Origin of the sequence: Parvimonas sp. D9, assembly GCF_035282565.1 — a bacterium.
Taxonomy (GTDB): domain Bacteria; phylum Bacillota; class Clostridia; order Tissierellales; family Peptoniphilaceae; genus Parvimonas; species Parvimonas micra.
Window position 1 is genome coordinate 1 of the sequence record NZ_JAYKBM010000006.1, and the last position, 57,671, is coordinate 57,671.

Sequence of the window (57,671 nt, forward strand, 5' to 3'; positions counted from 1 at the left end):
CTTGAATTAAATAAAAGTAACAATTGGACAGGAGAATTTAAAGATTTAAAAGCATATGAATCAATTTTAAATTCAAAACCTTACGAATATACAATAAAGGAAGTTGGAGAAAGCAATAATTCAATTAAATTTGACGGCAAGTGGTTTAAGGTAATTTATTCCGGAAATATGAAAGATGGAATAAAGGTAGAAAACAAAGAAATACCGAAATGGACACCGATGATACCGCCAACAAGAAATGTAAAAATAACAAAAGAGTGGTTAAAAACAGATGGAAGCAAAATCACAGCACCTGTGGACAAAATAGAAGTTGAATTGTATAGAGACGGAAAGGCAACAGGACAAAAGCTTGAATTAAACAAAGCGAACAACTGGACAGGAGAATTTAAAGATTTAAAAGCGTATGAATCAATTTTAAATTCAAAACCTTACGAATATACAATAAGGGAAGTTGGAGAAAGTAATAATTCAATTAAATTTGACGGCAAGTGGTTTAAGGTAATTTATTCTGGAAATATGAAAGATGGAATAAAGGTAGAAAACAAAGAAATACCGAAATGGACACCGATGATACCGCCAACAAGAAATGTAAAAATAACAAAAGAGTGGTTAGGAACAGATGGAAGCAAAATCACAGCACCTGTGGACAAAATAGAAGTTGAATTGTATAGAGACGGAAAGGCAACAGGACAAAAGCTTGAATTAAACAAAGCGAACAACTGGACAGGAGAATTTAAAGATTTAAAAGCGTACGAATCAATTTTAAATTCAAAACCTTACGAATATACGATAAAGGAAGTTGGAGAAAGCAATAATTCAATTAAATTTGACGGTAAGTGGTTTAAGGTAATTTATTCCGGAAATATGAAAGACGGAATAAAGGTGACTAATACTTTAATTCCTACAACACCACCTCCAATGCCTCCTAAAAAACCAAAATTGCCTAAGACAGGAATAGGAATAAATACTTTAATTTATGCAGGAATTTCATCTATATCAGGAGGAATAATACTATTCTTGAGAAAAAGGAAAGTAAAAAATGAAATTGATGTTTAATTTTTTATAGGCTTAAGATTAAATATTCAAAATTATAAATATTTATTTGATAGCTTAAATTTAGTTTAGTAATTAAGACTGATTTTTTCAGTTTTAGTTACTAAACTTTTTTTGTTTAATTGTACTTGTAAACAAGTATAATTATGAGATTTCCACAGTCGATTGTATCCAAATCAAGATTTGGACAATCTTTGAGTCAGACTTACTTTTATTTGCAAGCATTTTGACTTAAATTATTTTGTTTATTATAATTTTTAAAAATAAATCGTAAGCTGATTTACTGGTAACGGTAAGCTATCTAACAAAGGTACTTCCTTATCCGTCATCTTGAGCGTAGCCGAAAGATCTCAACTATTGCTTGTTTACAAGCAATAGTATTTCTGAAAGAAATACTAAAAAATTTTTGATGTATTTTCGATACATTTACTTTTGCTAAAGCAAAAGTATGAGATTTCCTAAAGCTCTTTTATTAATGAATTATGCTTTTTGGTCTGATTGAGTAAATTTCTTTTTATATACAATTATATATAGTCAAAACTACTAATATTTATAATATTGACTTTTTACTTTAATTGTATTATATATAGTATAAGGATAAATAGAAGGGAGATGTAATTATGGATTTACTAATGAAAAAATTGACTAATAGTATTATTCAAATTATAATATTTTCATTAATACCATTTTTATGGTGGTTAATCACTTCAAGAAAAAAGATGAATTTTTTTGAATTGATTGGATTGAAAAAAGTAAATAACATAAAAGAAAATAAACTGTTTGCTTGGATTTTTTCGGTGTTAGTTTTATTTTTGATAATCTCTGTTTTTATCTTATATTCACTTAAAAATGTGAATATAGCGTCTTCGGAATTTACAGGATTAGGAATAAAGTCTTTGCCTTCAATATTGATTTATGCGATTTTTAATACTTCTCTTCCCGAAGAAATACTGTTTAGAGGCTTTCTTTTAAAAAGAATTGGAAATAAATTTGGATTTATAGTAAGCAATGGTATTCAATCCTTATTATTTGGTTGTATTCATGGAATTATGTTTTTCTCTGCTATTGGAATTTTAAAAAGTATGTTAATAATTTTGTTTACAGGAATTATTAGCTGGATAATGGGATATATAAATGAGAAAAAAGCCAATGGTTCAATATTACCAAGTTGGTTTATACATGCAGTTGCCAATATTTTTTCAGGAATATGTTATGCTTTTCAACTGATAGAATAATTTTATGTAGGAGTTAATTATGGAAAATATTAAAAATAAAAAATGGTATGATAATGTCTTGTGGATTTGTATAATAAGCTATGCAATTTTATTCATAAGCGAAGTAATAGGAGGATTATTTATATCTAGGTTAGTTAAGGGATTATTTACATCCGGATTAATTAGAGGTGATGTATATATTTATACATTTATTATGTATATTTTATTCATTGATATATGGATTGGAGTTCTTTTTGTATTGTTCGTTTTTAAAAGTAATCATTATATTATTGATAAAATAACAACAAAGACTAAAGGAAATAATATGGCAAATCTATTTTGGGGATTATTTATAGGATTTGTGTTAAATGGACTCTGTGCATTAATTGCCATGATAAATGGAGATTTTACTTTACGATTTAGTCAATTTGAAATATTTCGTGCTTTTGGTTTATTTTTCGCAGTTTTTGTTCAATCTTCTGCAGAAGAGTTATTATGTAGAGGATTTATGTATCAGAGATTATTAAAATCTACTAATAGTCCGGCTTTTGCAATTATATTTAATTCACTATTCTTTGCGGCTTTACATTTGTTCAATAATGGAATGTCGATTTTGCCATTTTACTGTATATTAATTTTTGGGGTTTTAGCATCAATGCTTGTATATTATTTCGACAGTTTGTGGATGGTAATGGGATTACATGCAATGTGGAATTTTACTCAAAGTATATTATTAGGATTACCAAATAGTGGAAATAATGTCCCTTATTACATTTTCAAAATTGGGAGCTCAGTAAAGGGAAGTTTCGCTTATAATCCGATTTTTGGATTAGAAGGAACGATTTTCTCTTGTGTTTTGATTACCGCTTGTTGTGTGGCATTATATCTTTGGAAATCGAAGAAAAATAAAGAATAAGTAGTTTTAAATTAACAATTAATAAAGTTTAGTGTTTAAGAGAAAAAATTTTTCTTAAAATCTAAACTTTTTTTATTGTGAAAAATAGCATAAAAATCTAGTTATCCGCATAAAAACTGGACTTATCACACTTTATCAAGGTCAAAACCACTCAATTTACTACTAATTTACTACTTATGAATGAGCTTTGATACGACGATTTATCCTTGAAAAGTGAAGATATAAAGATACTTCCAATAAAATTTGAATATTTAATAGGTAGACACTTCAAAAAATGAGGTGTCTATTTTTTTACCCGATTTTGAAAGGAAGTGAACTTATGAAAACAAAAAATCAAGAATCAAAAGGTCGTTCCCCACTCTTTAAGACCATCAAACATTCATTCAGCCAATAAAAAAGAAAGGATAGGTAAAAATATGGAACTTAAATTTGTGATTCCCAACATGGAAAAAACATTCGGCAATTTAGAATTTGCTGGCGAGGATAAAGTCGTTCAGCGAAGAATCAACGGACGGCTAACTGTCTTATCAAGAAGCTATAATCTCTATTCTGATGTTCAAAGAGCAGATGATATTGTGGTGGTGCTTCCTGCTGAAGCTGGCGAAAAACATTTCGGCTTTGAGGAACGTGTGAAGTTAGTCAATCCACGTATTACCGCAGAGGGCTACAAAATCGGCACTCGTGGTTTTACAAATTACCTTTTACATGCTGACGACATGATAAAAGAATAAAGAAAGAGAGGAAAAATGATGAGATTAGCAAATGGCATTGTATTAGATAAAGACACGACTTTTGGAGAATTGAAATTCTCTGCTCTACGTCGTGAAGTGAGAATCCAAAATGAAGACGGGTCGGTTTCAGATGAAATCAAGGAACGTACCTATGACTTAAAATCCAAAGGACAAGGACGCATGATTCAAGTAAGTATTCCTGCCAGCGTGCCTTTGAAAGAGTTTGATTATAACGCACGGGTGGAACTTATCAATCCCATTGCGGACACCGTTGCTACTGCCACCTATCAAGGAGCAGATGTTGACTGGTATATCAAGGCAGACGATATTGTGCTGACAAAGGATTCTAGTTCATTCAAAGCTCAACCACAAGCAAAGAAAGAACCGACACAAGACAAATAGTCGCTAGGTAGAAAGGAGACTTTTTCGCATGAAACAGCGTGGTAAAAGGATTCGCCCATCTGGTAAAGATTTAGTCTTTCATTTTACGATAGCGTCACTCCTGCCTGTTTTCCTGCTGGTTGTCGGACTGTTTCATGTGAAGACAATCCAGCAGATCAACTGGCAGGATTTTAACCTATCACAAGCAGATAAGATTGACATTCCCTATTTAATTATCAGTTTCAGTGTCGCAATTCTTATCTGCTTGCTGGTAGCGTTTGTATTCAAACGGGTTCGCTATGATACGGTTAAACAACTTTACCACCGTCAAAAACTGGCAAAGATGATACTTGAAAACAAGTGGTATGAATCTGAACAGGTCAAAACAGAGGGTTTCTTTAAAGATAGTGCTGGTCGTACAAAGGAAAAGATAACCTACTTCCCTAAAATGTATTATCGACTTAAAAATGGCTTGATACAGATACGGGTGGAAATCACGCTGGGAAAATATCAAGACCAACTCTTACACTTGGAAAAGAAATTAGAGAGTGGCTTGTACTGTGAGCTGACGGATAAAGAGTTAAAGGATTCCTATGTGGAATATACTTTGCTCTATGACACCATAGCCAGTCGTATTTCTATTGATGAAGTAGAAGCTAAAGATGGTAAACTTCGCTTAATGAAAAACGTATGGTGGGAATATGATAAGCTCCCTCATATGTTGATTGCTGGTGGTACAGGTGGCGGTAAAACTTACTTTATACTGACACTGATTGAAGCCTTGCTTCATACAGATTCAAAACTGTATATTCTTGACCCGAAAAATGCTGACCTTGCGGACTTAGGTTCTGTGATGGCAAATGTCTACTATAGAAAAGAAGACTTGCTTTCTTGCATTGAAACATTCTATGAAGAAATGATGAAACGTAGTGAGGAAATGAAGCAGATGAAGAACTATAAGACTGGCAAAAATTATGCTTACTTAGGTCTCCCGGCACACTTCTTAATCTTTGATGAATACGTCGCTTTCATGGAAATGCTGGGAACAAAAGAAAACACCGCAGTTATGAATAAGCTGAAACAGATTGTCATGTTAGGTCGTCAAGCTGGCTTCTTTCTAATACTGGCTTGTCAACGTCCAGACGCAAAATATTTAGGCGACGGAATCCGTGATCAGTTTAATTTCAGAGTGGCTTTAGGTCGTATGTCTGAAATGGGCTATGGCATGATGTTTGGCAGTGACGTACAAAAGGATTTCTTCTTAAAGCGAATCAAAGGTCGTGGCTATGTTGATGTAGGAACAAGTGTCATATCAGAGTTTTATACTCCCCTTGTACCAAAAGGATATGATTTCTTGGAGGAAATTAAAAAGTTATCCAACAGCAGACAGTCCACGCAGGCGACGTGCGAAGCGGAAGTCGCAGGTGTGGACTGATCTTGCTGGCTGGTGTGGCAATAGCCACGCCAGCACTTAACCCCCCGTATCTAACAGGGGGGTACAAATCGACAGGAAACAGTCAAAAAAACATTAGAAAATCCTTTGGTTACAAGGGATTTACAAAATTTCAGCGTATGTCAAATGGGCTTTAAAAGTTGACATACGCCTTTTTGATTGGAGGGATTTTTACTGAATGAACAAACTTGGTTACAGCATTTAAAAGAAAAACGCTTGGCTTATGGACTATCTCAAAACCGTTTAGCTGTTGCGACTGGTATTACAAGGCAGTATCTAAGCGATATTGAAACAGGAAAAGTCAAGCCATCAGAGGATTTACAGCAGTCCCTTTGGGAAGCTATGGAACGCTTCAATCCCGACGCTCCCCTTGAAATGCTGTTTGATTATGTAAGGATTCGCTTTCCGACAACAGACGTACAGCAGGTGGTCGAAAACATCTTACAACTGAAACTGTCCTATTTTCTTCATGAGGACTATGGTTTCTATTCTTATTCAGAGCATTATGCTTTAGGCGACATATTCGTCCTTTGCTCCCATGAACTGGACAAAGGAGTTCTGGTGGAATTGAAAGGTCGTGGGTGCAGACAATTTGAAAGCTATCTTCTGGCACAACAAAGAAGCTGGTATGAGTTCTTTATGGACGTTTTGGTGGCTGGCGGTGTGATGAAACGCCTTGACCTTGCCATTAACGATAAGACAGGGATTTTGAATATCCCTGTACTCACTGAAAAGTGCCAACAGGAAGAATGTATCTCCGTCTTCCGCAGTTTTAAAAGCTATCGCAGTGGCGAACTGGTACGCAAAGAGGAAAAGGAATGTATGGGAAACACCCTCTATATCGGTTCATTACAAAGTGAAGTTTATTTCTGTATCTATGAAAAGGACTACGAGCAGTACAAGAAAAATGATATTCCCATTGAAGACGCAGAAGTAAAAAACCGTTTTGAGATTCGATTGAAAAATGAGCGTGCCTATTATGCAGTCCGTGATTTACTCGTCTATGACAATCCAGAGCATACCGCCTTTAAAATTATCAATCGGTATATCCGTTTTGTAGATAAAGACGATTCCAAACCTCGTTCTGATTGGAAACTGAATGAAGAATGGGCTTGGTTTATTGGGAACAATCGTGAACGATTAAAACTAACCACAAAACCAGAGCCTTACTCCTTCCAAAGGACGCTGAACTGGCTATCTCATCAAGTTGCCCCGACCTTAAAGGTTGCGATTAAACTTGATGAAATCAACCAGACGCAGGTTGTAAAAGACATTCTCGACCATGCGAAACTGACAGACCGACACAAGCAGATTTTGAAGCAACAGTCAGTAAAAGAACAGGACGTGATAACAACAAAAAAATAACTCAAATACAAATTCATTGAATATAGAGAGGAGAACATTTTTATGAATTTTGGACAAAACCTTTATAACTGGTTTCTATCAAACGCTCAATCACTGGTGCTTTTAGCAATCGTTGTGATTGGCTTGTATCTTGGCTTCAAGCGTGAGTTTAGCAAACTGATTGGCTTTTTAATTATTGCGATTATTGCGGTTGGCTTAGTCTTCAACGCTGCTGGAGTAAAAGACATTTTACTAGAGCTATTCAATCGCATTATTGGTGCTTAAATAAAACCGTTCTTTTGTGGAATATAAGTGGTTTTCTTATGTTCCGCAAAGGAATGGTACACCAAACGAAGTGCGGTAGGGATTTTTGAATCTCTACAAAGAAAGGACGTGAATATATGGACGATATGCAAGTCTATATTGCGAATTTAGGCAAATACAATGAGGGCGAATTGGTCGGTGCGTGGTTTACCTTTCCCATTGACTTTGAGGAAGTCAAAGAGAAAATCGGCTTGAATGATGAATATGAGGAATACGCCATTCATGACTACGAGTTACCCTTTACGGTTGACGAATACACTTCCATTGGCGAACTCAATCGACTATGGGAAATGGTATCGGAATTACCCGAAGAATTACAATCGGAGCTATCTGCTCTGCTCACTCATTTTTCAAGCATTGAAGAACTAAGCGAACATCAAGAGGATATTATCATTCATTCCGATTGTGATGATATGTATGACGTGGCACGCTACTACATTGAAGAAACGGGTGCTTTAGGCGAAGTACCAGCTAGTCTTCAAAACTATATTGATTATCAAGCCTATGGTCGGGATTTAGACCTTTCAGGAACGTTTATCTCAACCAATCATGGGATTTTTGAAATCGTCTATTAAATCTGTCGGTACATTACTACTGGCAGATTTTCTATTTTACGGGGTGGCTCAATCAGCTACCCCTATTTTTTATGAAAGGATTGATTACATGAAGAAAATACGAAGCTATACCAGTATCTGGTCTGTGGAAAAGGTACTGTATTCTATCAATGATTTTAGACTTCCGTTTCCCATAACCTTTACGCAAATGACATGGTTTGTCGTGTCACTCTTTGCAGTGATGATACTTGGCAACTTGCCCCCTCTTTCCATGATAGAGGGAGCATTTCTCAAATACTTTGGGATTCCTGTGGCTTTCACATGGTTTATGTCTACAAAAACTTTTGATGGTAAAAAGCCTTATGGATTTTTGAAGTCTGTCATTGCTTATGCACTGCGACCAAAGCTGACCTATGCAGGAAAAAAAGTAACGCTTGGCAGAAACCAGCCACAAGAAGCCATTACAGCAGTTAGGAGTGAATTTTATGGCATATCCAATTAAATACATTGAAAACAATCTCGTCTGGAATAAAGACGGGGAATGTTATGCTTACTATGAGCTTGTTCCTTACAATTACTCATTTCTAAGTCCAGAACAGAAAATACAAGTGCATGATTCTTTCAGACAGCTTATCGCACAAAATCGTGATGGCAAAATTCATGCTTTACAAATCAGTACAGAATCCAGCATACGTTCTGCACAAGAGCGTTCCAAAAATGAAGTCACTGGCAAGCTCAAAGCGGTTGCCTATGACAAAATCGACCAACAGACAGACGCTTTAATATCCATGATTGGCGAAAATCAAGTGAACTACCGTTTCTTTATCGGCTTTAAGTTGCTTCTCAACGATCAGGAGTTTTCTATGAAAAGTCTTACCGTTGAAGCAAAAAATGCTTTGTCTGATTTTGTCTATGATGTGAACCATAAGCTGATGGGCGATTTTGTTAGTATGAGTAATGATGAAATCCTGCGTTTTCAGAAGATGGAAAAGCTCTTAGAAAATAAAATCTCTCGTCGTTTCAAAATCCGCAGGTTAGATAAGGACGACTTCGGCTATCTGATTGAACACCTTTACGGACAGACAGGCACTGCCTATGAAGAGTATGAGTACCATCTATCAAAGAAAAAGCTGGATAATGAAACGCTGATTAAATACTATGACTTGATTAAGCCTACTCGCTGTTTGGTGGAAGAAAAACAGCGATATTTGAAAATCCAGCAGGAAGATGAAACCGTCTATGTAGCTTACTTTACCATTAACAGCATTGTCGGAGAACTGGACTTCCCGTCCTCTGAAATCTTCTACTACCAGCAACAGCAATTTACATTCCCGATTGATACGTCAATGAATGTGGAAATTGTAGCGAATCGTAAAGCCCTATCTACTGTCCGCAATAAAAAGAAAGAACTGAAAGACTTGGATAACCACGCTTGGCAAAGTGATAATGAAACCAGCTCCAATGTGGCGGAAGCTCTGGAAAGTGTGAATGAGCTGGAAACCAATTTAGACCAAAGCAAGGAATCTATGTACAAGCTGTCTTATGTGGTAAGGGTATCAGCAAATGATCTTGACGAACTCAAACGTCGTTGTAATGAAGTGAAAGATTTTTATGACGATTTAAGCGTAAAACTGGTACGACCATTTGGGGATATGCTCGGCTTACATGAAGAATTTTTACCTGCCAGCAAGCGTTATATGAATGATTATATTCAATACGTGACCTCTGATTTCCTCGCTGGTTTAGGTTTTGGTGCTACTCAAATGCTGGGGGAAAATGAGGGGATTTATGTTGGCTACAGCTTAGATACTGGACGCAATGTCTATCTGAAACCTGCTCTTGCCAGTCAAGGGGTTAAGGGTTCAGTAACCAATGCGTTAGCGTCGGCTTTTGTTGGTTCGCTGGGTGGTGGTAAATCCTTTGCGAATAACCTTATCGTCTATTATGCGGTGCTTTATGGGGCACAAGCAGTGATTGTAGACCCAAAAGCAGAACGTGGCAGATGGAAAGAAACCTTGCCAGAGATTTCCCATGAAATCAATATCGTCACTCTGACTTCTGATGAGAAAAACAAAGGCTTACTTGACCCTTATGTGATTATGAAAAATCCCAAAGATTCTGAATCACTGGCTATTGATATTCTGACATTCCTTACGGGGATTTCCTCTCGTGATGGGGAACGCTTCCCAATCCTTAGAAAAGCCATTCGTGCAGTAACCAATAGTGAAGTACGAGGGTTGATGAAAGTGATTGAGGAATTACGGGTTGAGAATACGCCACTAAGTACCAGTATAGCCGACCATATCGAAAGTTTTACAGACTATGACTTTGCACATTTATTATTCAGTAATGGTTATGTGGAGCAGTCTATCAGCTTAGAAAAACAACTGAACATTATACAGGTTGCGGACTTGGTACTTCCCGACAAGGAAACTTCCTTTGAGGAATATACCACTATGGAGCTTTTATCCGTTGCTATGCTGATTGTCATTAGTACCTTTGCTTTAGACTTTATCCATACAGACCGAAGCATTTTCAAGATTGTAGATTTAGACGAAGCATGGAGCTTTTTACAGGTAGCACAAGGAAAAACACTATCTATGAAGCTGGTTCGGGCTGGTCGTGCTATGAACGCTGGGGTATATTTCGTGACCCAAAATACAGACGACCTCTTAGATGAAAAACTGAAAAATAACCTCGGCTTAAAATTTGCATTTCGTTCCACTGACCTTAACGAGATTAAAAAGACCTTAGCCTTTTTTGGTGTAGACCCAGAGGACGAAAACAATCAGAAGCGATTGCGTGATTTGGAAAACGGGCAATGCCTTATCAGTGATTTATATGGTCGTGTCGGTGTGATACAGTTCCACCCTGTATTTGAAGAACTGCTCCATGCCTTTGATACCAGACCACCTGTGCGAAAAGAGGTGTAAATGTGAAACCATCAATAGTAAACAGAATAAAATCAAACTGGACGCTGAAACGTCTAGGTAAAGTGGCAATGACAGTGGCTTTCACACTTGTGATTGCCATTTTTCTTTTAGCCATGCTGGGAACGGTGGTTCAAGCTGCGGGCTTGGTAGATGATACGGTCAATGTGGCAAATGAATACAGCCGATACCCACTTGAAAACTATCAACTGGATTTTTATGTGGATAATAGCTGGGGCTGGCTTCCGTGGAACTGGTCGGACGGGATTGGAAAACAGGTCATGTATGGACTATATGCCATTACCAATTTTATTTGGACAATCAGTTTGTATGTTTCCAATGCGACAGGTTACTTAGTACAGGAAGCCTATTCCTTAGACTTCATTTCCGCTACAGCAGATTCCATTGGTAAGAATATGCAGACCTTAGCTGGTGTGAGTGCAAACGGATTTTCAACAGAGGGTTTCTATGTTGGATTCCTCTTACTCTTGATTTTGGTTCTTGGGGTTTATGTTGCCTATACGGGACTGATAAAGAGAGAAACCACAAAGGCAATTCATGCCATTATGAATTTTGTGCTGGTGTTTATCCTATCGGCTTCCTTTATTGCCTACGCTCCCGACTACATTAAAAAAATCAATGACTTTTCATCAGACATCAGTAATGCCAGTTTATCACTTGGCACGAAGATTGTCATGCCCCATTCCGATAGTCAAGGCAAGGACAGCGTGGACTTAATCAGAGATAGCCTGTTTTCCATACAGGTTCAGCAACCGTGGCTACTGCTTCAATACAACAGTTCAGACATTGAAAGTATCGGTATTGACCGTGTGGAAAGCCTGCTCTCCACCAGCCCAGATTCCAACAATGGCGAAGACAGAGAAAAAATTGTTGCGGAAGAAATTGAAGACAGAAGCAATACCAATCTAACCATTACAAAGACCATTAACCGTTTAGGTACAGTCTTCTTCCTATTTGTCTTCAATATTGGGATTTCCATATTTGTATTCCTATTAACAGGAATCATGATTTTCTCGCAGGTACTTTTTATCATCTATGCTATGTTTCTGCCTGTGAGCTTTATTTTAAGCATGATTCCATCATTTGATGGTATGTCAAAACGAGCCATAACAAAGCTCTTTAATACCATTTTGACACGAGCTGGAATCACATTGATTATTACGACAGCATTTAGTATTTCAACCATGCTCTATACCTTATCGGCTGGTTATCCGTTCTTTTTGATTGCTTTTCTACAGATTGTGACCTTTGCAGGAATCTACTTCAAGCTGGGCGATTTAATGAGTATGTTTTCTCTACAGAGTAACGATTCTCAAAGTGTGGGAAGTCGTGTGATGAGAAAACCTCGTATGCTTATGCACGCTCACATGCACCGTCTACAGCGGAAACTTGGACGTTCCATGACTACTCTAGGGGCTGGGTCTGCCATTGTTACAGGTAAAAAAGGACAGTCGGGTTCGGGGAGTTCTGCAAGGACACAAGCAGATCACTCCCGACCAGACGGAAAGGAAAAATCAACACTTGGAAAACGTATCGGTCAAACCATCGGTACAGTAGCTGATACCAAAGACAGAATGGTAGACACTGCTAGTGGTTTGAAAGAACAGGTTAAAGATTTGCCGACCAATGCAAGATATGCAGTATATCAAGGAAAATCCAAAGTAAAAGAGAATGTCCGTGATTTAACCAGTAGTATTTCTCAAACCAAAGCGGACAGAGCCAGTGGACGCAAGGAACAGCAGGAACAAAGGCGAAAAACCATTGCGAAGCGTCGCTCTGAAATGGAACAGGTCAAACAGAAAAAACAGCCTGCTTCTTCTGTTCATGAAAGACCGACTACAAGACAAGAACAATATCATGATGAACAGACCTCAAAACAGTCTAATATTCAGACTTCATATAAGGAATCTCAACAAGCCAAACAAGAGCGTCCAGCAGTTAAGTCCGATTTTTCAAGTCCAAAAGTGGAACGCCAAGGCAATACCGTTCAAGAAAAAACCGTTCAAAAGCCAGCAACTTCAACCACTACAGCAGATAGAACTTCACAACGTCCAATCACAAAAGAACGTCCGTCTACTGTTCAAAGAGTACCACTACAAAATACAAGAAGTAGACCACCAATCAAAACCGCCACCATTAAGAAAGTCGGTAAGAAACCATGAAGTTGAAAACTTTAGTGATTGGTGGTTCTGGATTATTCTTGATGGTCTTCTCACTGCTTCTGTTTGTTGCCATTTTATTTTCAGATGAACAGGACAGCGGAATTTCCAATATTCATTATGGAGGTGTGAATGTTTCCGCAGAAGTGCTGGCTCATAAGCCTATGGTAGAAAAATATGCCAAAGAATATGGCGTTGAAGAATATGTCAACATACTTCTTGCGATTATACAGGTGGAATCGGGCGGTACTGCGGAAGATGTTATGCAGTCCTCGGAATCCCTCGGTCTTCCACCTAATTCATTGAGTACAGAAGAATCCATTAAGCAAGGTGTGAAGTATTTCAGTGAATTATTAGCCAGTAGCGAAAGGCTCAGTGTAGATTTAGAATCGGTTATCCAGTCCTACAATTATGGTGGTGGTTTCTTAGGGTATGTGGCTAATCGTGGAAATAAATATACCTTTGAACTGGCTCAAAGTTTCTCAAAAGAGTATTCAGGTGGCGAAAAAGTGTCTTACCCCAATCCCATAGCCATACCTATCAATGGGGGCTGGCGATACAACTATGGCAATATGTTTTATGTGCAACTGGTAACGCAGTATCTTGTCACAACAGAGTTTGATGATGATACGGTACAAGCCATCATGGACGAAGCACTGAAATATGAGGGCTGGCGATACGTTTACGGTGGAGCTTCCCCGACTACTTCTTTTGATTGTAGCGGACTGACACAATGGACGTATGGAAAAGCTGGAATTAACTTACCACGAACCGCACAACAGCAATATGATGTGACCCAGCATATCCCACTATCGGAAGCACAAGCTGGCGATTTGGTTTTCTTTCATTCTACCTATAACGCTGGCTCTTATATTACTCATGTTGGGATATACCTTGGCAATAACCGTATGTTTCATGCAGGCGACCCAATCGGTTATGCCGACTTAACAAGCCCCTACTGGCAACAGCATTTAGTGGGAGCAGGACGAATCAAACAATGAGAAAGGAAGATTTAATGATGAAATTTAGAAAAAATCAGAATAAAGAAAAACAGATACCAAAGGAAAAGAAACCTCGTGTCTACTATAAGGTCAATCCTCATAAAAAGGTTGTGATTGCCTTGTGGGTACTTTTAGGGCTTAGTTTCAGCTTTGCGATATTCAAGCACTTTACAGCTATAGATACTCATACTATTCACGAAACAACTATCATAGAAAAGGAATACGTTGATACTCATCATGTAGAAAATTTTGTAGAGAACTTTGCGAAAGTCTACTATTCATGGGAGCAATCCGATAAGTCCATTGATAATCGAATGGAAAGTCTAAAAGGCTATCTGACAGATGAACTTCAAGCTCTCAATGTTGATACAGTACGCAAAGATATTCCTGTATCGTCTTCTGTAAGAGGATTTCAGATATGGACGGTAGAGCCAACTGGCGACAATGAGTTTAATGTAACCTACAGTGTAGACCAGCTCATTACAGAGGGAGAAAATACAAAGACCGTCCACTCTGCTTATATAGTGAGTGTCTATGTAGATGGTTCTGGAAATATGGTACTGGTTAAGAATCCGACCATTACCAACATACCTAAGAAATCAAGTTATAAACCAAAAGCCATTGAAAGTGAGGGGACGGTTGATTCCATTACAACCAATGAAATCAATGAGTTTTTAACGACGTTCTTCAAGCTCTATCCTACAGCGACAGCCAGTGAACTTTCCTACTATGTGAATGACGGGATATTAAAACCAATCGGAAAAGAGTACATCTTTCAAGAACTGGTAAATCCTATTCACAATCGTAAGGATAATCAAGTCACGGTATCGCTGACAGTGGAGTATATCGACCAGCAGACCAAAGCAACGCAGGTATCTCAATTTGATTTGGTACTTGAAAAGAACGGGAGTAATTGGAAGATTATAGAATAACAAATATTGGTACATTATTACAGCTATTTTGTAATCACGTACTCTCTTTGATAAAAAATTGGAGATTCCTTTACAAATATGCTCTTACGTGCTATTATTTAAGTATCTATTTAAAAGGAGTTAATAAATATGCGGCAAGGTATTCTTAAATAAACTGTCAATTTGATAGTGGGAACAAATAATTGGATGTCCTTTTTTAGGAGGGCTTAGTTTTTTGTACCCAGTTTAAGAATACCTTTATCATGTGATTCTAAAGTATCCAGAGAATATCTGTATGCTTTGTATACCTATGGTTATGCATAAAAATCCCAGTGATAAAAGTATTTATCACTGGGATTTTTATGCCCTTTTGGGTTTTTGAATGGAGGAAAATCACATGAAAATTATTAATATTGGAGTTTTAGCTCATGTTGATGCAGGAAAAACTACCTTAACAGAAAGCTTATTATATAACAGTGGAGCGATTACAGAATTAGGAAGCGTGGACAAAGGTACAACGAGGACGGATAATACGCTTTTAGAACGTCAGAGAGGAATTACAATTCAGACAGGAATAACCTCTTTTCAGTGGGAAAATACGAAGGTGAACATCATAGACACGCCAGGACATATGGATTTCTTAGCAGAAGTATATCGTTCATTATCAGTTTTAGATGGGGCAATTCTACTGATTTCTGCAAAAGATGGCGTACAAGCACAAACTCGTATATTATTTCATGCACTTAGGAAAATGGGGATTCCCACAATCTTTTTTATCAATAAGATTGACCAAAATGGAATTGATTTATCAACGGTTTATCAGGATATTAAAGAGAAACTTTCTGCCGAAATTGTAATCAAACAGAAGGTAGAACTGTATCCTAATATGTGTGTGACGAACTTTACCGAATCTGAACAATGGGATACGGTAATAGAGGGAAACGATGACCTTTTAGAGAAATATATGTCCGGTAAATCATTAGAAGCATTGGAACTCGAACAAGAGGAAAGCATAAGATTTCAGAATTGTTCTCTGTTCCCTCTTTATCATGGAAGTGCAAAAAGTAATATAGGGATTGATAACCTTATAGAAGTTATTACTAATAAATTTTATTCATCAACACATCGAGGTCCGTCTGAACTTTGCGGAAATGTTTTCAAAATTGAATATACAAAAAAAAGACAACGTCTTGCATATATACGCCTTTATAGTGGAGTACTACATTTACGAGATTCGGTTAGAGTATCAGAAAAAGAAAAAATAAAAGTTACAGAAATGTATACTTCAATAAATGGTGAATTATGTAAGATTGATAGAGCTTATTCTGGAGAAATTGTTATTTTGCAAAATGAGTTTTTGAAGTTAAATAGTGTTCTTGGAGATACAAAACTATTGCCACAGAGAAAAAAGATTGAAAATCCGCACCCTCTACTACAAACAACTGTTGAACCGAGTAAACCTGAACAGAGAGAAATGTTGCTTGATGCCCTTTTGGAAATCTCAGATAGTGATCCGCTTCTACGATATTACGTGGATTCTACGACACATGAAATTATACTTTCTTTCTTAGGGAAAGTACAAATGGAAGTGATTAGTGCACTGTTGCAAGAAAAGTATCATGTGGAGATAGAACTAAAAGAGCCTACAGTCATTTATATGGAGAGACCGTTAAAAAATGCAGAATATACCATTCACATCGAAGTGCCGCCAAATCCTTTCTGGGCTTCCATTGGTTTATCTGTATCACCGCTTCCGTTGGGAAGTGGAATGCAGTATGAGAGCTCGGTTTCTCTTGGATACTTAAATCAATCATTTCAAAATGCAGTTATGGAAGGGATACGCTATGGTTGCGAACAAGGATTATATGGTTGGAATGTGACGGACTGTAAAATCTGTTTTAAGTATGGCTTATACTATAGCCCTGTTAGTACCCCAGCAGATTTTCGGATGCTTGCTCCTATTGTATTGGAACAAGTCTTAAAAAAAGCTGGAACAGAATTGTTAGAGCCATATCTTAGTTTTAAAATTTATGCGCCACAGGAATATCTTTCACGAGCATACAACGATGCTCCTAAATATTGTGCGAACATCGTAGACACTCAATTGAAAAATAATGAGGTCATTCTTAGTGGAGAAATCCCTGCTCGGTGTATTCAAGAATATCGTAGTGATTTAACTTTCTTTACAAATGGACGTAGTGTTTGTTTAACAGAGTTAAAAGGGTACCATGTTACTACCGGTGAACCTGTTTGCCAGCCCCGTCGTCCAAATAGTCGGATAGATAAAGTACGATATATGTTCAATAAAATAACTTAGTGTATTTTATGTTGTTATATAAATATGGTTTCTTGTTAAATAAGATGAAATATTTTTTAATAAAGATTTGAATTAAAGTGTAAAGGAGGAGATAGTTATTATAAACTACAAGTGGATATTGTGTCCTGTATGTGGAAATAAAACACGATTAAAGATAAGGGAAGATACTGAATTAAAAAAATTCCCCCTCTATTGTCCGAAATGCAGACAAGAAAATTTAATTGAAATAAAGCAGTTCAAAGTAACTGTGATTACAGAGCCAGACGCAAAGACGCAGAGCCGATAAAATGAGATTAATACAATCTCATTTTATCGGCTCTTTCCGTTATGTATGGATTCTTTTAATTAGTCTTCGATGTTTCTTGCTTCGTTGATACCGCTGGCTAAAGATTCCATTAAGGATAGTTCTTTGTCTGTAAAGCTATCCATGTATTTCTCTATCTGTAATCGTCGGGTGCTTTTTACCAAGTTATTAGCAGGTAAGAAAAATTCATCAACGGAAACATGAAGTAACGATACAAGGTCATAAAGAACTTGTATGCTGGGGTGTTGCCCTTTATTTTCAATATTAGTTAAGTACCGTGGGTCAATTTCAATCAATGCTCCCACTTGTTCACGAGTTAAACCTCGTTTCAATCGAGCTTCTTTAATGGCTAAACCAAAGGCTCTAAAATCATATTTATCTTCTTTTTTACGCATAGTAGACCACCTCTATACATTTTATTGTTCCTACTGAATTAAAAACAGGTATAGAAAAACGTGTTATATGGTTTATAGGTTTATATTTAATAAAAAGCACTACTAAACGCCAATAAAAAAAACCGTTATATGGTAGTGCTATTTACGCTGTTAAAATATTGTATATTACTTCCAAATGGCGGTTTGTTGGAGGTCAACGTCGCCATGAAGTACATCATATACAATAAATTTCCTTACATTGGGTTCTTGTCAAAAAAAGTCGTCTATCTGCAATAGATAAGTACGTCCACCAATGTGGTTTTATAAATCATATAGATAGAATAACAGAAGCATGTAAACAGAGAAATAAATCTGTTTATATGCTTTTTTGGCTATTCAGAACTTTTTTACAAAGTTTATTTATCAGTAATGCAACAAATCCCCCTTTCACATTGGGACTAAGAGTGAAAGGAGATAAACGAGCAAGGCTCACTTCCTTTCCTAGACAGAAAGGGGGTGAGAAACATGAAACCATCTTCTTTTCAGACCACAATAGAAAATCAGTTTGACTATATCTGTAAACGTGCTATGGAAGACGAGCGAAAGAATTATATGCTTTATCTTTCAAGGATTGCAAAGCGTGAGGTGTCCTTTTCGGATGTTGGCGATTATCTTGTTAGCCAGTTTGCGACAACAGATAACTATTCAACTGACTTTCAGATTTTTACACTCAATGGGTTATCAGTAGGCGTTGAAAATGATTTGTTGAGTGAAGCATTACGTGAGTTGCCAGACAAGAAACGTGAAATTCTACTGCTGTTTTACTTTATGGACATGAGCGATTCAGAAATTGCAGACCTGTTGAAATTGAACCGTTCTACTGTCTATCGGCATAGAACCAGTGGACTAGCCTTAATTAAAAAGTTTATGGAGGAATTTGAAGAATGAAAACACAATATCCTATGATTCCCTTTCCTCTCATTGTAAAGGCAACAGATGGCGATACCGAAGCGATTAACCAGATTCTACATCATTACAGAGGGTACATAACGAAGCGTTCCCTACGACTTATGAAAGATGAATATGGCAATCAAAGTATGGTCGTTGATGAAGTCTTACGTGGAAGAATGGAAACCAGACTGATTACAAAGATTTTGTCATTTGAAATTAAGTAATATCCTCTCTCCTTTCGTGGAAGCGTGCTAAACCATTCCACGCTTCCCGAACAGGGAGGTTTGTTATTCCACCAAAGCATATTGAGCTTTCAATGTGTTTTGATAGGCTAACGAGCCATTGTTCTTTGAAAACTGAATAAAAGTAATCGAATACGTTTCGATAAGAAAAGAGCCAACGGAACTAACCGCCATGACCTATCTTATAAAGATAGCGAGCGATTCATGTTAGTGATCCGAGAAGCAATCTTTAGCAGGATTGCCTGCAACGACATTCTTATCGTGATAATGATACTCCCATACAGTCAATAGTCCGAGCGTGATAAAACCGTCGCAGGCAATGAGTATGGCTACATGAGAACCATGCAGGGGTGGAACTCCCGTGAGCTTTGCTAAAGCTGTTCGATTGCTGGTAAAACAACTTTTATGAAATCCAAATGAGTGATTTGGAAAGGAGGATTTTATGAAGCAGACTGACATTCCTATTTGGGAACGTTATACCCTAACCATTGAAGAAGCGTCAAAATATTTTCGTATTGGCGAAAACAAGCTACGACGCTTGGCAGAGGAAAATAAAAATGCAAATTGGCTGATTATGAATGGCAATCGTATTCAGATTAAACGAAAACAATTTGAAAAAATTATAGATACATTGGACGCAATCTAGCGTCGCCAAAGGGTCTTGTATATGATAAAATAGTATTAAGTCGTATCAAGGCTCTTTCCATAAAGGAAAGGAGCAAATGCCATGTCAGAAAAAAGACGTGACAATAAAGGTCGAATCTTAAAGACTGGAGAGAGCCAACGAAAAGACGGAAGATACTTATACAAATATATAGATTCATTTGGAGAACCGCAATTTGTTTACTCGTGGAAACTTGTGGCTACAGACCGAGTACCAGCAGGAAAGCGTGATTGTATCTCACTTAGAGAGAAAATCGCAGAGTTACAGAAAGACATTCATGATGGTATTGATGTTGTAGGAAAGAAAATGACACTCTGCCAGCTTTACGCAAAACAGAACGCTCAAAGACCAAAGGTTAGAAAAAACACTGAAACTGGACGCAAATATCTTATGGATATTTTGAAGAAAGACAAGTTAGGTGTAAGAAGTATTGACAGTATTAAGCCATCAGACGCTAAAGAATGGGCTATTAGAATGAGTGAAAATGGTTATGCTTATCAAACCATCAATAACTACAAACGTTCTTTAAAGGCTTCATTCTATATTGCTATACAAGATGATTGTGTTCGGAAGAATCCATTTGACTTTCAACTGAAAGCAGTTCTTGATGATGATACTGTCCCTAAGACCGTACTAACAGAAGAACAGGAAGAAAAACTGTTAGCCTTTGCAAAAGCTGATAAAACCTACAGCAAAAATTATGATGAAATTCTGATACTCTTAAAAACAGGTCTTCGTATTTCAGAGTTTGGTGGTTTGACACTTCCAGATTTAGATTTTGAGAATCGTCTTGTCAATATAGACCATCAGCTATTGAGAGATACTGAAATTGGGTACTACATTGAAACACCAAAGACCAAAAGTGGCGAACGTCAAGTTCCTATGGTTGAAGAAGCCTATCAAGCATTTAAGCGAGTGTTAGCGAATCGAAAGAATGATAAGCGTGTTGAGATTGATGGATATAGTGATTTCCTCTTTCTTAATAGAAAGAACTATCCAAAAGTGGCAAGTGATTACAACGGCATGATGAAAGGTCTTGTTAAGAAATACAATAAGTATAACGAGGATAAATTGCCACACATCACTCCACATAGTTTGCGACATACATTCTGTACCAACTATGCAAATGCAGGAATGAATCCAAAGGCATTACAGTACATTATGGGACATGCTAATATAGCCATGACGCTGAACTATTACGCACATGCAACATTCGATTCTGCAATGGCAGAAATGAAACGCTTGAATAAAGAGAAGCAACAGGAGCGTCTTGTTGCTTAGTAGTACAAATGAATTTACTACTTATTTACCACTTCTGACAGCTAAGACATGAGGAAATATGCAAAGAAACGTGAAGTATCTTCCTACAGTAAAAATACTCGAAAGCACATAGAATAAGGCTTTACGAGCATTTAAGAAAATATAAAAAGATAATTAGAAATTTATACTTTGTTTATTTTTAAACAACAAGGTTCCCGGGAACCCAACTGATGCAAAGCATCGTGGAAGGGTGGGGTTCTTATTGACTTTTTGTATTATCTGTATTATAATATATAATACAAGGAGATGAGAGAAATGTTTTTTATTGATACTTTGTCGGAAGTTCCAATTTACACTCAGATTTGCAATGGAATTATCAAAGAAATTGCAGAGGGAAATTTAAAAAATGGAGATGAATTACCTTCTGTTAGACAACTTGCAAAAGATTTTGGAATAAATCCTATGACTGTGAATAAGGCTTATGGAATTTTAAAAAGTGAAAATGTAATAGAGATTGACAGACGTGTAGGCTCGATTGTATATGTTAGATGCACGGAAAAAAATATTGAAAACATAAAAGAGAATTTACAAAATTTAATTAATGAAGTTAAAATGAGAAATCTTGGAAAAGAGTTCTTACTAGATCTTATAGAAAGGAGTTTTTAATATGGCTTATGATTTAATTTTAATTGGATGTCTATGGATGGTTTTTGCTATAAGTTATTTTTCACAAAAGAAAGGATTTTCTTACAATAATGGAAAAATTTTGCTTACTACAATTCCTATAAATGAGGTAGATAGTGAGGAAGTTCAAGAAATTAGTAAAAAAGGGTTAAAGAGTTTTAAATTGCTTAATTTAGTATTTTTTATACTTTCATTTTCCCTATTATTTACTAATACTGATATAGAAATTATACTCCTTCTTGGAATATTATTTGTTTATTTAATTTCAATTGGGGTGTTATCAAATAAATATATAAAACAAATGAGAAAATTAAAAAAGGAAAAGAAATTTGCAAGTTTTACTAGAAAATATGTAGATTTATCAGTTTCAAAGGAAATAGATAAACAAAAACTTCCTATTTTTGTTTGGTTAATTCCTTTTGTAGTTTTTATTGGGGGATTTTCTATTTTTGGAACTTTTTCTGATATGGAGTTAATTTTGTTTATTTGCTTGTCAACAACTTTAATAGCAATGATATTTATGGGACTTTTCTGGAGAAGGTCTAAAATATCAGTTATAAGCGATAACAAAGAAAAGAATTTATATATAAATAAAATTAAAATTATAAAACTTCAAAATAAAATTTTTACTTTAGTAAATGTATATTCTGTTTTATTTTTAGTTTTAATATATTTACAAAAAATGGATAAATACTCTTTTATTCCTTTTATAGTAAGTATAATACTAATTACATTTTTTATATTTTATATTATATCTACCGTTAATAAAATTGATAAAGAGATAAGCAGTAATATAGAAGATGATAAATTTATTGAAGATCAAGATGAGTACTATGATATTTTTGGATATAAAAATCCTAACGATCCAAGGCTTTTAGTTTCTGATCCGATGAATACAGGTAATACAGTTATTAATCGTGGAAATAAAAAAGGAAAAATTTTATTTGCATTTACAAATGTAATCGTAGCGATTACAATTATATTTTCATTGACGCTAATTTTTGAAGAAGACTGGAAAGTTGAAATTTCAGATACTGTAAAAATTTCAACAATGCTTTATAAAGAAAATATAAAACAAAGCGATATTGAAAATCTTGAATTGCTTGATAAATTTCCTAATAAAAGGGCTGTTAGGATGAATGGTGGTGCTACCAAAGAAAAAGCTTATGGTAATTTCTCTATAGAAGGAGAAGGAAATGTAAGGCTTTATGTTTTCAAAAAAACGGATAAGGTCATAAAGATTAGTAGAAAAAATCAAAAGACAATTTATATTAATATGAGAACTAATGAAGAAACTGAAGATCTTTATGAAAAATTGAAGAATTTTGTGGATAAATAGGAGGAGATTATGGACTTTTTAAGAGAACATTTTTTAATTTTATTGCCTAGTATTATTATAAATATAACATTATTAGTAGTTGCATTAAGACATTGTTTAAAACATCAAAATTATAGATGTGGAAATAGATTGATATGGATTTGTGTGATAATTCTAGTTCAAACTATTGGACCTATTTCATATTTTGTATTTGGAAGTGAAGAATAATGAATATTTTAACTGTAAACAATCTTAAAAAAACTTTTAATGGAAATGACGTAATCAAAGATTTATCTTTTAGTATAAAAGAAAAGCAGATTTTTGGATTTCTAGGAAAAAATGGTGCTGGAAAGACGACTACTATGAAAATTATTTTAGGTTTTTTAAAAGCTGATTTTGGAGATATTTTAGTTTTTGACGAAAAAGTACATTTTGGAAATACGAAAACCAATAGATTTATCGGATATTTGCCTGATGTTCCTGAATTCTATGACTATATGACTTCAAAAGAGTATCTGAATTTATGTGGAGAAATTACAGGACTATCAAAGTCAGAAATTAAAGAAAGAACTGAAGAAATGTTAAATTTAGTTGGCTTAAAAGACGAGAATAAAAGGATTGGAAAATTTTCAAGAGGCATGAAACAACGTCTTGGAATTGCTCAAGCATTATTCAACAAGCCTAAATTACTAATCTGCAATGAACCAACTTCTGCTTTAGATCCAATCGGTAGAAAAGAAATTTTGGATATATTATTAAAGATTAAAGAGCATACGACTGTATTGTTCTCAACTCATATTCTACAAGATGTTGAAAGAGTTTGTGATGAGTTTTTGATATTAAATGAAGGTGTTAATTGTTTAAATGGAAATATATCTGATATTAAAAATATGGGATTAAAAGATAAAATTTCTGTAGAATTCTATAATATTGAAGATAGAGATTTATTTTTAAATAAATTTGAAACTAACAATATTAAAGTAGAATTAAATGATTGCTCTGTGATATTTTCTTCTTTTGAAAATCTTAAGTATATCGAAAATAGAATATTTAGAACAGTTTTAGATAATGATTTGCTTATTGGTAGCTACAATATAATTAAGCCTTCATTAGAAGATTTATTTATAGAGGTGATAAAATGAAAGTATTTATAGCATTGTTAAAGAAAGAATATCTCGAAAGTATTAGAAATAAAAAATTATTTATAATGTCTTTTATATTTTTATTTCTTGGTATTCTAGGTCCTGTTACGGCAAAAATATCTCCTGAAATTTTAAAATCATTTTTAGGAGAAGAGCTAGCTAAAGGACTTCAAGAGCCTACATTTATAGATTCGTGGGCACAGTTTTTTAAAAATGTAACTCAACTTGGCTTTATATTTATAGCTATAATTTTCAGTAATTATATAGTAAATGAGTTTTCTAAAAAAACATTAGTAAATTTAGTTGCAAAGGGATTACCTAGATTTCAGATAGTAATTTCTAAAATGATTTTTGCTTCTTTACTATGGACAGTATCTTTCATTATTTACTGTTTAATCTTTAATATATATACAGTTTATATATTTAAAGAAAATGTTGAGATATTACTTGCAATAAAGGCTTCAATCCCAATTTGGATATTTGGAATATTTTTAATAATCTTGGAATGTTTTGCAGGCTTTGTTTTTAGAAATACTGTTGGAGCTTTATCAACTTTAGTTATAATAGTTGCATTACAATTTTTACTTGGAATGTATGATAAAATAGCTAAGTTTTTACCAATGTTTTTAATCTCGGACAATATTAATTTAATTAAGGGAAGTATGTCATTTATGGATTATAAATACTCAATTACAATTACAATATTACTTACAATTTTGATGATTTTTATATCTATATTTGTATTAAATAGAAAAGAAATTTAAAAATGCATTGTCTATTTGACAATGCATTTTTCTAAATTATTTTAAAAGTTCTAATATATGTTGCTCAATATCTTTCGGCTCTGTTGTTGGAGCAAACCTTGAAACGACATTTCCATTTTTATCTACAAGAAATTTTGTAAAATTCCATTTTATTTTATTTCCCAAAATGCCGGACTTTTTTGACTTCAAAAATTTATATAGCGGGTGAGTGTCTTTTCCATTTACTTCTATTTTTTCAAACATAGGGAAAGTAACACCATAATTCATACTACAAAATGTTTTAATTTCTTGATTAGTTCCGGAATCTTGATTTTTAAATTGATTACAAGGGAATCCTAAAACTACAAAATCCTTATTCTTATATTCGTCATATAACTTTTGTAATCCCTCAAATTGAGGAGTAAAACCGCAACTGCTGGCTGTATTTACTATAAGTAAAACTTTGTTTTTAAATTGTTCCATTGAAACTTCATTTCCGTCAATATCATTTACTTTAAAATCATAAATATTCATTTCTACCTCCAATAATATTGTATAAGATATATTTATTTTAATACCCTTAAAAATATAATAACAAACATAAATTAGCTTGTTTTAATAAGAGAAATTTAATATAAATAAATATTTTTAATAATTTTATAATTATTAAAAGAGAAATATCGAAAAATAAACCACTTTTATAAATTGCTTAAAATAAAAAGTTATTTTGAATGTTTATTAAATGAATTGAATAAAATATTTGACTTTTTTATGCATTTATAGTATAATAATGCTCGTATTTTATAGTAAATGATGAAGAGGACGGAGCTTGTGAATTAACTCAGAGAGATAGTGTCTGGTGCAAACTATTTTATGAAGCAAACTCGTATCAACTTGGAGTTTTTGGTTAATCCCGTTAAAGATTTTTGAGTGATTTAAGATTTTTTATGTCTTAAATAATTTGGGTGGTAACACGGAAAAATTTCGTCCCTAAGATTTTATCTTAGGGATTTTTTTATAGAAAAAATGGAGGTATATATGGCAAAGTTTAGAGAACTTTCAAAAGAGTCCGTTAAGGATAGAGAAATGAAAATATCTGAATATTGGAATGAGATAGATTTGTTGCATGAATCTGTAAATTCAAGAGAGGGACATGATAATTATATATTTTATGATGGTCCTCCTACAGCAAATGCTAAACCCGGTATTCACCATGTTATAAGTCGTACTCTAAAGGATATGACTTGTAGATATAAAACTATGAAAGGGTTTAAAGTAAAGAGAAAAGCAGGTTGGGATACTCATGGACTACCTGTAGAAATTGAAGTTGAAAAGAAATTAGGACTTACAAGTAAAAAAGATATTGAAAATTATGGTGTAGAAAAATTCTGTAAGGAATGTAGAGAATCAGTTTTCTTTTATGAAAGTAAATGGAGAGAAATGTCTGAAAGAATGGCTTTCTTGGCTGATATGAACAATCCTTACATCACTCTTGATAATAATTATATTGAATCAGTTTGGAATCTTTTAGATGAAATTTTTAAAAAAGGTTTAATGTATGAGGGAGCGAAGATTTTACCTTATTGTCCACGTTGTGGAACCGGTCTTGCGTCTCATGAAGTAGCCCAAGGTTATGAAATGATTAAGACTACAACAGTTTATGTAAAGTTCAAGAAGAAAGATGAAGATGCTTATTTTATTGCGTGGACAACAACACCTTGGACTCTACCTTCTAATGTTGCTTTGACTGTTAATCCTAATGTAACCTATGTAAAGGTAAAATATAAAGATGAATTTTTCTATTTAGCTGAAAATCTAGCAACTAAAGTTTTAGGAGAAGATTATGAAGTTGTAGAAAAATTCCTAGGAAAAGATATGGAATATTGGGAATATGAACAACTTATTCCTGAAATTGAAACAAAACAAAAAGCATTTTTTGTAACTCTTGCTGACTATGTAACTGTTGAAGACGGTACAGGTATTGTTCATACTGCTCCGGCTTTTGGGGAAGACGACTATCAAACAGGAAGAAGATACAATCTTCCGTTGATTAATCCTGTTAATGAGGAGGGAAAATTCAGCACTACAATATATGAAGGCAGACCTGTTATGGAATGTGATGCTGATATTATCACATATCTTTTTGAAAATAATAAGGCATTAAAAAAACAAAAGGTTGAACATAATTATCCACATTGTTGGAGATGTCATACACCTTTAATTTATTATTCAAAACCATCTTGGTATATTGAAGTTACTAAATATAAAGATAAATTAATTGAAAATGCAAAGGCTGTAAATTTCTATCCTGATTTTGTTGGGGAAAAGAGATTTGGAAACTGGCTTGAAAACTTAAATGACTGGGCAATCAGCCGTTCAAGATATTGGGGAACTCCTTTCAATGTTTGGAAATGTGATTGTGGTCATTGCACAAGTGTAGGCTCAAGAAAAGAATTGGCTGAAAGAAGTATTGAAGAAATTGACGAAAATATAGAATTACACAGACCATATGTAGATAATGTTCATTTGAAATGTGAAAAATGTGGTGGCACAATGACAAGAGAAAAAGACGTTATTGACGTTTGGTTTGACTCTGGATCGATGCCTTTTGCACAACATCATTATCCTTTTGAAAACAAGGAAAACTTTGGAGAATTATTTCCTGCAGATTTCATTAGTGAAGGAATTGACCAAACTCGTGGATGGTTCTATTCATTACTTGCAATTTCAACATTAATAACTGGAAAATCTCCATATAAAAATGTTTTAGTAAATGATTTAATTTTGGATAAAGATGGCAAGAAGATGAGTAAATCTCGTGGAAATACAATTGATCCGATTGAATTATTTGATAAATACGGTGCGGATGCAGTAAGATTTTATTCACTTTATGTTTCACCACCTTGGGTTCCAACTAGATTTGACGTTGAAGGTTTAAGAGAAATAGAGAGCAAATTCTTCAGATCTTTCAAGAATACTTACAATTTCTTCCAACTATATTCTGGAACTGACGATATAGATCCAAGAGAGTTCTTTGTAGAATACAATAAGAGACCTGAAATAGACAGATGGATATTATCACGTTATAATAATCTTTTGAAGATGTATAACGAAAATATGGATAAATTTGAAGTTACAAAGGTTGTTCGTGCAATTTCAGATTTTGTAATTGAAGATTTATCAAATTGGTATATCAGAAGAAATAGAAGAAGATTTTGGAATACAGAAGTAGATGATGATAAAAAGGCTGTTTATAATACAACTTATGAAATTTTACTTGGAATTTCAAAGATTATTGCGCCTATTACTCCTTTTGTTGCAGAAGAAATGTATCGTAATTTAACTGATAAGAAGAGTGTTCATTTAGATTTCATTCCTGAATGTGATGCAAGTCTAATTGATGAAGCGTTGGAAGAAAAAATGGATATCGTTAGAAATCTTGTAACAATTGGTCGTGCAAGTCGTGAAAAAGTTAAGATTAAGGTTAGACAACCACTTTCTGAAATAGTTGTAGATTTTGCTTTAAAAGAAAAAATCGGTGACTTGGAAGAATTGATTAAGGAAGAACTTAATGTTAAAAAAGTTGTATTCGAAAAAGATTTATCAGCTTTTATGAACTATATGTTAAAACCGGATTTCAAAGTTTGCGGTAAAATTTTAGGAGCAAAAATTAAAGAATTTGGAAAATTCTTAAATGAAATAAATCCAAAAGAATTTTTAGAAAAACTTGAAAAAGGTTCTGTTTTTGTAAACTTAAATGGAGAAGAAACTGAAATCTTAAAAGAATATGTTGATGTAAAAGTTAGTGCAAAAGAAGGCTTTGACGTTACAATGGAAAATAATCTTTTCGTAATTTTAGATACAACTTTAACTGACGAATTACTTGACGAAGGATTTGCAAGAGAAGTAATTTCAAAAATCCAACAAATTAGGAAATCTGCTGATTTTGACGTTCTTGATGAAATTAGAATAAAATGTGCATGTTCAGAAAGATTGAAAAAAGCAGTTGAAAACTACAAAGAATTTATAATGAAAGAAACTTTAGGTGTTGAATTGACTTTTGTTGACAGCTTGGATACAGAAGAAGTTGATTTCAACGGAGAAGTTGGAAAATTATTTGTAGAAAGAGTTTAATGAAAAACATTGAAAAACAACGGGTAAAAATCCGTTGTTTTTTTGTGCAAAAATAGGAAATAGAAAAAGCACAGAAATTCTGTGCTTTAATTTAAATTTTTTATAAGTTTTCTCTAAATAGAGGCATACTCATACATCTTGGACCCCCACGTCCTCTAGATAATTCACCTGAATCAATCTTATGAAGTTTTACTCCTTTTTCTTCAAGTAATTGATTTGTTATAGTATTTCTATCATAAACGATAGCTTCTCTAGGTGCTATAGCTAAAGTATTATATCCATCAGACCATTGTTCTCTATGAGTATCTAAAAGTCCACCTTTTCCTTCGCGGATAAAGTCAATTTTATCAACATGTAGATATTTTTTCAATACAACTTCAATATCAGTTGACTCAGCTTCAACTTTTACTTTTCCATCAACTAATTTTAGTGAATAAATTTCTAATGTCTTTTCAATTTCAGGGTGTAGAGTGAATAAATCTCTATCAACTGAAGTTAAAACAGTATCAAGATGCATAAAAGCTCTGTTGTTTGGAATTACTAAAGCTAGTACAATTTTTACTCCGTTTTCATCAGTAAGAAGTCTTTTTGCAATAGTTTCAATAGCCATTGGTGTTGAACGTTGAGAAACACCGATAGCAACAACATCTTCTGATAAAACTAAAATATCTCCACCTTCAATTGAAGGAATATCTGTTCTATCATACCATTTTTTAATTCCTTTAAATTCTTTATGATGTTCAAATATTTGTTTTCCAAAAAGAGTTTCTCTTCTTCTTGTAACTGACCACATTGTATGAAGACTTACTCCATCTTTAATAAATGAAAAAGGATCTCTTGTAAAATATAGATTTGGAAGCGGTTTTGAAATGAAGAAATCATTTTTTGAAACAAGTTCGCTCAAAGTTGAAGGCTCTCTTAAATCTACTTCATTCTTTCTAACACCTTCCATCATTTTTAAAACTAATTCTTTATTATCTTTGATAGAAAATAAATATTCTTTTAATAATCTTTTTTCATTTTCTACATGTACATCCGCATTGTCCAAAAATTCTTCAATAAAAGCAGTTCTTATACCGTCATCATAAAGACTTTCAGCACACAAATCTTCAAGATAGAACACTTCACAACCATTTTGTCTAAAAATGTTTGCAAACATATCATGTTCTTTTTGTGCATTATCCAAAAAAGGAATTTCATCAAAAAGAAGTTCATCAAGTAAATAAGGTGTTAAGTTTAAAAGTTCTTTATGAGGTCTGTGAAGTAAAACTGATTTTAATTTTCCAATTTCAGAATTTACATTAATTTTCATAGCTCCCTCCTTAAACTTACTAGCTATATTATAACAAATAAAATATTTAAAGACAATACATTTTTATAGATATATTGACAAATACGAAACAAAGTTTTACATAATTCACATTATATTTTTTTGTAAGTTTAAATAATAAATAAAATATATTTTATTTGCAAAAAAATGTAAATTTATCACGTGAAAACAATTAGCAAAGTAAATCTCCTAATACGTCATCTTGACAGAGTTGAGCATAGCGAAACGAAGCGAAGCTGAGTGTAGCGAATCTAGCTCTAACTTAGATTATTTACTTGTAAAGAGAATTAACTAATTCACATCAAGATATTTAGTAAATTAATTTCCATAATACGTCATTTCGACTGAAGTAAATCGGAAGTGAATCTAAGCTTAACTTTGTTTACTTGTAGAGTGAAGTAAATAATTCACGTCAAAAACCAAGCAAAGTAAGGCTCCCAACACGTAATCTCGAGCGAAGTGAAATGAAACGAATCTAGCCCTAACTTTATTTACTTGTAAAAAGAATTAATTAGTTCACGTCAAAAACCAAGCAAAGTAAAGCTCCTAACACGTCATCTCGACCAAAGCAAGTGAAGTGAATCTAGTCCTAACTTTGACTATTTACCTGTAAAGAGAATAAACTAGTTCACGTCAAAATACTTAGCAAAGCAAAGCTCCTAACACGTCATCTCGACCGAAACGAAGCGAAGTTGAGTGTAGTGAATCTAGCCCTAACTTAGATTATTTACTTGTAAATAATCTATAGTAGGTCTGACGCAAAGATTGTCCAAATCTTGATTTGGATACAATCGACTGTGGAGATCTCATACTTTTGCATTAGCAAAAGTAAATGTATCGAAGATACATACAAAAAATCTTTTGGGATTTCTTTCAGAAACACTATTGCTTGTAAAAAAGCTTACGATGTATTTTAAAACTTATTACTCACAAAAAAACTGACTACTATTGCAGTCAGTTGTTAATTCGTGTTTATGATTTTTTTCTTAATAAATTTTTATCTGTATGTTTTTTTTGTTCTTGTAGTTAAAACTAAAAGTGCAACAAATGTAATTCCCATTTGAATTAAATTTGGCAATGTTCTTGAAGCAACATAGTACCAGAATCCTTTACCTCTTGTTACAGAAAGCCAAAAGCTGTCTAAAAAGATTGTAACAACAAAAGAAAGAATACAAATAAGTGCAACTTTTAAAGTTATAGAAAGTTTACTTTCTTTTTCAATGTTTTTTCCAAGTATAAGTCCTGGGAAAAATCCCATTATCATATTTGTAAACATATATCCCGGAAAATACATTCCAGGAGAACCCAAAGTCATGAAATAAATTAATGGGTCAGATGCTCCTCCAATGATTGTTCCAAGTGTGGGTCCTAATAATATACCAGAGAATAGCATTGGTATAAATCTAAGTGTTATTCTTCCACTTCTAGGTGGGAATAAATAAATATTTTGATAAGACAAAATAACTGTTAAAGCTATCATAAGTCCTGCGATAGCTAATTGTGTGGTTGTAAACCTATTTTTTTTCATTTTTCTCCTTTCAAAAATCAATGCCAACAGTGGATGCGAAAACTAACCACGAGAAATCTCTTCGTTTACAAGCAACATCCCATCTTGTAACACTTAATGCAAGTTTCCTACTCTGCCTAAAAAAATAGGCTACTATTGGGTATCACACGAATACAGAATTATTTTATAAGATTTTTATAACAAAGTCAAGATTTTACTTTAAAACAAAAAATATATTTTTAGTTAATTTTTTTATGAAAATTTGTAAATTTTGAGTATTTATGGTAAAATATCATTTGTGAGAAAATATATATTTTAGATAGAGGTGAGTTATGGGATTTTTTAGTGATATTTTTAATTCTTCTGCAAAAAGAGTTAAAAAGATAAACCCAATCGTAGATAAAATAATGTCCTACGAAGAAAAATATTCAAAATTAACAGATGATGAACTTAGAAATAATACAGAAATATTTAAAACTAGATTAGCAAATGGAGAAACTTTAGACGATATTTTACCTGAAGCTTTTGCAACAGTTAGAGAAGCAGCTTATAGAGTTTTAGGTATGAAACATTATAGAGTACAGTTAATTGGTGGGGTTGTTCTTCACGAAGGAAGAATTGCCGAAATGAAAACAGGTGAAGGAAAAACTTTAGTTGCAACTTTGCCTTCATATTTAAATGCTCTTACAGGTAAGGGTGTTCACATAGTAACAGTGAATGATTACCTTGCAAAGAGAGATAAAGAGTGGATGGGTAAAATTCACGAGTTTTTAGGGTTAAAAGTTGGTTGTATTTTACATGGACTTTCAAATGATGAAAGACGTGAAAACTATAATTGTGATATAACTTACGGAACTAACTCAGAATTTGGTTTCGATTACCTTAGAGATAATATGGTTGTTTATAAAGAAGAACTCGTTCAAAGAGGTCTTAATTACGCAATCGTCGACGAAGTTGACTCGATTTTAATCGACGAAGCTAGAACTCCACTTATCATTTCAGGTGAAGGAGACCAATCAACTGATTTATATGCACTTGCCGATAAATTTGTAAAGAGTTTAAAGGGAAGAATTGCAGATCCAAGTGAAGAAAATGAAGATTTTTACAACAGAGAACTTAGAGAGGAAACTGTTGATTTTGTAGTTAATGAAAAACATAAAACTGCTAACTTAACTGAAATTGGGACTGAAAAGGCAGAAGACTTTTTTGGACTTGTAAATCTTTCAGATCCGGTTAACATGGAAGTGGCGCATCATATAAATCAAGCGTTAAAAGCGAATAATACAATGCAAAGAGATGTTGACTATGTTGTAAGTGAAGACGGAGAAATTCTAATCGTAGATGAATTTACAGGACGTATTATGGAAGGCAGAAGATATAGTGAAGGACTTCACCAAGCTATTGAAGCTAAAGAAGGTGTTGAAATCAAGTCAGAATCTAGAACTCTTGCTACAATCACTTACCAAAATTACTTCAGAATGTATGAAAAACTAGCTGGTATGACAGGAACTGCAAAGACTGAAGAAGATGAATTTAATGAAATTTATCATATGGATGTTATTGAAATTCCAACAAATAAACCGGTTATAAGAATAGATCATCATGATAGAGTTTATTTAACTGAAGAAGCTAAATTTAAAGCAATTGTTGAAGAAATAGAAAGAATTCACTCTACAGGACAACCTGTACTCGTTGGTACAATTTCAATTGAAATTTCTGAATTACTAAGTGCAATGCTTAAGAAAAAAAGAATAGAACATGATGTATTGAATGCTAAATTCCATGCAAGAGAAGCTGAAATTGTTGCCCAAGCTGGGGTTTATGGTAAAGTTACAATTGCAACAAATATGGCAGGCCGTGGTACCGATATTCTTTTAGGTGGTAACCCTGACTTTATGGCTAAACATGAAATGAAGAAAAATGGAACACCACAATATGTTATAGATAATTTAGATGCTTTTTGGGAAACTGATGATGAAGAAATCTTAAAAGCTAGAGAAGAATTCAAAAAATTATATGAAAAATATAAAGCTCAAACTGATGAAAATGCTAAAAAAGTAATTGAAGCAGGCGGACTTTTCATAGTTGGTACTGAAAGACATGAGTCAAGACGTATCGACAATCAGTTAAGAGGACGTGCCGGTCGTCAAGGAGACCCTGGTGAATCAAGATTTTTCGTTTCACTTTCAGATAATTTGATGCGTTTATTCGGTGGAGAAGCTATACAAAAATTTGCTATGAATAGAAATTATGATCCGGATGAAGTGTTGGAATTCAAATCAGTTACAAGAGGAATTGAAAGATCTCAAGAAAGAGTTGAAGCAAACAACTTTGGTATCAGAAAAAATGTATTGAAATACGATGACGTTATGAATGTTCAAAGAAATGTAATTTATAAAGAAAGACGTGCAGTTCTTGACGGAGAAGATATGAAAGATACTATTCAAGAAATGTTGATTGAATTTATAGATTCAACTGTTGAACAATATTCTAACGGAAAAAATATTGAATTAAATGATTTGAAAATGGCAATTGAAAATGCATACTTGCCACATAATCTTTTAAATTTTGAAGAAATGAAAGGATTAAGTAAAGAGGCATTAAAAGGCTATATAATAGATGTTTCTCAAAAATTCTATGCTGAAAAAGAAGAACAAATCGGTGAAGAACAAATGAGAGAAATCGAAAGAGTAATTATGCTTATGGTTGTCGATAGAAAATGGATGGATCATATAGATGCTATGGATCAATTAAGACAAGGTATTGGCATAAGATCCTACGGACAACAAGACCCTGTAAGAGCATATGGAGCAGAAGGCTTTGAAATGTTTAACGAAATGAACGAATCAATCAAAGCAGATGTTCTAAAGGGATTATTCAACATTCAACCTGCTGGAGCTGAAATCGAAAGAGAAAGAGCTGCAGTAGAAGTTTCTACAAATGTCCAAGACGAACAAACAACAGTTGTCAAAGGAAAACAAGTTGGAAGAAATGACCCATGCCCTTGTGGAAGTGGTAAAAAATATAAAAAATGTTGTGGAAGAAATAAATAGATAAGTTAGAGCAAATATTTAATATTTGCTCTCAGAGCTCAGACAAAGCATAAATTTTGTCTGTGCTTTTTTTATGTATTTTTGTTTTTAATTAAAAATTATTTAAAAATTTGTTAAAATCTTAAATTTTTTATAAATTTCCTTAAAAATTAAAAAATTAGGTCTCTTTCTACCTAATCTACTCATCATATTTGCTAATTTCTTCATATTTAGACACGCAAAAGTTAGGAGAGCTTTTATTTGCATTTTTGCTTTCCCTTTCTCATTTGTATATCTAAATCCATGATATTCTTTTACCGTTCCGAATGTTCTTTCTATCGTCTCTTTTCTTCTCTTATATTCTTCTTTTCCTCTTTTTGTATATCTGTATTCTTCACATTCTTCTAAGTAATTCTTCCATATATGTCTTGTTATTACTTTTTGTTTGTTTTTGCTTTCTGTACACTTCTCTAAATTCTTACACTTACTACATTTATTCCTATCACTTCTATATTCTCTATATCCTTCTCTTGTCGTCGTACTATATTTTATTATCTCATTTTCTGGGCAGATTTAACAATCATAATATTCATCATATACATATTCTCTTGGATAAAATCCTTCTTTTCTCTTTCCTTTTGGGCTTGTGTATGGTAATACAGGTTGTATCTTATCATCTATCAACATCTTTGCTATTGCCGGTGTTTTATATCCTGCATCCATTACTATTTTTCTTACCTCGAATTTCTTTAAGTCCTTTTCGTAAAAATCCATAAATGTTTCACTATCATGTAAATTTCCTGCATAACTCCTACAGGCTAATACCCAGCCATTTTTATCACAACTTGTTTGTACACTATATGCAAAAACCTCTTTATGTTCTCCCTTATGGAATAATCCACTTTCTTTATCTGTTGTGCTTTCTATCTTCTTTACTACTTCTTTTCTATTGGTGGCACTTAATTCCTTTTTCCCTTTTATTTCTCTATCTTTTTTTATCTCTTCATTTAATTGACTATGATACTTCTTTGCTTTCTTTTCTATCTTTACTTCTATATTCTTATGTCTATTTGCATGGGCTTTTACATGGGTTGAATCTACAAATTGTATCTTTTCATCTACAAAGCCTTGTTCCTCTGCTTGTCTTAATATATTTACAAATATCTTTTCAAATATATCTGTATCCTTAAATCTTCTCTTGTAATTTTGTCCATATGTTGTATAATGTGGTATCTTATCATAAAAATCATATCCTAAAAACCATCTGTATGCTACATTTACCTCTATTTCTCTTATTGTTTGACGCATACTTTTTATTCCAAAAATGTATTTTAAAAATATTATTTTAAAAAGTACTATTGGATCTATACTTGGTCTGCCATTATCTAAATAATATTTATCTTCTATTAAATCATAAATAAAGGAAAAATCTATTGTTTCATCTATTTTCCTTAATAGATGACTCTCTGGAACTAAAGAATCTATACTTACCATTTGTACTTGATTTACTCTATTTTCATCATTCTTATGTAGCATTTTTTACATCTCCTTTTATATTATTATACTACTTTTTCTCTCTTTTCTCCACTAAAAAAGTGCCAATGTTTTATCATTGACCCCTTTGTCATCAGTCTGAGAGCAAATATTTAATATTTGCTCTTTTTTATTGAAATAAATAAAGGGTTTTATTATGATTAAATCTAGTGTATAGATACTTTTTATGGTATAATAAAAAAGTAATTATTTTATTGTTATAATTCGTAAGAAAAACACATTCCATATATGAAATAAATATAATTTTTGAGGAGTGAAAAAAATGACAAAACAAAACTATAGTCTTAATTATGGAGAAAAAATAGTATTTAAAACATCATGTGTAAAAAGAAAAGGTTTTAGTGCGTATAGGCAAGAACTAACCCTAACCAATAAAAGTATAATTTTAGAAAAATATGGAGTTTTTAATGGGTTTGTAGATTTAGAGAGGTATTATTATAAAGATATAAATCAAGCTATACAAGTTGAAACATCCAATGGATTAAAACAGTTAGAATTATATTATGACGATAAAATTGAAACATTTATTCTACTAAACAACGAGGAATGTGAATTTAAAGTTTTATTGAAAGTAATAAATGATCAAATGAATGATATGTACCCTCCTTACTGGTTTGTCCAGTAAAGAGGGTACATATCATAGTTCCAAGTCTTTGTTTATATACTTATTATAGTTATTTTTTAATAATTGTAATTTGTAATTTAGATTGTTAATCGAAGAATACTCCATATAAAGGGTGTTCTTTTTTTCTTGTAGTTTTTCAAGTTCTCTACATAAAACTTCTGTATTAGGCATCTTAGAGTAGTTATTTTTTAATAATGACAATGCCTTTTTATAATCAACAATTTCTTTAGAATAATCGTTTTTAAAGATAGGATTTTTCTTATCTTTGACATAAGCATCGTACACTTTTTTGTACTTATTTACAGTATGTGCAGCTTCAATTATTTTATCAAGTTTTAATAATTGTTTATCCATTTCTTTTATTTCATCTAGTAAATTTGGTCTTTTTACAAAATTATTTTTAATGTAATCTTCTAATTCTTTTTTACTATTTATGCCAAGTTTTCTAAGTTCTAAAATTGAATCAGCCATTGTAGTTAGATTGTGTTTTGTAGCCCAAAATTCATAACCTTTACTGTTTTTTATTTTATCATTATTTTTAATATCAATAATTTTCCCAATAGCTTTTTTAGTTGTTTTAACAGTTTTTTAGAAGATATTTTCTTCTTGTTTGTTATTCTTTCTTTAATTTTTTCTTCTGTATAATCCTCTCCAATTGTCTTAGAACGGGTAAATCTTTTTTTATCTTTGTGTTTAAAAGAGATGTGCTTACCTAGTTTTATTTCATATTCTTTTTCTTTCATTACCTTTAAAAAAGTATTCCAATCATTAACTTTATTGATTACATTATCTATGTCAAATTGATAATAAAAAAGCAGAACCTGAAAAGTTCTGCTTCATCAATTTTTCTTATAAGGTGCTATCACCTTACTGTGCTTGCTACTAAAAATAAAGTATGAAATAAGCTTTAAACTATAAATAAAAATAAAATTTACTAATATTATTATATCAAATTTTGATTCAAATATCTGTATAAAATATTAAGTATTTATTCTTGTAAAATTAAACAATTGTATATTAAATAAAAATATAATTATATTATTCATTTTTAAATTTACTTTTGTTTTATAATATGATATAATAAAAAAAGTTTATTATATAATATTATTTTTATTTTATAATAGTATAAATTAAATTTAGATTATTTATTTTATACATTACTTAATAAATATAGATCTGGAAGATAAATTGCATCTTACATTAAATTCTAAATATAATTGAGGTAATGATATTCGAAATACTTATAGGTATATTAAAACATTTAGTGATTTATTAGAAAGATTAATTTTTGAAATAAGATATTTTAAATGTGAATCTATTGCGTTTTATAAATATAGATAGAATGAAAAGTTCAGTTAAAAATAAGGTAATGAATTTTGTATGGAAACGTATACAAGCATTTCTTCTTGTATATCTTTTACTATTCGAATTTTATGTATACAAATAATTAAGGAGGTTTATATTTTGAGATTAGAAAAAAATGAGAAGTTGTTAATTTTTGGAAGATGGACATCAAAAATAGGTGATTCTATATTTGACTATGTTAATAGTATTATTATAGTTACTAAATTTTCTAAAAGTTCTTTAATATTGGCATTATATCAAAGTTCACAGACAATAGTTAATATTATGTTTAATTTAATTGGTGGAGCTATTGCTGATTCAGGAAATAAAAAGAAAATTATAATAATAGCAGATTTATTAAGTTCGATTGTATGTTTTACTATTAGTTTTTTTATAAATTCTAGTTTTGTTGCAACAATACTTATAATTGCAAATGCAATATTAGCATTAATTTTTTCTTTTTCATCACCTACATTTAAATCTATTGTTAGAGAAATGGTAAAAAAGGATAGAATTAGTTTATATAATTCCGTTTCAAATATAGGAAAAGAAATTATATATCTAATAGGACCTGTTATAGGGTTGTTTTTAATTGACACAGTAGGAGCTAGAGGGGCTTTATTAATAAATGCTTTAACATTTTTATTTTCGGCTATTTCAGAATGTTGTCTTGTAAAAATAAATACAGAAAAAAAACAAAAATCTAAAACAAAAAATATACTTAGAGATATAAAAGAAGGGATAAGATATTTAATTGAAAATAAAAATATATTTTACCTTTTAATACTTTCTGCTTTGGTGAATCTATTTCTTTCAGGTTATAATTTGTTGTTGCCTTATACTAATGTTATTTATGGAGATATATTTAGTGGTTTTTATGCGAAATCAATGGTTTTCCAAGCGATTGGTGCGTTAATTGGATCTTTTTTAAATACAAAAATCTCAACAAAATTTACAGGTAGTATAAAAGTGCTAATAATATTTTTAGGGTTAGTAGGATGCAGTATTGGAATCGTACCATTAATTACATTTACTAAAAACATTGTAATATGCCTTACTCCTTTTTTATTTTTTGGTTTAACATTAACAATTTATAATATTAACTTTATGTCATATGTGCAAATAAATGTAGATGAAGAATATTTAGGTCGTGTATTTAGTGTTATATTTACTATTTCGGTTTTATTTATGCCAATTGGTTCTATATTATTTTCACTGTTAAATATTACTTCTAGTATAGGAGGTTTTGGACTTATAGGATTAGGTGTTTTAGTACTTTCTTTAGTTGCTATGATATTTATAAAAGTTGAGAATAAATGTTGATAATAATTAATATATAATTGAAAAAAGTTTTTTAAAAAATAAGTTTATGTAATAATATAGTTTAGGGAGGTAAAATGGCGTATAATTTTAGTTTTATTATGTTAGTTATAAAAAAAAAGATATAGCATCAAAAAAAGATATATATTTAAAGTTGGAAAATGTATTTAATGAAAAAATACTCAGAGATAAGAATGGTAAGCCTTATTTAAAGTCAAATAATTATTTTTTTAATATTTCATATTGTGATAATATATGTGTAATTGCAATATCAAAAAAACACAAATTGGGAATTGATATTGTCAATAAAAATGATTTTGTAAATGAAAATATTTATAGTGAAGCTAATAAAAAAAATGAAGAATATATATCTAAAAATGAGTTGTTTGCAATCAAAGAATCAATTATTAAATACGAAGGAAAGACATTAAAAGAAATTAATAATATTGATATACAAAAATATAAAAATTTGATAAAAATTTATTTTAAACAATATATAGTAGTTATATGCTTTGGATAGACTACTGTATTAGTATTAAAAACTTAAAAGGAGAATTTAAAATGGGAAATATAAATATACTAGAAAAATTTGGAAATTTGGTTAAAGAAAAGCCAAATGATGTTATGATTTATGACGATAGGGAGTATAGTTATTGTGAAATTGATACATTATCAAGTGAGTTAGCTTCAAAAATAAAGTTTAAATATGATGAAAAGATAAGAATTGGAATTAGTTTAGATCATACATACAAAATTATTGTAACTATTCTTGCTGTTTTAAAATCTGGGAATAGTTATGTTCCCATTAATAAAAAAATTTTAAAGAATGGAATAAATGATATTATTAATACAAGTAATATAAAATTAATTATTGAAGATTCTGACAACAGCTATGAAAATATAGATGTAATTTATTATTCAAGTCTTGTTGGTGAGAGCTTATCTGAATTTAAACCAGTAAATAAAATAGATGATAGTTCTGAAGTCTATGTTCTTTACACATCGGGAAGTACTGGTATTCCTAAAGGTTGTTCTGTGAGTTATGGTAATTTATGCTATATAATTGAAAATATGCAAAACTTGTGTCCTGTAGATCATAACTCTGTTTATCTTTTTTGTACATCCTTTTCGTTTGATGTATCAGTAACAGAAATTTATTCATTTATATATGGAAGTAAAATAGTTGTTTATGATATTTCAAGTTATTCAAAATATAAAAATTTACCTAATTTAGCTAAACAATATAAAATTACTCATTTTGCTACATCGCCATCATATTTTTTAAGTATTTTGATGGCTTATGATGAAAATCAAAAGAATTTCTTGTTTAGTTATATGAAGTATGTTATGATTGCGGGTGAAGAATTTAAACTAAAAATATTTGATTTATGGAAAAATTCGAATTGGAAATTTAGATTATTTAATATGTATGGACCAACGGAAGCTACAGTGTATGCGCTTTATTATGAGTTAAGTAAAGATGGCATATATGGTAATTCAATACCAATAGGAGAAGCTTTACATGGGTGTAAATATTATGTTGAAAAATTAAAAGAAGAATCAATAGGGGAATTAATATTAATTGGTAAAGGTATATGTGGCGGTTATATCAATAATGAAATAGATAATAAAATTAAATTTAGTATGCATAATAATGAAAGATCATATAGAACAGGGGATTATGTATCTGTTAAAAATGGACTTGTTATGTTCCATGGAAGAAAAGATGAGCAACTACAACTAAATGGAATTAGAGTTGAAATAGGTGAGATAGAACATAAAATTAGAGATATAGAAAATGTTAATGATGTAGCAGTTGTGTATTATAATAATATGCTTATTTCTAATATTGTTTTAAAGGAGAAGTGTTCAAAAAAATCTTTTTATAGTTTATTAGATGCTAATTTACCCAAATATATGATACCTAATTATTTTGTTTTTGTTGATGAGTTGAGAAAAAATCAAAGTAATAAGGTAGATAGGAAGTATATAATTAATAAATATTTAATAGATACTAAGTCAGAAGAGAGTACTAATTCAATTGAATTAGATGATGATATTATAAGTTTTGATAAATTTATTAAGTTTTTCAAAAATCAATTAAATATCCAAAGCACACAATATAATATTGATATTTTTGAATTAGGAGCGAATTCACTTGATATTTTTAATATAGCTTCAGCAATAGAAAAAGAGTATAACATTAATGTTGATGTTGATATATTTTATGTTGAGAGAACTATTAATAATATATATAATAGTCTGAATAAAAATTTTAAAGTAGACGAATGCAAAATAAAATGTAATGAAAGTACCTTAGAAAAGTCAAATATAATTAGTTTAGTAGATAAATTTTCTGAATTAAACTCTCAAATTATTAATTATATGTATAATGAAGAATCTTTAATTGAAATATATGAAGGCATACACTTACAGTCTGGGTATATAAAAGAGAAATTTAATAGCTATGTAAGCTTTACCTTTAACATAGGAAACAGTTATACATTAGAAAAAGTTCAGACAGCTCTAAAAGATTTAATCAAGAAAAATTCTATTTTGAGATCTAAAATTTTGATTAAAGATGAAAGTATCTTTATTGAGGAATATGATTTATTAAGTGATATACCTTTTGTTGATGTTACAGATTATAGTTTTATGGATTTTGATGAAATAGAAGATTATATAGTAAAGTCATATTCTGATTTTATTTTTAAGTGCAGATACAATAGAGGATATTTAGCATTATTTGTAATTGTTAAAAATAAAGATAATATCAATGTTATATTTATAATTGATCATTGTATATCTGATGCATCAAATATTAAAATAATAAAAGATAAATTAGTAAGTTCATTAGAAGGCAGACTAGAATGGACACCAGAAAATTATAGAGAATTTTGTAGACAAGTTAAATTAAATAACTCTATTGAAAAACTTTTGAATTCTGATTATGTTAATGATATATCTAAATGTAGAGTTAAAGACTATAAAAATGTAGTTAATTCATTACAAGATAAAACATCTATTATGAAAATTAGTAATTTTACAAGTAATGATAGTGTATATATAAGTATAATTCAGGCATATATAGCAGGTAAAGAAACTTTAAATGAAATATGTAAAGAATCTATAGCTATAAGAACAATTTTAAATATTAGAGATTTTAATGATTATTCATTTAAAGATACTATTGGAGATATTCATGTTGGAATGTCATTTGTTTTGAATAAAGAAGATGACTATATTAGGTTTGAAAATAATTCAAAGAAAATAATAGAATTGTTTACAAATAATCATTTTAGACCTTCATATGTTACTTATTTTAATAAAGACAAGAGACTTGATGAAGTAAAAAAGATTTTCAAAGAAGCTGTATTTTTAGCTACAAATTATTTAGGTATAGTAATGCCTAATGAAGTAGATGAAATGATTGACAAAATAATAAAAGATCAACAAAAAATGTATGAGATTACAAAATATATTTTTATAACATCGTTTTCTTCAAATGATGTGTTGTATATTATTTGTAATAAGAATATTTTTAAAGAATCTCAACAGATTTCTTTAAACAGTGTTTTATGTTAGAGGGTGTTTATGATTATAGACATTAATTATGAAAAAATCAAATTAGAGGATATTGAAAACTTTATTTTTGAAGAAAGAAATAAAAGGTTAGAATTCCTAAAACAGTATAAAGATTTACGGGTTAGTTATATTAATAAATTTGATTTAGATAAGTCATTAATATTGAGAGAAAAGCAAGTAGAATTTTATAATTTAATAATTAATGAATGTATTTGTTTTTTAAAAGGTTATTTTGAAGTTGATTTTTTAGTATTTTTATATGGGAGTCTAGTAAAAAATACTTCCAGATTTAATAGCGATATAGATATTTCTGTGGTTGGAAAGAATGATGATCATAGATTGTTATTTGAATTCGAAGAGTTACTATCATATATTTTATTTTGTATTTTTGATTTACAAAGAAATAATGTACATTCGTATATGAATTATTCTTCAACATTGTATTTGAATAATATGCCGCCTTTTGATGATGATCTTGAAATTAGGTTAAATTTTGCTAAAAGTTTTGTTAGTTACGGAATATATAAAAATACTGCAACTGATATGTATTCTCAGTTTTATAAAACTAAAGATATAGATTGTTTTAATGAGTATTTAAAGATACACAATTCTAAAGAAGGAATTTTTGAATATACAAATTTTTTTAGATTAGTCTATTCTAATAATAAAGATTATGAGGAATACTATAATAAAGTGTTGTTAGAAAATAAAGCTTTTATTAATGCTACTCTTAGAAAAAATGATGTAAAGAATAAAATATTGGACGATCTTATAATTCTTTCCAGCAAGTTATTAAGACCTTTTGATGATGAAATACTATATAGTGATATAAAGAAATTAAATAAACTTGTTTTAAATATTTTTAATTGTTTGTCGATTGTCAAGTATAATAATTCTGAAAGATATTCGAGTGATGATACTTATCTACCCGTTACCAAAATGTTGTCACTCGACAAAGATCTTGATATATTGGAATCATTATATAAATTTATACATTTTACTGAAAGAATTGATATTTTATGTAGTTATAATTGTGAGAGGTACAGCATACATAATTTTAATTCTTTTAAATTTGGAGCTTTAATTAATTCTGAATATTCAACCATAGAATATTATAAAGAAACTATTGAAAGCATTTATATAAATACAGCCATTAAACTTATAAATTATTTAAAAAATGAAAAGAAGGTGCTATAAAGGTGAGTGAGAGAAAACATATTATTACAACAATGCCAATAAAACCCTATGAAAACAATAAATATGGGATTTTTATAACTCCACTGGTTAATGAAATTATAAGTGAATTTTTAAATATTAAAAGTATATTAGCTGTAAATTTATTACATTCATTTGATAATAATAAAAAAAATTATTTAAATCTTTTTTTGAATGATGCCAAATTATATGGTTGTAGTATTAATAATGTATTAATAGACATAGATAATAAATTATCAATAGAAAACTTATTGCAAAGCTTATATATTGATAAAAAAATTATTAGCGGTTTGAAAGAAGTTGTTAGATGTAGTTGTGGAGCTGTGTATGAGCTGTCATCAAATTATGATGAGATTATTAATTATAAGTTAATCTATGAAGAAAGTGGTTTAAAAAAATGTAAATTATGTAATACGGTTATTAATAAAAAAGTTGATGAAGTTTTATATATTAAATATTTAGATTTAAGTAATAAGTATAATTATAAATTATATCCAGAATACTTAAGGAAAGATATTGAAATAATAAATGAAAAATTTAAAGGAAGATACCAACTTGTTTCAAAAGATAGATATACTGGAGTATGCTTAAAAATTAATAAAAAAGTATATAATATAGATGTTGATTTTTGTTTAGATATGACATATTTTTCGTATTATAAAGAAGAAACTATAATAATTACTGCAACATATAAACAGCTTGTTCATTACTATAAAATATTACAAATTGCTGACTTGGTAAAAAATAAAAATATTTTTATATGTTCTTATCCATATTTAAACACAAACTACAATATAGAACAAATGGTTATAACTCTTAATAATAGCTTTAAAAAGAAGTTATTTTTATTATTTAATTTAAAATTTAATCAAAAAGATTGTGAGTTAAATAAGGGAATTTATAAGTATTTATTGAAAATTAATGATTTAAAAGCTGAGGATATGTATAATCACATTATTACTAAATTTGTAGTAAAAGAAAAAAATAATATAGACAATAGTATTTCAAACTTTTATAATTCAAGAATAGATTTACAGAAGGTAGTAAATGAATTAAATAACAAATTTTGAAGAAATGAAAGGTCTTAACAAAGAAGAGCTTAAAGAATATATTAGAGAAGTTTCTCAAAAATTCTATGCTGAAAAAGAAGAACAAATTGGCGAAGAACAAATGAGAGAAATCGAAAGAGTAATTATGCTTATGGTTGTCGATAGAAAATGGATGGATCATATAGATGCTATGGATCAATTAAGACAAGGTATCGGCATAAGATCTTATGGACAACAAGACCCTGTAAGAGCATACGGAGCGGAAGGCTTTGAAATGTTTAACGAAATGAACGAATCAATCAAAGTAGACGTTCTAAAGGGATTATTCAATATCCAACCTGCCGGAGCTGAAATCGAAAGAGAAAGAGCTGCAGTAGAAGTTTCTACAAATGTTCAAGATGAACAAACAACAGTTGTTAAAGGAAAACAAGTTGGAAGAAATGATCCATGCCCTTGTGGAAGTGGTAAAAAATATAAAAAATGTTGTGGAAGAAATAAATAGATAAGTTAGGGGAAAGAGTGAAGTTATTTCGCTCTTTTCTGCTAATAGAAAGGAAATATATGTCAAGAAGAAAGAAAAAATATATAGAGGGAATAATTGAAAAAGTCAATTTTCCAAATATGTCCGAATTTACTTTTGAAGATAAAAAAGTAAATTTTAAAAGTGGAATTGAAGGGCAAAAAGTTTCTGTAGTTATTGGAAGAAAAAGAGAAAAACATATGGAAGCTAAACTTTTAGAACTTTTAGAAAAAAGCCCACTTGAAACAAATCCAACTTGTCCAAACTATATGGAATGTGGTGGCTGTAGTTATCAAAGTGTTTCTTACGATTATGAGCTTAAACTAAAACAAAGACAAATTAAGGAACTTTTTGAAGATGTATATTCAGAAGAACCTGAAATATTTGAAAGCCCTTTAAAAACAGCATATAGAAACAAAATGGAATACACTTTTGCAGATATGTATAAAGACAGTCCAATAATGCTTGGAATGCATAAGAAGAATAGATTTTACGAAGTGGTTGATACGAAAGAATGTAATTTAGTACATAGAGATTTTGAAATAATAAGAAATGCAGTTATCGACTTTGTAAGAGAAAAAAATCTTCCGTTTGTTAAAAAGAGAACTCACGAAGGGCTGTTAAGACATTTAATCATTCGTTATGCACTGACAACCGGAGAAATAATGGTTAATATCGTAACTACAACACAAAGCGAATTTGATAAAAAGAGTTTTGTAGATATACTTTTAGGATTGAAACTTGAAGGGAAAATAAAATCAATTGTGCATACTGAAAACGACTCACTTGCAGATGCAGTTGTTCCTGAAAAAATAAATATAATTTTTGGACAAGAATACATAACAGAAAAAATATTTGACTTGGAATTTAAAGTAACACCATTTTCATTCTTCCAACCAAATGTATTTGGAGCAATAAATCTATACTCAAAAGCAATTGAACTTTGTGGAGACATAGAAAACAAAGTAGTCTTTGACCTATACTCAGGAACTGGAACAATAGGACAAATTGTAGCAAGAAAAGCAAAAGCTGTTTATGGAATTGAAATTGTAAAAGAAGCAGTTGAAAGTGCAAACAAATCTGCAAAAGAAAACGGACTAACAAATTGCACCTTCATAGCTGGAGATGTCTTAGAAGAAATTGAAAACAGAAAAGAAATGGTAGATGTAATAATCGTAGATCCACCAAGAGATGGAATAAATCAAAAAGCATTAGAAAAAATAATCTCTTGCGGTGCAAAAACAATGGTCTACATTTCTTGCAATCCAAAAACTCAAAAAAGAGACGTACAAGTTCTAATCGAAAACGGCTACGAACTAAAAATATTAAAAGTCTTTAACCAATTCCCAAGAACAGTTCATTGTGAGTCTGTGGCATTGTTGGAGATGGTCTAAAAGATTATATATTTGAATAAATTATGAGTATAGAATATATTTTTGATGATTTATATAGGGTTTTTATTGGTTAAGTAATTAGTATTTTATAAAATTTATGATTTTAAAGGAGGACTTTGATGAAACAATCAGCAATTGATTATTTAATAGAATTTTTGAGTAAAGAAAAAGAAAATTTATGGCTTAAAGAAGTAGTTATTTGTTATTTAAATTCTAGAGAGAGTTTTAGTGAAGAAAACATAAAAAATCTTACTAATAAACTATTAACCGGATTTAGCCATAATAGCAATTTGAATTATTCAAAATTATCGTCAAATAGTTTGAATACAATAAGAATTAACAAGTTACATCATGAATCTGGAATTAATGCTCTATCAAAAAATCAGGAGATTGTTTTTGGTAAAGATGTCACGATATTATATGGGTTAAATGGATCTGGAAAAAGTAGTTATTTTCGTATATTACAAGGAATGATTGGTAATATTTATGGTGCAGATATTATATCTAACATTTATAATGATAAACCATTATCAATTAATACTAAATTAGACTATAACATAGGAGAAAAAAACGAAAAAGTTTTTTGGAATAATACTGGGTTCATTAGTGAATTAAATACAGTTAAAGTTTTTAATTCAGAGTATTCTAATGGTTTTCTAGAGAAAAGATCGGCTGATGAACTAATTATAAATCCTTATAAATTGAATGTTTTTTCGGAGTTAAGTTCATATGTAGACAAAATAAAAAATAATGCAAATAGTGAATTGGACTATATAGAAAAAAATATAGTTAAACCAAATATAGAAAAATTTACAGAAAACCATAAAATTCTAGTCATGGAAAAGAGAGATAAGGAAGCTATTAATTTAATTTCTAAAAATTTTAATAAAGAAAAAGAAGATAAATTATTATTTCTTCAAAAAGAAGTTAAAAAATTAGTTGAAACAAATTATAATGATAAACTAACTATAGCTTATACAAATAAAAAACAAATTGAACAATTAAAAAAACGTGTAGATGAGAATCTAATTTCATGGGTTGAACAAGTAAAAAAATATGATGGCTTAATAGATGTGATTAATAATTTAGAAGAAAAATCTAAAGATAATAGAAAAAAGGTTGAAATACTAAACCAACTGCCTGGAGTAGATTCTGAAGAGTGGAAAAAATTTATACAAGAAGGTCTTTCTATTTCTTCTAATCATAATGAATTATATAATATATGTCCTTATTGTCATAGAGAATATGATAATAAATCTTTAGAAATAATTAAGGCATATTCTATTTTTATAACTGATAGAATCGAAGAAGATTTAGAAAAATACAAAAACGAAGTAAAAGTAATAATAAGTAGCGCAAAACATTTCAAATTTATTGAAAATGATTATATCTGTTATACTAACAAAGATTTGAATGAATTAATTATTAAATTAACAACTATAGTGAAAAATTATGTTGAAGATTTTATTAAAATGGATCGAGATTTTAAAAATATTAATATAATTAATTTTGATATAACACAAATAAATAGAAAATTTAGTGAGCATTTAAACGAACTAGATAACCAAATTAATCAGATTAGAAAAGATGATATTCAGAAAAAAGAAAAATTAAATAAAAATAATAAAGAAATATCTATTCTTATTTCGGAACAGTCAATTCACAATCAACTAGATATTATTAATAATTATTTTGGTGAGTATCTTGAAATACAAGAATTAAGAGAAAAAGTGAATGCTTTTTCATCAAATAAAATTACAAGGATTAGTAAAGATGCGCATAAAGAGTTATTAACAGATAAACTTGTTGTCGAATTCAACGAATATTTAGATAAATTTGGAATTTCTGATAGAAAAATTGAACTATCTGGAAAAAATATTAAAGGAAGACAGCAAATTGAGCTTGTGATGAGTTCAAAAAACCCTGTGAATAAAATTTTAAGTGAAGGAGAACAAAAGGCTGTTTCTATAGCATTATTTTTGGCAGAAATAAAAGTTTCACAAAATAAAAGTACAGTCATCTTCGATGATCCAGTTAATAGTCTGGATCATAGAATGATTGAGAGATTATCCGATATAATTTTAGATATTGAAAATCAAGTAATAATATTTACACATAATAGAATGTTTCTTGATTCTATTTATGGAAGTGATAAAGGTCACTTATGTAAAAATTTTAATAATAAAGGTTGCAATAATGAAAAAGGGAAACATATATTTGTTTATGAAATAAAATCAGAAGGGATTAACAATGCTGGAGTAATAACATCACGAATAAAAAATAATTCAGAAGGATACCTGAAAGAAGCTGAAGTTTTATTAAAACAATCTCCGTTTTCAGAAGAAGAAAAAGTTTCAGTTTTATTGCGAAATTCTATTGACCATATAATTGATGAAGTAATATTTAATAGACAAATACCTAGAAAATATAGTATGAAAGGTAATAGTTCACAGAGCATTAATTGGGATGAACTAAGTAAAATGTCTAAAGAACCTAATATAATAGATGATTTGAAGAGAATTTTTGGAAGAGTTTCTAGTGGATATTTACATTATGGACAGGTTAATTTGAATAATCCACCTAATAAAGAAGAATTACAAAATTTTTTGTATAGATTAAAAGAAATTTCTAAATTAAAAAATTAATAATCCAATAACATTAAAAATCTATAACAAAATTCTAAAAAACTATTTATTGTTAAATGGTGGTTTTGTTGGATGTAGAATTAATGATATCGGAAAGTTGAAATAAAATAAGGAGATAATTGGTATGAGAGATAAAAATAATAACAATATTTCTGGAAATGTATTTAATGGAACGACTAATATAATTGCAGGAAACAGTAATAATATAGGAATAAATGAGGAAGAAAAAACAGCTAAATATACAGCAGAACCTGTTTGGAGGAGTCCTATTACAATGGCACTACTTACATGGTTAGGAATTATTATTTCTTTAATAGAGGTTTTTCCAATATATAAAATTTTTAATTCAATTATCACTATATTGAAAGAAAAAAATACTCAAAATAATATAAGCTACATTAAATATAGTATGATTTTTATAATTTTAATATTCATATTGATAGTAATATTATGGTTGAGAAGTATTACTAAGAGAGAGACGAGGCATCCGTTATTTTTTAACTATGCAATAAATGGATTTGGAAGAAAAATTTCAATTGAAAAAATCCATATTAATAATTGTCCAAAATGTGGGGGAAAAATGAAATACTATAATAAGCCAGTAGAATGGAATGAGTACTGTTATAATGGTAAAATAAAACGTGAAATAACGAAAAGAGTACCAGTATTGGAGTGTAAAAGAAATTCAGAACATTGTTATGAAGTTGATCCTGCTGAAGATAAGTTAAAATAATTTTAATAAAAATAAATTTATTGTTATTTCAGTATAAAATTAGCATTGAAAAATAACAACTAGATATATATGAATTTATTATTGTAATTTTAATATTATAAGAAGATATGATAATAAAAAGTAGGAAAGTCAATAATTTTATTTGCATATAATGAAAAAAATATCTAGTATTTTATTGTTACCTACAATAAAATAATGAGATTGTATTTATCAATTTTAGGATTTAACTCAATTGATTTCAAATTTGAAATTGATGAAAAATATTGTTCAAAAGCTTATTAAAATGGTTTAAAAAATTATTGAATAGTTTGAAATTTAATAAGACCTATATTAGATTTTTAAAGCGATAAATTTTATTAAGAGTTAAATTATAAAATTCTAGAAACATTTCGACAAACTTAAAACTATTAAGATTTAGTAATAATAGTATCAAAAAGAAGATATTTATATTATAGAAAAGGTATTGTAATTAAAATGTTAAACAAAATCAAATCGTATTGGTATGAATTAAAAACAGAATATGAAAAAAGATATAATAAACCATTTTTAAACGATTTTGAAAGTTCAAAAGAATATCTTGAGAAAATGAAAAGCTATCTTTTGGAAAAGCAAAGTGAATGTCCATCAAATGTAGATGTTATTTGTACTCTTGCTTCTGTTGAGTTGGAACTTAGAGATGATAAATTTGATTATATTGAATTTCTACAAGACTTTTTAAATGAGTTTGAAAATTCTTTAGGAGATATTGATAAAGCAAGAATATATACTAATCTTGCTTTTTGGGAGGATTTTTCTAAGGACAGTTTGATGTATTTGAACAAAGCTAAAGACTTAAATTCGCCATTTGTGGAAACTTATACAGGTCTTGGTCTTTATTATTTTAGCGAGTATGAATATTCTAAAAATGAAAAGAATTTATTAGTTAGTTGTAATTACTTTAAGATTGCAAGAGAAATGGAAGAAAGTTATGTAACTTCTTTCAATTTTGCTGTATCTTTATTTGAACTTAAGGAACATGAAAAAGCAAAGGAAATATTTTTAAACTTACTCGAAATTTATCCTAATAGAATGCGTCTGTTATTGTGTTTAGCTTATTGTGAAGTGTATCTTGGAAACAAGAATAAAGCAATTTCTTATGTAGAGAAAGTAAAACCTGGTCAAGATATTAATTATAATTTAAATACAGATGATATTTCAGAAGACCAAATTATTGATGTTTATTATTTGTTAGAAGATTATGACACTTTTTTAAATCTTTGTGGAGATTGTGTTGAGTACTATTATATTGCAGAGTGGGAAGAATATTTTTATGTTCTTTGGTTAAAAAATCAAAAGGAAATATTTTTTAGTCTTGAAGAAAAGAATCGAAAGTATTTTGAAGAAGCTATAAATGAAGCTATAGCTGATGAAGATTATGAGAGTGAAAAAGAGAAACAAGAAACTATTGCTAATTGGGAAGAGGATAAAAGAAATTTTGAAGAAATGATTTCTAAAATAAAGAGTGGAGTTTCAAGACCTGAGGGAAAATTAAAGCTATATCCTGAGTATTCTTGCTTTATGGTAGACTGTGTTAGACATAAATTTTAAAAATAAGTTAATAAAATCTAATTATGAGGGATAGAAAAGGGGAGTAATGGATAAATTAATTAATTTTTTGAAAGACAAAATAACTAATGAAATTTCTTTGGAAGAAATTATCAATGTATTCGAACAGATGTGCAATATTCCGCTTGAAGAAGATATGATTTTATTTGAGACAGGAATATTTACTACTTTTGGAGATGAGCCAATGTTTCAAATTTCCTTAGTCAGACAATTTCCAAATGAGGATGAAGAATTTTATCAAATTCATGTAGATATTTTATATGAGTCTGATAATGAAAATAAAATGATGATTGAGTCAATATGGGATGAAGATTTAAGTGAAAATATATTTACCTATATTAGAAATTCAAAAGTTTTTGCTTACGCGAAAAACAAAAAATATAGTAAATTTAAAATATGGTGTGATGAAACTTAAATTGGTAACTTTCGCTTTCCGGAGCTGACTATACAATTAAATTCTTTATGTGGAATACATAAAGTATTTAATTGTATATTTAATGGCATATTATCTTTTACTGATGAATAAATTATTTTTATGAGGATAAAAAATTAATGCAGAATACATGATTAATACCGACAAATAACACTGGTTATAAAAGAGTTTATTTGGTATAGTATATCTGTACAAATATATAAAAAATTGACAAATAATGGAAATTTTAAATATGAATTTATAAAGCATATTATATGTAATTAGTAAGAGTATTTACCCGATGGATAGGTATGTATTCTTACCAATTTTTTATAAGAAATACGGAGGATAAAAACAATGAAAAGGTTAGTAAAAAAATCTATGAGCTTAGTTTTGGCTCTACTAATGATGTTCAGCGTATTTGTCGGTGCTACAAAAGTATTGGCTGAAGAAATGCCTGATAAAGAGAAAAAACTAACAAAAGACAATTATTGGGCTGAGTTAAGTTGGTATAAAGATTCGACTCATAAAGGGGTTATGCCATCTTATTTAAAGGATTATTTTGCAAGTAGTCGTGTAAAATGGGCTAATCGACTAAATGAGTATTCTTTGGTTCCGTTTTTCCCAGATGCAGGAATTTCTTCAGATGCTGAGGTAGATAAAGATATTGAAGAAATGGTAACACAATATTTAGCTCCATATGCTAAAGATTATCCGCATAAAGAACATCCTGATCCAACACTTAATCGTTGGAAGGGTGGAAAACAATGGAATCCATATAACTTTAATTATGCGAATGATCTCTTAACGGAAAAAACAACTGATTATAATGTGCGTGCGGATATCAAAGAAAGAGGTCTTTCCAGTACAGCTGTTTCCAATCATCGTATAGGAGACAAAATCAATTTAGATTTTCATGTTGATTTATCATTGTTTAAAAAGATCAAAAATACTGTACTTATTGCTGTAATTAATTCGGAATTTCCGGCCTACTATATGATGAAAAATAATATGCCTGAAACTGCAATTACACAATCCGACGCTGAATTGGTATTTGTCTTAGACTTGCCAAAAGGGTTAGAATCTCTGGATACAACTAAATACAAATTGTCCGGTATTGATGGTTTTGATGATTTATCTGTTACAAAAGAAAAAGGTGGCAGGAGAATTGTTGTAAAAGCAAGACTAAAGGCACCACATACTTATGAAACATTAAAGGAATTATACAAAAAAATTCAAAAGGTTAAATCAGCAACACTAAGTGTGGACGGATTACAAGTAACTTCTGATGTTGAAATCAACAAAAACAATACTGTTACAGGATATGCCTATGGTGCACATGAAAATATCTTTACTACAGATAATAATGTTATTTTTAATAAAGATGATTCAGCTATTCAAAAGGATAATAAGCATTATTTCTTCCGTCAAGCTATTGTTTATGCAGCGAAACAATCTGTGGATGGAAAAGATGAAGCCGGTGATGTTAATAAACCTAATTTGATTACTTATACATTCAGAGTAAATCATAATAAGGTAACTTTCATGAACGATAGTGCAACATATGCAACAATCAATGTAGAAAAGGGCAAAGCAATTGATACTGACAATTTAACTGATCAATCTATGCCTGCAAATCCAAGTAAAGCAGGATATACATTTAAAGAATGGAACACATCTGCTGATGGAAAAGGTATGAAGTTTACAGGTACAACTGTTGTAAATGAAGATTCAACTGTGTATGCTATTTACGACAAGAATGTATCTCCTATTAATGAAGCACCTACACTTGAAGTTAAAGACAAAACTATTAAAAAAGGTGAAAAATTTGATTTAATGAGCCTTGTTGTATCTGCTAAAGATAAAGAAGATGGTGATTTAACTAAAGATGTAAAACTTATTGATGATGGTGGTTTTAATAAGGATAAGATAGGTAAATATACTGTTACATTTAAAGTAACTGATAAAGATGGAGCAAGTGTAACAAAGAAAGCTGTTGTTACAGTTGTTGAAAAAAGCAAACCTGCTCTAAAGCCTAATAATAATTCCGGAAAAAAATTACCAAAAACAGGTAATGATGCAAACATAATCCTATATGCTACATTATTAGGATTATCAGGAGCAGTGATTACTGCAGTAGGAATTAGAAGAAAAAAAGAAAATTAATTTTAGATAGGACTTAAATATATAGTTCAGTAATTAAGGTTTGGGGAGTAAAATTTAAAAAATACTCCCTAACTTTTTTTATTACATAAAAAATTTTTTAAAAATTTAAAATAGTTGTAATCTTGATTTTTACATTTTTAATTTATAAATAAATGAAATAATATTTAAAAATTTGAGTGGATTTTAGTATAAAACTGATTGTTATAAATTACTAATATCTTTAAAAGGAGTATTATGGAATTAATTAGATATTTGAATGCATATTTTGCTTTTAGTTTTTTAGGTTGGGTATGGGAAAGTATTTATTGTACAATTGATGCAAGAAAATGGCAAAATCGTGGATTTTTATATGGACCATTATGTCCTATTTACGGTTTTGGTTCAATTTTAGGATTGGTTTTTTATGATCTTATTTCAATGGGTAAAATTTCTCATCTTTCATGGTGGCAAATATTTATTATGGGATTTGTTGCTAGTATGATATTAGAATATCCAACATCTTATGTTCTTGAGAAATTGTTTCATGCTAGATGGTGGGATTATAGTGATATGCCACTTAATATAAATGGAAGGACTTGTGTGATTACTTCTGTTGGTTTTGGGATTGGAGCAATTATTATAATGGAATTTTTTATTCCACTTTTTGAAAAAATTTATGTGACAATTCCAAATAATTTTGCAATAGCTCTTGCTGTTGTTTTACTGGCTATACATTCTTCGGATTTTACACTTACAGTTTCAGGATTGACTAACTTCCAAAGAAATATTGCTGAGTTGGAAGAAGAGTTCCAAGATAGAATGACTTCGACTGTAGACAAAATATTTGAAAGACATAGCAGATTGTATGGTAGAACATTAAGCAGAATAGCTTCTTTTAGGATGAGTGAGTCTCGTAATATGATTGCAGATAAATTAGTAAAAATAAGACGTGATTTGAAAAAGAAGAAATAATATCTTATTATTAGATTATTTGGAGTTTAGAAAGAATGTTAATTTCTAAATGTTGAATTTAATGATATATATTATATTATAGTTGATATTGATAAGACTTTAGAAAAATAAATTAAATAAAATACTCTAAAAGGAGTTGTATATAGTTGATTAGATTATCAATTATAGCAACTCTTTTGTTTTGTTCCATAGTAAAATTAAAAGAGAAAAGAATATATAGATATGATATAATATATTTAATAAAATAACTATAAGGGATGATGTAATTTGAATAGGAAAGAGAATGAAAGTATTCGTTCAAAAATTTTAGGTATTTGTTTAATTTTATTTATTTTAGCAATTGCTTTTTTTACATTTAGTCAGCTTCTCCGAGGTGATGATACCTATGGCAATATTGAAAGAAGTGGACAGAGAATTGGCAATAGCATTTTTTATAAATATGATAACAAGATTTATGCACTTATTCCAAGTGGTGGATATTACATTGTAGAGGATGCAGATGTAGATTCTTTTAGTGTTATTAATTCAGAGAATACTTATGATTCTCGTGTAGTTGGAATTGATAAAAATCATGTTTATTTTGGAAATGTAAAAATTGAAGAGCTTAATCCAAAGGAAATAACTAATGTTGGAAATGGATATTATACTGATGGTAAAAGTACTTATTTTTGTTCTTCACTTTCTGAGAGAAATGATGAGCTTTCCTATGTTTCAGAAATTTTTGGACATATAGTTCATGCTTTTTTTAAGGATAAAAAGCCTAAGTCATATATTTATCCATATCATAAATTAAATACTGAAAAGAAAATTTCGAAAATTAATAATTTAATATATTTTGCAACAGATGGAGATGTGCTCTATTACAAGGGAAAGCCACTTGAAAACGCAGATATAAATACTATAAAGGAAGTTTCTAAACATGGAGAGTATTTTTGTGATAAAAATAATGTTTATTACAAAAATGAACTTTTACCAATTAAAAATAGTGGGGAATTAGAAGTCGTTTCAGTTGAGCAGGGAGAGGATTTGCTTTATGATAAAAAGAGTGGAGAAGTTTTTAAAGGTAATTTTAGATTTGATGAAAGTTCTGCCCCTTATAAAGTAATTGGAAATAGTAGTTCTCATATTCATAATCTATTTTTTGTTTCAAAAGATGGAGTATATTTTTATAATCAAAGAAAAAATAAGCAGGTAAAAATTGGAGAAAATAATTTTAAAGGAAATATTGAATTTTTAGATAAAAATGTATTTTGTGATGAAGAAAATATCTATTTTTTAAATTCTTATGAAAAGTATATTGTTAGATTTAGAGTTCCACATATTAGACGATTGTATTCAAGAAATTCTCAAATAGTTAGCTTTGATAAAAAAGAAGGTTGGGAAAAAGTAAAAGACATACAAAGTAATGTAATAGGCTCCGTTTGGACAAAAAATGGGAAATACTATTATTTTGACAATTTAGGAAATAGCCAACTTATTAACGATACAGTTTTTGAAATTACTGACAAAGAAGTATTGAATGAATTATTATCAGATGAAAGCAGAATAACAGTAGATAG

50 protein-coding genes, 2 pseudogenes and 1 riboswitch (1 of these 53 running past the window's edge) are annotated in these 57,671 nt (G+C 30.4%); of the genes and pseudogenes, 44 read left to right on the plus strand and 8 right to left on the minus strand.

The features are described from left to right. The 18 genes from VJI94_RS06265 to VJI94_RS06350 all read left to right on the plus strand — a co-directional run. Nucleotides 1-1,056, plus strand: a 1,056-nt coding sequence (locus VJI94_RS06265; RefSeq protein WP_324008732.1) for a Cna B-type domain-containing protein, incomplete at its 5' end; no start/stop codon positions are given. A gap of 617 nt (nucleotides 1,057-1,673) precedes the next feature. After that, on the plus strand, nucleotides 1,674-2,288 hold the full coding sequence (locus VJI94_RS06270) for a CPBP family intramembrane glutamic endopeptidase (protein ID WP_324008733.1): 615 nt from the start codon (nucleotides 1,674-1,676) through the stop codon (nucleotides 2,286-2,288). 19 nt (nucleotides 2,289-2,307) lie between these two features. Continuing rightward, nucleotides 2,308-3,183, plus strand: coding sequence for a type II CAAX endopeptidase family protein (locus VJI94_RS06275; protein WP_324008734.1), 876 nt, complete (start codon nucleotides 2,308-2,310; stop codon nucleotides 3,181-3,183). Nucleotides 3,184-3,599: 416 nt separating this feature from the next. Then, complete coding sequence (locus VJI94_RS06280) at nucleotides 3,600-3,914, plus strand: YdcP family protein (RefSeq protein WP_000420682.1); 315 nt, start codon at nucleotides 3,600-3,602, stop codon at nucleotides 3,912-3,914. Nucleotides 3,915-3,929: 15 nt separating this feature from the next. Further along, nucleotides 3,930-4,316, plus strand: coding sequence for a YdcP family protein (locus VJI94_RS06285; protein ID WP_000985015.1), 387 nt, complete (start codon nucleotides 3,930-3,932; stop codon nucleotides 4,314-4,316). Nucleotides 4,317-4,344: 28 nt separating this feature from the next. Further along, a complete protein-coding gene (locus tag VJI94_RS06290; RefSeq protein ID WP_000813488.1) occupies nucleotides 4,345-5,730 on the plus strand; it encodes an FtsK/SpoIIIE domain-containing protein in 1,386 nt (461 codons plus the stop codon). Between the two features lie 2 nt (nucleotides 5,731-5,732). Continuing rightward, nucleotides 5,733-5,885, plus strand: a complete 153-nt coding sequence (locus VJI94_RS06295) for a hypothetical protein (RefSeq protein ID WP_000879507.1) — start codon at nucleotides 5,733-5,735, stop codon at nucleotides 5,883-5,885. Between the two features lie 22 nt (nucleotides 5,886-5,907). Then, entirely contained in the window at nucleotides 5,908-7,113 is a 1,206-nt protein-coding gene (gene mobT, locus VJI94_RS06300) for a MobT family relaxase (protein WP_159162390.1), read from the plus strand. 42 nt (nucleotides 7,114-7,155) lie between these two features. Next, nucleotides 7,156-7,377, plus strand: coding sequence for a hypothetical protein (locus tag VJI94_RS06305; protein WP_001009056.1), 222 nt, complete (start codon nucleotides 7,156-7,158; stop codon nucleotides 7,375-7,377). 116 nt (nucleotides 7,378-7,493) lie between these two features. Then, nucleotides 7,494-7,991 (plus strand): antirestriction protein ArdA, encoded by a 498-nt coding sequence (locus VJI94_RS06310; RefSeq protein WP_000342539.1) that lies wholly within the window; start codon nucleotides 7,494-7,496, stop codon nucleotides 7,989-7,991. 88 nt (nucleotides 7,992-8,079) lie between these two features. After that, nucleotides 8,080-8,472 carry a conjugal transfer protein gene (locus VJI94_RS06315; RefSeq protein WP_000723888.1) on the plus strand — a complete coding sequence of 131 codons (393 nt, stop codon included), beginning with the start codon at nucleotides 8,080-8,082 and terminating at the stop codon, nucleotides 8,470-8,472. Further along, nucleotides 8,456-10,903, plus strand: a complete 2,448-nt coding sequence (locus tag VJI94_RS06320) for an ATP-binding protein (RefSeq protein WP_000331160.1) — start codon at nucleotides 8,456-8,458, stop codon at nucleotides 10,901-10,903. Before VJI94_RS06315 ends, VJI94_RS06320 begins: the two co-directional genes overlap by 17 nt. Nucleotides 10,904-10,905: 2 nt before the next feature. Continuing rightward, a complete protein-coding gene (locus tag VJI94_RS06325; RefSeq protein ID WP_000804748.1) occupies nucleotides 10,906-13,083 on the plus strand; it encodes a CD3337/EF1877 family mobilome membrane protein in 2,178 nt (725 codons plus the stop codon). Next, nucleotides 13,080-14,081, plus strand: a complete 1,002-nt coding sequence (locus tag VJI94_RS06330; RefSeq protein ID WP_000769868.1) for a lysozyme family protein — start codon at nucleotides 13,080-13,082, stop codon at nucleotides 14,079-14,081. The genes VJI94_RS06325 and VJI94_RS06330 overlap by 4 nt, the downstream gene beginning before the upstream one ends. Next, nucleotides 14,078-15,013, plus strand: a complete 936-nt coding sequence (locus VJI94_RS06335; protein WP_001224320.1) for a conjugal transfer protein — start codon at nucleotides 14,078-14,080, stop codon at nucleotides 15,011-15,013. Before VJI94_RS06330 ends, VJI94_RS06335 begins: the two co-directional genes overlap by 4 nt. 244 nt (nucleotides 15,014-15,257) lie before the next feature. Next, the gene (locus VJI94_RS06340; RefSeq protein WP_001791010.1) at nucleotides 15,258-15,374 is read left to right on the plus strand and encodes a tetracycline resistance determinant leader peptide; all 117 of its coding nucleotides are present in this window, start codon (nucleotides 15,258-15,260) and stop codon (nucleotides 15,372-15,374) included. Nucleotides 15,375-15,389: 15 nt separating this feature from the next. After that, complete coding sequence (gene tet(M) / locus VJI94_RS06345; protein WP_000691736.1) at nucleotides 15,390-17,309, plus strand: tetracycline resistance ribosomal protection protein Tet(M); 1,920 nt, start codon at nucleotides 15,390-15,392, stop codon at nucleotides 17,307-17,309. Between the two features lie 118 nt (nucleotides 17,310-17,427). Continuing rightward, the gene (locus VJI94_RS06350) at nucleotides 17,428-17,595 is read left to right on the plus strand and encodes a cysteine-rich KTR domain-containing protein (RefSeq protein ID WP_000336323.1); all 168 of its coding nucleotides are present in this window, start codon (nucleotides 17,428-17,430) and stop codon (nucleotides 17,593-17,595) included. A gap of 59 nt (nucleotides 17,596-17,654) precedes the next feature. Here VJI94_RS06350 and VJI94_RS06355 read toward each other — a convergent pair whose 3' ends face one another. Next, nucleotides 17,655-18,008 (minus strand): helix-turn-helix transcriptional regulator, encoded by a 354-nt coding sequence (locus VJI94_RS06355; RefSeq protein WP_001227347.1) that lies wholly within the window; start codon nucleotides 18,006-18,008, stop codon nucleotides 17,655-17,657. A gap of 504 nt (nucleotides 18,009-18,512) precedes the next feature. Here VJI94_RS06355 and VJI94_RS06360 point away from each other — a divergent pair. Together VJI94_RS06360 and VJI94_RS06365 are read left to right on the plus strand one after the other, a co-directional pair. Next, on the plus strand, nucleotides 18,513-18,935 hold the full coding sequence (locus VJI94_RS06360; protein WP_000804885.1) for a sigma-70 family RNA polymerase sigma factor: 423 nt from the start codon (nucleotides 18,513-18,515) through the stop codon (nucleotides 18,933-18,935). After that, nucleotides 18,932-19,162, plus strand: a complete 231-nt coding sequence (locus VJI94_RS06365; protein WP_000857133.1) for a helix-turn-helix domain-containing protein — start codon at nucleotides 18,932-18,934, stop codon at nucleotides 19,160-19,162. The genes VJI94_RS06360 and VJI94_RS06365 overlap by 4 nt, the downstream gene beginning before the upstream one ends. A gap of 225 nt (nucleotides 19,163-19,387) precedes the next feature. Here the strand turns inward: VJI94_RS06365 and VJI94_RS06370 are convergent, their stop codons facing one another. Continuing rightward, on the minus strand, nucleotides 19,388-19,639 hold the full coding sequence (locus VJI94_RS06370; protein ID WP_324008735.1) for a hypothetical protein: 252 nt from the start codon (nucleotides 19,637-19,639) through the stop codon (nucleotides 19,388-19,390). On the opposite strand from VJI94_RS06370, the gene VJI94_RS06375 reads away from it, so the two are divergent. From VJI94_RS06375 to VJI94_RS06405, 7 genes are all read left to right on the plus strand, one after another. Next, complete coding sequence (locus VJI94_RS06375; RefSeq protein ID WP_000814511.1) at nucleotides 19,623-19,826, plus strand: excisionase; 204 nt, start codon at nucleotides 19,623-19,625, stop codon at nucleotides 19,824-19,826. The two genes, VJI94_RS06370 and VJI94_RS06375, sit on opposite strands and share 17 nt — an antisense overlap. An 81-nt stretch (nucleotides 19,827-19,907) precedes the next feature. Beyond that, nucleotides 19,908-21,125: a tyrosine-type recombinase/integrase gene (locus VJI94_RS06380; RefSeq protein ID WP_001291561.1), complete on the plus strand. Its 1,218-nt coding sequence runs from the start codon at nucleotides 19,908-19,910 to the stop codon at nucleotides 21,123-21,125. A gap of 294 nt (nucleotides 21,126-21,419) precedes the next feature. Further along, complete coding sequence (locus tag VJI94_RS06385) at nucleotides 21,420-21,770, plus strand: GntR family transcriptional regulator (RefSeq protein WP_009354524.1); 351 nt, start codon at nucleotides 21,420-21,422, stop codon at nucleotides 21,768-21,770. Nucleotide 21,771: 1 nt separating this feature from the next. Next, the gene (locus VJI94_RS06390; protein WP_324008736.1) at nucleotides 21,772-23,127 is read left to right on the plus strand and encodes a PH domain-containing protein; all 1,356 of its coding nucleotides are present in this window, start codon (nucleotides 21,772-21,774) and stop codon (nucleotides 23,125-23,127) included. A gap of 9 nt (nucleotides 23,128-23,136) precedes the next feature. Continuing rightward, nucleotides 23,137-23,334, plus strand: coding sequence for a PLDc N-terminal domain-containing protein (locus VJI94_RS06395; protein ID WP_324008737.1), 198 nt, complete (start codon nucleotides 23,137-23,139; stop codon nucleotides 23,332-23,334). Further along, a complete protein-coding gene (locus tag VJI94_RS06400; protein ID WP_324008738.1) occupies nucleotides 23,334-24,248 on the plus strand; it encodes an ABC transporter ATP-binding protein in 915 nt (304 codons plus the stop codon). Before VJI94_RS06395 ends, VJI94_RS06400 begins: the two co-directional genes overlap by 1 nt. Beyond that, nucleotides 24,245-25,012: an ABC transporter permease subunit gene (locus tag VJI94_RS06405; protein ID WP_324008739.1), complete on the plus strand. Its 768-nt coding sequence runs from the start codon at nucleotides 24,245-24,247 to the stop codon at nucleotides 25,010-25,012. The genes VJI94_RS06400 and VJI94_RS06405 overlap by 4 nt, the downstream gene beginning before the upstream one ends. A 36-nt stretch (nucleotides 25,013-25,048) precedes the next feature. On the opposite strand, the gene VJI94_RS06410 is transcribed toward VJI94_RS06405, so the two are convergent. Further along, nucleotides 25,049-25,525 carry a glutathione peroxidase gene (locus tag VJI94_RS06410; protein ID WP_029949226.1) on the minus strand — a complete coding sequence of 159 codons (477 nt, stop codon included), beginning with the start codon at nucleotides 25,523-25,525 and terminating at the stop codon, nucleotides 25,049-25,051. Nucleotides 25,526-26,029: 504 nt separating this feature from the next. Between VJI94_RS06410 and ileS the strand changes: the two genes are divergently transcribed. Then, complete coding sequence (gene ileS, locus VJI94_RS06415; RefSeq protein ID WP_324008740.1) at nucleotides 26,030-29,125, plus strand: isoleucine--tRNA ligase; 3,096 nt, start codon at nucleotides 26,030-26,032, stop codon at nucleotides 29,123-29,125. Between the two features lie 100 nt (nucleotides 29,126-29,225). Here ileS and VJI94_RS06420 read toward each other — a convergent pair whose 3' ends face one another. Further along, the gene (locus tag VJI94_RS06420; RefSeq protein WP_324008741.1) at nucleotides 29,226-30,437 is read right to left on the minus strand and encodes an arginine deiminase; all 1,212 of its coding nucleotides are present in this window, start codon (nucleotides 30,435-30,437) and stop codon (nucleotides 29,226-29,228) included. 1,015 nt (nucleotides 30,438-31,452) lie between these two features. Beyond that, nucleotides 31,453-31,983 (minus strand): folate family ECF transporter S component, encoded by a 531-nt coding sequence (locus VJI94_RS06425; RefSeq protein WP_324008742.1) that lies wholly within the window; start codon nucleotides 31,981-31,983, stop codon nucleotides 31,453-31,455. A 25-nt stretch (nucleotides 31,984-32,008) separates the two neighbouring features. Beyond that, nucleotides 32,009-32,100: riboswitch (THF riboswitch) on the minus strand. Between the two features lie 194 nt (nucleotides 32,101-32,294). Between VJI94_RS06425 and secA the strand changes: the two genes are divergently transcribed. Beyond that, nucleotides 32,295-35,015 (plus strand): preprotein translocase subunit SecA, encoded by a 2,721-nt coding sequence (secA, locus tag VJI94_RS06430; RefSeq protein WP_324008743.1) that lies wholly within the window; start codon nucleotides 32,295-32,297, stop codon nucleotides 35,013-35,015. A gap of 189 nt (nucleotides 35,016-35,204) precedes the next feature. On the opposite strand, the pseudogene VJI94_RS06435 reads toward secA, so the two are convergent. After that, nucleotides 35,205-36,530 (minus strand): annotated as a pseudogene (locus VJI94_RS06435) (IS1182 family transposase); the annotation flags it as partial. A gap of 280 nt (nucleotides 36,531-36,810) precedes the next feature. On the opposite strand from VJI94_RS06435, the gene VJI94_RS06440 reads away from it, so the two are divergent. Continuing rightward, nucleotides 36,811-37,173: a hypothetical protein gene (locus tag VJI94_RS06440; RefSeq protein WP_324008744.1), complete on the plus strand. Its 363-nt coding sequence runs from the start codon at nucleotides 36,811-36,813 to the stop codon at nucleotides 37,171-37,173. Between the two features lie 12 nt (nucleotides 37,174-37,185). Here VJI94_RS06440 and VJI94_RS06445 read toward each other — a convergent pair whose 3' ends face one another. Next, on the minus strand, nucleotides 37,186-37,644 hold the full coding sequence (locus VJI94_RS06445; RefSeq protein WP_324008745.1) for a hypothetical protein: 459 nt from the start codon (nucleotides 37,642-37,644) through the stop codon (nucleotides 37,186-37,188). Nucleotides 37,645-37,694: 50 nt separating this feature from the next. Further along, nucleotides 37,695-37,916: a hypothetical protein gene (locus VJI94_RS06450; protein ID WP_416383676.1), complete on the minus strand. Its 222-nt coding sequence runs from the start codon at nucleotides 37,914-37,916 to the stop codon at nucleotides 37,695-37,697. Between the two features lie 721 nt (nucleotides 37,917-38,637). On the opposite strand from VJI94_RS06450, the gene VJI94_RS06455 reads away from it, so the two are divergent. The 14 genes and pseudogenes from VJI94_RS06455 to VJI94_RS06520 all read left to right on the plus strand — a co-directional run. After that, nucleotides 38,638-39,840, plus strand: coding sequence for an MFS transporter (locus VJI94_RS06455; RefSeq protein WP_324008746.1), 1,203 nt, complete (start codon nucleotides 38,638-38,640; stop codon nucleotides 39,838-39,840). A 151-nt stretch (nucleotides 39,841-39,991) separates the two neighbouring features. Beyond that, the gene (locus VJI94_RS06460) at nucleotides 39,992-40,357 is read left to right on the plus strand and encodes a hypothetical protein (RefSeq protein ID WP_324008747.1); all 366 of its coding nucleotides are present in this window, start codon (nucleotides 39,992-39,994) and stop codon (nucleotides 40,355-40,357) included. Between the two features lie 41 nt (nucleotides 40,358-40,398). Continuing rightward, complete coding sequence (locus tag VJI94_RS06465) at nucleotides 40,399-43,422, plus strand: AMP-binding protein (protein WP_324008748.1); 3,024 nt, start codon at nucleotides 40,399-40,401, stop codon at nucleotides 43,420-43,422. Nucleotides 43,423-43,431: 9 nt separating this feature from the next. Continuing rightward, a complete protein-coding gene (locus VJI94_RS06470; protein WP_324008749.1) occupies nucleotides 43,432-44,619 on the plus strand; it encodes a nucleotidyltransferase domain-containing protein in 1,188 nt (395 codons plus the stop codon). 2 nt (nucleotides 44,620-44,621) lie between these two features. Continuing rightward, nucleotides 44,622-45,707 (plus strand): hypothetical protein, encoded by a 1,086-nt coding sequence (locus VJI94_RS06475; RefSeq protein ID WP_324008750.1) that lies wholly within the window; start codon nucleotides 44,622-44,624, stop codon nucleotides 45,705-45,707. A 4-nt stretch (nucleotides 45,708-45,711) separates the two neighbouring features. Then, nucleotides 45,712-46,188 (plus strand): annotated as a pseudogene (locus VJI94_RS06480) (SEC-C metal-binding domain-containing protein); the annotation flags it as partial. Between the two features lie 59 nt (nucleotides 46,189-46,247). Then, complete coding sequence (gene rlmD / locus VJI94_RS06485; protein ID WP_324008751.1) at nucleotides 46,248-47,600, plus strand: 23S rRNA (uracil(1939)-C(5))-methyltransferase RlmD; 1,353 nt, start codon at nucleotides 46,248-46,250, stop codon at nucleotides 47,598-47,600. A 119-nt stretch (nucleotides 47,601-47,719) separates the two neighbouring features. Continuing rightward, a complete protein-coding gene (locus tag VJI94_RS06490; protein ID WP_324008752.1) occupies nucleotides 47,720-50,245 on the plus strand; it encodes an AAA family ATPase in 2,526 nt (841 codons plus the stop codon). 124 nt (nucleotides 50,246-50,369) lie between these two features. Further along, a complete protein-coding gene (locus VJI94_RS06495; protein ID WP_324008753.1) occupies nucleotides 50,370-50,978 on the plus strand; it encodes a hypothetical protein in 609 nt (202 codons plus the stop codon). 474 nt (nucleotides 50,979-51,452) lie between these two features. Further along, complete coding sequence (locus VJI94_RS06500; protein ID WP_324008754.1) at nucleotides 51,453-52,565, plus strand: tetratricopeptide repeat protein; 1,113 nt, start codon at nucleotides 51,453-51,455, stop codon at nucleotides 52,563-52,565. A gap of 46 nt (nucleotides 52,566-52,611) precedes the next feature. Beyond that, on the plus strand, nucleotides 52,612-52,998 hold the full coding sequence (locus VJI94_RS06505; protein ID WP_324008755.1) for a hypothetical protein: 387 nt from the start codon (nucleotides 52,612-52,614) through the stop codon (nucleotides 52,996-52,998). A gap of 354 nt (nucleotides 52,999-53,352) precedes the next feature. Continuing rightward, nucleotides 53,353-55,161: an InlB B-repeat-containing protein gene (locus VJI94_RS06510; protein WP_324008756.1), complete on the plus strand. Its 1,809-nt coding sequence runs from the start codon at nucleotides 53,353-53,355 to the stop codon at nucleotides 55,159-55,161. Between the two features lie 234 nt (nucleotides 55,162-55,395). Beyond that, nucleotides 55,396-56,112: a putative ABC transporter permease gene (locus VJI94_RS06515; protein WP_324008757.1), complete on the plus strand. Its 717-nt coding sequence runs from the start codon at nucleotides 55,396-55,398 to the stop codon at nucleotides 56,110-56,112. Between the two features lie 267 nt (nucleotides 56,113-56,379). Continuing rightward, on the plus strand, nucleotides 56,380-57,671 hold the 5' portion of the coding sequence (locus VJI94_RS06520) for a DKNYY domain-containing protein (protein ID WP_324008758.1). It continues 187 nt past the right edge of the window; the window shows 1,292 of its 1,479 coding nt (coding positions 1-1,292); it begins with the start codon at nucleotides 56,380-56,382; the stop codon falls past the right edge of the window.

Bases quoted from the DNA above. Each gene is read 5' to 3' on its own strand.
- VJI94_RS06270 (WP_324008733.1), top strand. From the start codon at position 1,674: ATGGATTTACTAATGAAAAAATTGACTAATAGTATTATTCAAATTATA.
- VJI94_RS06275 (WP_324008734.1), top strand. From the start codon at position 2,308: ATGGAAAATATTAAAAATAAAAAATGGTATGATAATGTCTTGTGGATT.
- VJI94_RS06280 (WP_000420682.1), top strand. From the start codon at position 3,600: ATGGAACTTAAATTTGTGATTCCCAACATGGAAAAAACATTCGGCAAT.
- VJI94_RS06285 (WP_000985015.1), top strand. From the start codon at position 3,930: ATGATGAGATTAGCAAATGGCATTGTATTAGATAAAGACACGACTTTT.
- VJI94_RS06290 (WP_000813488.1), top strand. From the start codon at position 4,345: ATGAAACAGCGTGGTAAAAGGATTCGCCCATCTGGTAAAGATTTAGTC.
- VJI94_RS06305 (WP_001009056.1), top strand. From the start codon at position 7,156: ATGAATTTTGGACAAAACCTTTATAACTGGTTTCTATCAAACGCTCAA.
- VJI94_RS06310 (WP_000342539.1), top strand. From the start codon at position 7,494: ATGGACGATATGCAAGTCTATATTGCGAATTTAGGCAAATACAATGAG.
- VJI94_RS06315 (WP_000723888.1), top strand. From the start codon at position 8,080: ATGAAGAAAATACGAAGCTATACCAGTATCTGGTCTGTGGAAAAGGTA.
- VJI94_RS06320 (WP_000331160.1), top strand. From the start codon at position 8,456: ATGGCATATCCAATTAAATACATTGAAAACAATCTCGTCTGGAATAAA.
- VJI94_RS06330 (WP_000769868.1), top strand. From the start codon at position 13,080: ATGAAGTTGAAAACTTTAGTGATTGGTGGTTCTGGATTATTCTTGATG.
- VJI94_RS06335 (WP_001224320.1), top strand. From the start codon at position 14,078: ATGAGAAAGGAAGATTTAATGATGAAATTTAGAAAAAATCAGAATAAA.
- VJI94_RS06355 (WP_001227347.1), bottom strand. From the start codon at position 18,008: ATGCGTAAAAAAGAAGATAAATATGATTTTAGAGCCTTTGGTTTAGCC.
- VJI94_RS06360 (WP_000804885.1), top strand. From the start codon at position 18,513: ATGAAACCATCTTCTTTTCAGACCACAATAGAAAATCAGTTTGACTAT.
- VJI94_RS06365 (WP_000857133.1), top strand. From the start codon at position 18,932: ATGAAAACACAATATCCTATGATTCCCTTTCCTCTCATTGTAAAGGCA.
- VJI94_RS06375 (WP_000814511.1), top strand. From the start codon at position 19,623: ATGAAGCAGACTGACATTCCTATTTGGGAACGTTATACCCTAACCATT.
- VJI94_RS06370 (WP_324008735.1), bottom strand. From the start codon at position 19,639: ATGTCAGTCTGCTTCATAAAATCCTCCTTTCCAAATCACTCATTTGGA.
- VJI94_RS06380 (WP_001291561.1), top strand. From the start codon at position 19,908: ATGTCAGAAAAAAGACGTGACAATAAAGGTCGAATCTTAAAGACTGGA.
- VJI94_RS06385 (WP_009354524.1), top strand. From the start codon at position 21,420: ATGTTTTTTATTGATACTTTGTCGGAAGTTCCAATTTACACTCAGATT.
- VJI94_RS06390 (WP_324008736.1), top strand. From the start codon at position 21,772: ATGGCTTATGATTTAATTTTAATTGGATGTCTATGGATGGTTTTTGCT.
- VJI94_RS06395 (WP_324008737.1), top strand. From the start codon at position 23,137: ATGGACTTTTTAAGAGAACATTTTTTAATTTTATTGCCTAGTATTATT.
- VJI94_RS06400 (WP_324008738.1), top strand. From the start codon at position 23,334: ATGAATATTTTAACTGTAAACAATCTTAAAAAAACTTTTAATGGAAAT.
- VJI94_RS06405 (WP_324008739.1), top strand. From the start codon at position 24,245: ATGAAAGTATTTATAGCATTGTTAAAGAAAGAATATCTCGAAAGTATT.
- VJI94_RS06410 (WP_029949226.1), bottom strand. From the start codon at position 25,525: ATGAATATTTATGATTTTAAAGTAAATGATATTGACGGAAATGAAGTT.
- ileS (WP_324008740.1), top strand. From the start codon at position 26,030: ATGGCAAAGTTTAGAGAACTTTCAAAAGAGTCCGTTAAGGATAGAGAA.
- VJI94_RS06420 (WP_324008741.1), bottom strand. From the start codon at position 30,437: ATGAAAATTAATGTAAATTCTGAAATTGGAAAATTAAAATCAGTTTTA.
- VJI94_RS06425 (WP_324008742.1), bottom strand. From the start codon at position 31,983: ATGAAAAAAAATAGGTTTACAACCACACAATTAGCTATCGCAGGACTT.
- secA (WP_324008743.1), top strand. From the start codon at position 32,295: ATGGGATTTTTTAGTGATATTTTTAATTCTTCTGCAAAAAGAGTTAAA.
- VJI94_RS06440 (WP_324008744.1), top strand. From the start codon at position 36,811: ATGACAAAACAAAACTATAGTCTTAATTATGGAGAAAAAATAGTATTT.
- VJI94_RS06445 (WP_324008745.1), bottom strand. From the start codon at position 37,644: ATGGCTGATTCAATTTTAGAACTTAGAAAACTTGGCATAAATAGTAAA.
- VJI94_RS06450 (WP_416383676.1), bottom strand. From the start codon at position 37,916: ATGAAAGAAAAAGAATATGAAATAAAACTAGGTAAGCACATCTCTTTT.
- VJI94_RS06465 (WP_324008748.1), top strand. From the start codon at position 40,399: ATGGGAAATATAAATATACTAGAAAAATTTGGAAATTTGGTTAAAGAA.
- VJI94_RS06470 (WP_324008749.1), top strand. From the start codon at position 43,432: ATGATTATAGACATTAATTATGAAAAAATCAAATTAGAGGATATTGAA.
- rlmD (WP_324008751.1), top strand. From the start codon at position 46,248: ATGTCAAGAAGAAAGAAAAAATATATAGAGGGAATAATTGAAAAAGTC.
- VJI94_RS06490 (WP_324008752.1), top strand. From the start codon at position 47,720: ATGAAACAATCAGCAATTGATTATTTAATAGAATTTTTGAGTAAAGAA.
- VJI94_RS06495 (WP_324008753.1), top strand. From the start codon at position 50,370: ATGAGAGATAAAAATAATAACAATATTTCTGGAAATGTATTTAATGGA.
- VJI94_RS06500 (WP_324008754.1), top strand. From the start codon at position 51,453: ATGTTAAACAAAATCAAATCGTATTGGTATGAATTAAAAACAGAATAT.
- VJI94_RS06505 (WP_324008755.1), top strand. From the start codon at position 52,612: ATGGATAAATTAATTAATTTTTTGAAAGACAAAATAACTAATGAAATT.
- VJI94_RS06510 (WP_324008756.1), top strand. From the start codon at position 53,353: ATGAAAAGGTTAGTAAAAAAATCTATGAGCTTAGTTTTGGCTCTACTA.
- VJI94_RS06515 (WP_324008757.1), top strand. From the start codon at position 55,396: ATGGAATTAATTAGATATTTGAATGCATATTTTGCTTTTAGTTTTTTA.